This is a genomic window from Methylocystis sp. H4A (genome assembly GCF_015709545.1).
Taxonomy (GTDB): domain Bacteria; phylum Pseudomonadota; class Alphaproteobacteria; order Rhizobiales; family Beijerinckiaceae; genus Methylocystis; species Methylocystis silviterrae.
This window is the reverse complement of record NZ_JADNQY010000020.1, coordinates 1-57671: the sequence shown is the minus strand read 5'-3', so window position 1 is coordinate 57671 and position 57671 is coordinate 1. Positions and strand designations below refer to the sequence as shown.

General features: G+C 61.6%; 48 protein-coding genes, 3 tRNA genes, 2 pseudogenes and 1 riboswitch (1 of these 54 running past the window's edge). Of the genes and pseudogenes, 18 read left to right on the top strand and 35 right to left on the bottom strand.

Going from position 1 to position 57671, the window contains the following annotated elements; genetic code table 11:
• On the top strand, window positions 1–665 hold the 3' portion of the coding sequence (gene metC, locus IYW40_RS06285; protein ID WP_196399862.1) for a cystathionine beta-lyase. The gene continues 520 nt to the left of window position 1, outside the view; only the last 665 of its 1185 coding nucleotides appear in the window; the start codon falls outside the window, past its left edge; its stop codon occupies window positions 663–665.
• Window positions 666–740: 75 nt separating this feature from the next.
• Complete coding sequence (locus IYW40_RS06280) at window positions 741–1094, top strand: hypothetical protein (RefSeq protein ID WP_196399861.1); 354 nt, start codon at window positions 741–743, stop codon at window positions 1092–1094.
• A 152-nt stretch (window positions 1095–1246) separates the two neighbouring features.
• Here the strand turns inward: IYW40_RS06280 and amoB are convergent, their stop codons facing one another.
• From amoB to amoC, 3 genes are all read right to left on the bottom strand, one after another.
• Window positions 1247–2536 (bottom strand): bacterial ammonia monooxygenase, subunit AmoB, encoded by a 1290-nt coding sequence (amoB, locus tag IYW40_RS06275; protein WP_175094612.1) that lies wholly within the window; start codon window positions 2534–2536, stop codon window positions 1247–1249.
• A 71-nt stretch (window positions 2537–2607) separates the two neighbouring features.
• Complete coding sequence (gene amoA, locus IYW40_RS06270) at window positions 2608–3378, bottom strand: bacterial ammonia monooxygenase, subunit AmoA (protein ID WP_196399860.1); 771 nt, start codon at window positions 3376–3378, stop codon at window positions 2608–2610.
• Between the two features lie 230 nt (window positions 3379–3608).
• Window positions 3609–4385, bottom strand: a complete 777-nt coding sequence (gene amoC, locus IYW40_RS06265; protein WP_196399963.1) for a bacterial ammonia monooxygenase, subunit AmoC — start codon at window positions 4383–4385, stop codon at window positions 3609–3611.
• Between the two features lie 907 nt (window positions 4386–5292).
• On the opposite strand from amoC, the gene IYW40_RS06260 reads away from it, so the two are divergent.
• Together IYW40_RS06260 and IYW40_RS06255 are read left to right on the top strand one after the other, a co-directional pair.
• Complete coding sequence (locus IYW40_RS06260; protein WP_196399859.1) at window positions 5293–5739, top strand: transposase; 447 nt, start codon at window positions 5293–5295, stop codon at window positions 5737–5739.
• A gap of 30 nt (window positions 5740–5769) precedes the next feature.
• Window positions 5770–6924: a Mu transposase C-terminal domain-containing protein gene (locus IYW40_RS06255; RefSeq protein ID WP_196399858.1), complete on the top strand. Its 1155-nt coding sequence runs from the start codon at window positions 5770–5772 to the stop codon at window positions 6922–6924.
• 27 nt (window positions 6925–6951) lie between these two features.
• Here the strand turns inward: IYW40_RS06255 and IYW40_RS06250 are convergent, their stop codons facing one another.
• The 10 genes from IYW40_RS06250 to IYW40_RS06205 all read right to left on the bottom strand — a co-directional run bounded on the left by IYW40_RS06250 (window position 6952) and on the right by IYW40_RS06205 (window position 11821).
• A complete protein-coding gene (locus IYW40_RS06250) occupies window positions 6952–7422 on the bottom strand; it encodes an NUDIX hydrolase (protein ID WP_196399857.1) in 471 nt (156 codons plus the stop codon).
• Window positions 7419–8417: an inorganic phosphate transporter gene (locus tag IYW40_RS06245; protein WP_196399856.1), complete on the bottom strand. Its 999-nt coding sequence runs from the start codon at window positions 8415–8417 to the stop codon at window positions 7419–7421. The genes IYW40_RS06250 and IYW40_RS06245 overlap by 4 nt, the downstream gene beginning before the upstream one ends.
• A gap of 9 nt (window positions 8418–8426) precedes the next feature.
• A complete protein-coding gene (locus IYW40_RS06240) occupies window positions 8427–9071 on the bottom strand; it encodes a DUF47 domain-containing protein (protein ID WP_123176054.1) in 645 nt (214 codons plus the stop codon).
• Between the two features lie 106 nt (window positions 9072–9177).
• Window positions 9178–9903, bottom strand: a complete 726-nt coding sequence (locus IYW40_RS06235) for a DUF2865 domain-containing protein (RefSeq protein ID WP_196399855.1) — start codon at window positions 9901–9903, stop codon at window positions 9178–9180.
• Window positions 9904–9931: 28 nt separating this feature from the next.
• Window positions 9932–10008 (bottom strand) — tRNA-Arg (locus tag IYW40_RS06230).
• An 80-nt stretch (window positions 10009–10088) separates the two neighbouring features.
• Window positions 10089–10165 (bottom strand) — tRNA-Arg (locus IYW40_RS06225).
• Between the two features lie 9 nt (window positions 10166–10174).
• A complete protein-coding gene (locus IYW40_RS06220; RefSeq protein WP_196399854.1) occupies window positions 10175–10483 on the bottom strand; it encodes an ETC complex I subunit in 309 nt (102 codons plus the stop codon).
• 64 nt (window positions 10484–10547) lie between these two features.
• Window positions 10548–10624 (bottom strand) — tRNA-Pro (locus IYW40_RS06215).
• A gap of 83 nt (window positions 10625–10707) precedes the next feature.
• Window positions 10708–11169: a DUF192 domain-containing protein gene (locus IYW40_RS06210; RefSeq protein WP_246720681.1), complete on the bottom strand. Its 462-nt coding sequence runs from the start codon at window positions 11167–11169 to the stop codon at window positions 10708–10710.
• A 40-nt stretch (window positions 11170–11209) separates the two neighbouring features.
• Window positions 11210–11821 carry a cold-shock protein gene (locus tag IYW40_RS06205; protein ID WP_246720680.1) on the bottom strand — a complete coding sequence of 204 codons (612 nt, stop codon included), beginning with the start codon at window positions 11819–11821 and terminating at the stop codon, window positions 11210–11212.
• 441 nt (window positions 11822–12262) lie between these two features.
• Here IYW40_RS06205 and IYW40_RS06200 point away from each other — a divergent pair, with 441 nt between their 5' ends.
• On the top strand, window positions 12263–13696 hold the full coding sequence (locus IYW40_RS06200) for an aspartate aminotransferase family protein (protein WP_196399853.1): 1434 nt from the start codon (window positions 12263–12265) through the stop codon (window positions 13694–13696).
• A gap of 49 nt (window positions 13697–13745) precedes the next feature.
• Here the strand turns inward: IYW40_RS06200 and IYW40_RS06195 are convergent, their stop codons facing one another.
• Window positions 13746–14636 carry a branched-chain amino acid aminotransferase gene (locus tag IYW40_RS06195; protein ID WP_196399852.1) on the bottom strand — a complete coding sequence of 297 codons (891 nt, stop codon included), beginning with the start codon at window positions 14634–14636 and terminating at the stop codon, window positions 13746–13748.
• Window positions 14637–14771: 135 nt separating this feature from the next.
• Here IYW40_RS06195 and IYW40_RS06190 point away from each other — a divergent pair, with 135 nt between their 5' ends.
• The 3 genes from IYW40_RS06190 to IYW40_RS06180 are packed head-to-tail and all read left to right on the top strand — an operon-like array spanning window position 14772 to window position 17459.
• A complete protein-coding gene (locus IYW40_RS06190; protein WP_196399851.1) occupies window positions 14772–15335 on the top strand; it encodes a MarR family transcriptional regulator in 564 nt (187 codons plus the stop codon).
• Window positions 15305–16075, top strand: coding sequence for a response regulator transcription factor (locus tag IYW40_RS06185; RefSeq protein ID WP_246720679.1), 771 nt, complete (start codon window positions 15305–15307; stop codon window positions 16073–16075). Before IYW40_RS06190 ends, IYW40_RS06185 begins: the two co-directional genes overlap by 31 nt.
• A 13-nt stretch (window positions 16076–16088) precedes the next feature.
• A complete protein-coding gene (locus IYW40_RS06180) occupies window positions 16089–17459 on the top strand; it encodes an ATP-binding protein (protein ID WP_196399850.1) in 1371 nt (456 codons plus the stop codon).
• Window positions 17460–17555: 96 nt separating this feature from the next.
• Here the strand turns inward: IYW40_RS06180 and IYW40_RS06175 are convergent, their stop codons facing one another.
• The 4 genes from IYW40_RS06175 to IYW40_RS06160 form a co-directional block, all read right to left on the bottom strand.
• Window positions 17556–18233, bottom strand: a complete 678-nt coding sequence (locus IYW40_RS06175) for a TetR family transcriptional regulator (protein ID WP_196399849.1) — start codon at window positions 18231–18233, stop codon at window positions 17556–17558.
• 76 nt (window positions 18234–18309) lie between these two features.
• Window positions 18310–19128, bottom strand: a complete 819-nt coding sequence (gene proC, locus IYW40_RS06170; RefSeq protein WP_196399848.1) for a pyrroline-5-carboxylate reductase — start codon at window positions 19126–19128, stop codon at window positions 18310–18312.
• Window positions 19125–19628, bottom strand: a complete 504-nt coding sequence (locus tag IYW40_RS06165; protein WP_196399847.1) for a YbjN domain-containing protein — start codon at window positions 19626–19628, stop codon at window positions 19125–19127. Before IYW40_RS06165 ends, proC begins: the two co-directional genes overlap by 4 nt.
• Window positions 19629–20006: 378 nt before the next feature.
• Window positions 20007–20501, bottom strand: a complete 495-nt coding sequence (locus tag IYW40_RS06160; protein ID WP_018408235.1) for a L,D-transpeptidase — start codon at window positions 20499–20501, stop codon at window positions 20007–20009.
• A gap of 332 nt (window positions 20502–20833) precedes the next feature.
• On the opposite strand from IYW40_RS06160, the gene IYW40_RS06155 reads away from it, so the two are divergent.
• Window positions 20834–21703 (top strand): methyltransferase domain-containing protein, encoded by an 870-nt coding sequence (locus IYW40_RS06155; protein WP_196399845.1) that lies wholly within the window; start codon window positions 20834–20836, stop codon window positions 21701–21703.
• 112 nt (window positions 21704–21815) lie between these two features.
• Here IYW40_RS06155 and IYW40_RS06150 read toward each other — a convergent pair whose 3' ends face one another.
• The gene (locus IYW40_RS06150; RefSeq protein WP_196399844.1) at window positions 21816–22175 is read right to left on the bottom strand and encodes a protease inhibitor I42 family protein; all 360 of its coding nucleotides are present in this window, start codon (window positions 22173–22175) and stop codon (window positions 21816–21818) included.
• A gap of 70 nt (window positions 22176–22245) precedes the next feature.
• Entirely contained in the window at window positions 22246–22914 is a 669-nt protein-coding gene (locus IYW40_RS06145; protein ID WP_196399843.1) for an isoprenylcysteine carboxylmethyltransferase family protein, read from the bottom strand.
• Window positions 22915–23331: 417 nt separating this feature from the next.
• Between IYW40_RS06145 and IYW40_RS06140 the strand changes: the two genes are divergently transcribed.
• Both IYW40_RS06140 and IYW40_RS06135 read left to right on the top strand, forming a co-directional pair.
• Complete coding sequence (locus tag IYW40_RS06140; RefSeq protein ID WP_196399842.1) at window positions 23332–23589, top strand: type II toxin-antitoxin system prevent-host-death family antitoxin; 258 nt, start codon at window positions 23332–23334, stop codon at window positions 23587–23589.
• Window positions 23586–23969 carry a type II toxin-antitoxin system VapC family toxin gene (locus tag IYW40_RS06135; protein ID WP_196399841.1) on the top strand — a complete coding sequence of 128 codons (384 nt, stop codon included), beginning with the start codon at window positions 23586–23588 and terminating at the stop codon, window positions 23967–23969. Before IYW40_RS06140 ends, IYW40_RS06135 begins: the two co-directional genes overlap by 4 nt.
• Before the next feature lie 551 nt (window positions 23970–24520).
• Here the strand turns inward: IYW40_RS06135 and IYW40_RS06130 are convergent.
• The 3 genes from IYW40_RS06130 to IYW40_RS06120 all read right to left on the bottom strand — a co-directional run bounded on the left by IYW40_RS06130 (window position 24521) and on the right by IYW40_RS06120 (window position 27812).
• Window positions 24521–25051 carry a GNAT family protein gene (locus IYW40_RS06130; RefSeq protein ID WP_196399840.1) on the bottom strand — a complete coding sequence of 177 codons (531 nt, stop codon included), beginning with the start codon at window positions 25049–25051 and terminating at the stop codon, window positions 24521–24523.
• 585 nt (window positions 25052–25636) lie between these two features.
• Window positions 25637–27100 (bottom strand): TolC family outer membrane protein, encoded by a 1464-nt coding sequence (locus IYW40_RS06125; RefSeq protein WP_246720678.1) that lies wholly within the window; start codon window positions 27098–27100, stop codon window positions 25637–25639.
• 118 nt (window positions 27101–27218) lie between these two features.
• Window positions 27219–27812, bottom strand: a complete 594-nt coding sequence (locus tag IYW40_RS06120) for a TetR/AcrR family transcriptional regulator (protein WP_196399839.1) — start codon at window positions 27810–27812, stop codon at window positions 27219–27221.
• Window positions 27813–27896: 84 nt separating this feature from the next.
• Here IYW40_RS06120 and IYW40_RS06115 point away from each other — a divergent pair, with 84 nt between their 5' ends.
• From IYW40_RS06115 to IYW40_RS06095, 5 genes are all read left to right on the top strand, one after another.
• Window positions 27897–29009, top strand: a complete 1113-nt coding sequence (locus tag IYW40_RS06115; RefSeq protein WP_196399838.1) for an efflux RND transporter periplasmic adaptor subunit — start codon at window positions 27897–27899, stop codon at window positions 29007–29009.
• Window positions 29006–32140: an efflux RND transporter permease subunit gene (locus IYW40_RS06110; protein ID WP_196399837.1), complete on the top strand. Its 3135-nt coding sequence runs from the start codon at window positions 29006–29008 to the stop codon at window positions 32138–32140. Before IYW40_RS06115 ends, IYW40_RS06110 begins: the two co-directional genes overlap by 4 nt.
• A 41-nt stretch (window positions 32141–32181) precedes the next feature.
• Window positions 32182–34644, top strand: a complete 2463-nt coding sequence (locus IYW40_RS06105) for a 2Fe-2S iron-sulfur cluster-binding protein (RefSeq protein ID WP_196399836.1) — start codon at window positions 32182–32184, stop codon at window positions 34642–34644.
• Window positions 34645–34653: 9 nt separating this feature from the next.
• Window positions 34654–35634 (top strand): alpha/beta hydrolase, encoded by a 981-nt coding sequence (locus IYW40_RS06100; RefSeq protein ID WP_196399835.1) that lies wholly within the window; start codon window positions 34654–34656, stop codon window positions 35632–35634.
• Between the two features lie 1874 nt (window positions 35635–37508).
• The gene (locus IYW40_RS06095) at window positions 37509–41306 is read left to right on the top strand and encodes an HAD-IC family P-type ATPase (protein WP_210327214.1); all 3798 of its coding nucleotides are present in this window, start codon (window positions 37509–37511) and stop codon (window positions 41304–41306) included.
• A gap of 525 nt (window positions 41307–41831) precedes the next feature.
• Here IYW40_RS06095 and IYW40_RS06090 read toward each other — a convergent pair.
• From IYW40_RS06090 to IYW40_RS06060, 7 genes are all read right to left on the bottom strand, one after another.
• Complete coding sequence (locus tag IYW40_RS06090) at window positions 41832–45029, bottom strand: CusA/CzcA family heavy metal efflux RND transporter (protein ID WP_196399833.1); 3198 nt, start codon at window positions 45027–45029, stop codon at window positions 41832–41834.
• Between the two features lie 40 nt (window positions 45030–45069).
• Window positions 45070–46296 (bottom strand): efflux RND transporter periplasmic adaptor subunit, encoded by a 1227-nt coding sequence (locus IYW40_RS06085; protein ID WP_196399832.1) that lies wholly within the window; start codon window positions 46294–46296, stop codon window positions 45070–45072.
• A gap of 44 nt (window positions 46297–46340) precedes the next feature.
• Window positions 46341–47744 carry a TolC family protein gene (locus IYW40_RS06080; protein ID WP_196399958.1) on the bottom strand — a complete coding sequence of 468 codons (1404 nt, stop codon included), beginning with the start codon at window positions 47742–47744 and terminating at the stop codon, window positions 46341–46343.
• Between the two features lie 413 nt (window positions 47745–48157).
• Window positions 48158–48379 (bottom strand): peptidoglycan-binding domain-containing protein, encoded by a 222-nt coding sequence (locus IYW40_RS06075; protein ID WP_348644245.1) that lies wholly within the window; start codon window positions 48377–48379, stop codon window positions 48158–48160.
• Between the two features lie 43 nt (window positions 48380–48422).
• The gene (locus IYW40_RS22055) at window positions 48423–48884 is read right to left on the bottom strand and encodes a peptidoglycan-binding protein (RefSeq protein WP_196399830.1); all 462 of its coding nucleotides are present in this window, start codon (window positions 48882–48884) and stop codon (window positions 48423–48425) included.
• A gap of 115 nt (window positions 48885–48999) precedes the next feature.
• The gene (locus IYW40_RS06065; protein WP_196399829.1) at window positions 49000–49485 is read right to left on the bottom strand and encodes a peptidoglycan-binding protein; all 486 of its coding nucleotides are present in this window, start codon (window positions 49483–49485) and stop codon (window positions 49000–49002) included.
• 13 nt (window positions 49486–49498) lie between these two features.
• Window positions 49499–49783, bottom strand: coding sequence for a peptidoglycan-binding domain-containing protein (locus IYW40_RS06060; RefSeq protein WP_196399828.1), 285 nt, complete (start codon window positions 49781–49783; stop codon window positions 49499–49501).
• A 381-nt stretch (window positions 49784–50164) separates the two neighbouring features.
• On the opposite strand from IYW40_RS06060, the pseudogene IYW40_RS06055 reads away from it, so the two are divergent.
• A pseudogene (locus IYW40_RS06055) lies at window positions 50165–51033 on the top strand (HAD-IC family P-type ATPase); the annotation flags it as partial.
• On the opposite strand, the gene IYW40_RS06050 reads toward IYW40_RS06055, so the two are convergent.
• The 5 genes and pseudogenes from IYW40_RS06050 to IYW40_RS06030 form a co-directional block, all read right to left on the bottom strand.
• Entirely contained in the window at window positions 50984–51271 is a 288-nt protein-coding gene (locus IYW40_RS06050) for a hypothetical protein (protein ID WP_348644244.1), read from the bottom strand. The pseudogene IYW40_RS06055 and the gene IYW40_RS06050 sit on opposite strands and share 50 nt — an antisense overlap.
• 373 nt (window positions 51272–51644) lie before the next feature.
• Entirely contained in the window at window positions 51645–52520 is an 876-nt protein-coding gene (locus IYW40_RS06045) for a DUF1259 domain-containing protein (RefSeq protein WP_196399827.1), read from the bottom strand.
• 26 nt (window positions 52521–52546) lie between these two features.
• On the bottom strand, window positions 52547–53908 hold the full coding sequence (gene chrA, locus IYW40_RS06040; RefSeq protein WP_196399826.1) for a chromate efflux transporter: 1362 nt from the start codon (window positions 53906–53908) through the stop codon (window positions 52547–52549).
• Window positions 53909–53916: 8 nt separating this feature from the next.
• Window positions 53917–54743: pseudogene (locus IYW40_RS06035) on the bottom strand (sulfurtransferase/chromate resistance protein).
• Window positions 54744–54983: 240 nt separating this feature from the next.
• Entirely contained in the window at window positions 54984–55967 is a 984-nt protein-coding gene (locus IYW40_RS06030) for a YncE family protein (RefSeq protein WP_196399825.1), read from the bottom strand.
• 544 nt (window positions 55968–56511) lie between these two features.
• Window positions 56512–56711: riboswitch (cobalamin riboswitch) on the top strand.
• A 113-nt stretch (window positions 56712–56824) separates the two neighbouring features.
• Here IYW40_RS06030 and IYW40_RS21705 point away from each other — a divergent pair.
• Window positions 56825–57671: TonB-dependent receptor plug domain-containing protein (locus IYW40_RS21705; protein ID WP_246720677.1), on the top strand; the 847-nt coding region annotated here is incomplete at its 3' end.

Below are 57671 nucleotides of genomic sequence, written 5' to 3'. Positions count from 1 at the left end.
CGGCCGCCCACGCCCATGGCGCCTGTGTCATCGCGGACAACACCTGGGCGACCCCTCTTCTCTTCCCGCCGCATGAGCGCGGCTGCGACCTCGTCATCGAAGCCGGCACCAAATATCTCTCGGGCCACGCCGACCTCCTCATGGGGCTTGTTTCGGCCAATTCGGAGTGGGCGAAGCGCCTGCGCGCGACCTTCAACGCCTTCAGCATGGGGTCCAGTCCCGACGACGCCGCGCTCGCCTTGCGCGGGCTGCGCACCATGGCGCTACGGCTGCGCGAGCAGGAGCGCGCCGCGCTCGACATCGCGCGGTGGCTGGAGGACCGGCCGGAGGTTTCGCGCGTGCTGCATCCCGGCCTTGCGACGCATCCCGGCCACGCGCTGTGGAAACGAGACTTTGCCGGCGCCTCTGGCGTTTTTTCCATTATCCTCAAAGCGACTTCAAAAAAGGCGGTCGCCGCTTTTGTCGATGGATTGGAATTGTTCGGTATCGGATTCTCATGGGGCGGCTATGAAAGCCTTGTCCTGCCTTTCGACTGCTCTTCTTTCAGGACGGCGACGCGCTGGACTGCCGAAGGACCGGCGCTGCGCTTCTCGATCGGACTGGAGGATGTCGCTGATCTGAAATCGGATCTCGAGGCGGGACTGGCTCGGCTCCACGGCTTTTGAAGGCGGCGCGCCGCAGCGCATTCCAGGTTTTCGCAGTCCTTATCGTGAAAAGATGTCTTGAAGAGGAGAAGCAATATGGTGGCCGTTTCCAGGGTTGCTGCCTATGTGGCCGTCTGCGGTTTTTTGATTGCGGGCGTCGCGCCGGCGCGAGCGGCCAGTGGTCAGGAGTTTCCGAACTCCACATGCGCCTGCAAGTCATGTGGCCAGAACAAGTCCGACGTCATCGGCAAATGCCCCGACGTCTGCAAGGACAAGACGGTCTACGACAAAGGCGACAAGGATGCTCCCCCGGCAGGAGCCAAGAGCCGCTCGGGCAGAAAAGACAAGACCGCCAAAGTCTCCGAACCTACGGTGTTTTGTAAGGCTGCCCGCATGAAGCTTCCGAAAGGCTGGATGCGCGCCGATCCGCCGCCGGCGAAAACGCGCTAATCCAACGCATCTCCAGGTAGGTCCTCATTGCGGCGCGAGGGTCGCGCCGCCTTGGCGATCGCCTAATCGCCATGCAAAATGCCCGCCCAAGAACTTGGGCGGGCAAGGTTTTGTTGCGCGCTCGCAGCGAGCGCGCAACAACGCTTGGAGGATTAGAGCGTGGCTCCCGCCTGGAACTTCGGAATAACCGGGCCGCCGATTTCAGCTCTCTGACGCTCGCCAGAGGGGCTGAAGAAGAACAGCAGTCCGCCAAACTGGCTATCGGTGTCATAGGCGAGATCGGACAGGCGTTCGATGTCGAAGCGGGCGTCCTGAACGATCACTTCCAGGTCGCGAGTCTCGCCGGGCGCGATCGGGTTGGGATCGCTCACGGAAAGGCCGCGGTCGGCAAGCAGATAGTCAGGGAAATCCGGCCGCGTCGTGAAGACTTCCGGATTGAGGAAGCGCAGACCGGCGGCGGTGAATTCGCCGAGCCGGATCGGCTCCTTGCCATTGTTGGTCACCTTCGCCCTGATCCGCAATTCGCGGCCCGGCACCGTATAGGAGCCGCCCTTGAATTGAACGGCGACGGTCGACCGCGGCTCGTCGATCGGCGAGATGCCGGTCAGCAAGCCCGCCTGCATCGGCAGCGTGCGCGGGAACTCCCGGTTGGCGGCGGCATAGAAGACGAGCACAGCCAAGAGAACCGCGGCAAGGGTGATCGCTCCGATCCGCTTTTCGGATTGACCGATCAGCTCGCGGCCCTTGCCGGCCTTGACCTGCCAATATCGGACGATGATCCCCTTGGTCATGAACCAATAGAGAATCCAGGCGGCGGCGGCAGCCATCCAGAAGAAGTGATAGATATAGGTCCAGGTGATCCCATAGGTTTCGAGATCGATTGTCGAACCTTCGAGCAGCGTCACGGGATTGGTAAAATCCTTCATGTCGCCCTTGATGGTGATCCACTGGCCCGGACCCACGATCGGGCCGCCGTCCTTGACGTTGATCTGGACATGGACGTGATAGCGGCCTTGTCGGCGCGCTTTCAGGACGATCTTGTATTCATAGTCCTTGCCGACATCCATCGAGAAGGTGCGCGGCACCGGCACTTCGCCGACGAAGGCGCTCTTGCGGATGAGCACCGGTCCCGGCTCGCCGACGTTGAGAAATGATTCGCCGGGCCTGGCGACGGCTTGCGGCCAGCCGGAAAACACATGCACCTTTCCGGTGAGCTCCATCTCGTCATTCACATTGAGTTCGGTCTTCGACCATTTGACGTCATACCAGTTGAGCGTGCGCATGCGCAGGAAGGCCTGCTGCGAACGTTCGCCATGCGCGGCGGCGGGAGTCGCCGCCGGCAAGGTCGTTAGCGCGCCTGCAACGGCCAATCCGAGGATCCAAAGGCGGACGACGCGGGCCGTCGCGCATTTGGCCATCGATTGCAAATTCAAGCTTTTCATCTGGAGTTACTCCCTTGCATTTTTTCGCCGCCGGAGCCGTCGCCGGCTCCGGTGAAATTGCGCGTCGCGTCCTAGACCTCTTCGATCTCGATATATTTCGTCGTCGAGAACCATTTGCCCACGTTCCACCACAGGAAGTAGACGAGCATCGAAATGAAGCCGGAGAAGAAGGCGGCGACCGGAACCACGTCCTTGCCGAAGGTGCGCAGCGTGCCGCGCTCGACCATGCGGATGTATTCCGGGGTGCCAGTGCGGACGTAGTTGAAGCCGATGAGGTCGGCGAGCGTGAGCAGCACGCCGTCGATTTCAGTGGCCTGATGATATTGCGCCAACACAGGCCAGTTGATCGGATAGAACAGGAGGCCCCAGCCAAGGCCGCCGAGGAGCGCCGTGACCAGCCAGCTGCCCGAGATCATCAGCACGATGTCGAGCCAGAAGCCCATTGGAATGAGCGCCGACGGAAACACCAGATTGATCGGGAAGAAGGTCCAGCCCCAGAAGTTGTCATAGCGGTTGATCCACTCGCCAATCAGCAGGGCGAGCACGACGGTCGTGGCGCCGATCGGCAGTCGGAACCTCGTCCAGAAGAAGGACTGCGAGGCCGCGGCGAAGCACATGGCGACGATCGGCGTCACCGTCGGCCACATGCGTCGATCTTTGAAGTCGATCCAGAAGTCCCAGTCGCCGGCGAGCAGCATGTAATGGATGTGGAAGGAGCCGAGCAGCACGGCGAACAGGATCACCAGCAGGATCCAATCGGTCAGAATGACGCAGCCGAGAAACTCTTCTTTCGATTTCCAGGTCTTGCCGGCTGGCGAGCCGGTTTCAGTTGATGCCGACATGTTTTCCTCTCTCAGATTGATCTTGCTGAAGGAAAGCGGCGGTCCCGCCCGGCCTTCGCCTTTTGGTCGACGGCCGCTTTCCGTTTCGATGCGTTGACGCGCGAAGGTTGATGCGCGTTAGAGCGCGCTGCGAAAAAGTGGGAACCGTTTTTCGCTTAGAGCGCGCTCTAAACTTTTGGACTCGATCACGTTATTTGCGTTTGGGCGATTCCGCCCAAATGCAGCGTGATCTAAAGCGCGAGAGCGTCCTTCTCGTATTCCTTGCTGAGTTCGATCACGCGATCGAGCACCTGGCGCGCGACGCCGAAAACGGCGAGCGCAAACCAGCCGAAGAACACGAAGCCCCAGTGCAGCGGCGCCGTGAACAGCTCTTCCATGAACCAGAAAGTGTGGCCCCACTCGTTCAGGCCGATGTTCGGGAAAATCATGAACGGCCCGGCGAAGAACATCAGGAAGGCGAGCGAGATTCGCTTGGAGAATTGCGGGATGCGCGTATGCGCATACATGAAGGCGCCCCAGCCGCAGATGATGTAGATCGGATAGCTGAGGTAGAACTCGAGGATGTGGCTTGGCGTGAAATCGGTGTCGCGAATGACCGTCTGGTGCCAGGTGCCATCCTGTTCGGTGAAGTAAGAGGCGCCCCAGTAAACCGAGAAGGCGTAAACCGCGAGCCAGCCGATGAGCGTCAAGATGCGGCGCATCTCCTCGCGCGGCGCGACGGCGTCGATGTTGCGGTCGCGCGTCTTCCAGAGATAGCCGCCGATGGCGCAGAAGGCGACGAACTCGAGCGGCAGCTCGGTCCACATCAAATTCATCCAATAGGTCTGGAATTCCGGCGCGAAAGAGTCGAGGCCGGCCTTCCATCCAAAATATTGCTCGTAGATTCGGATGCCGACATAGAACACCAGCATGACGCCCATCGTGATGTAGGCGGGCTTGAAGTTCACGATCGTATCGACTTCGCCGGCTTGTGCGGCGCTCACGGCTTTATCTGTCGTTTGATTCATCATTGCCTCTCCTCTTTCGGGCTCGAGACGCAATTGCGGTCCCGATTGGCGCTGGGCCTCCCATTGCTGCGATGTGCGCCGCGCAAGGCGCCCGTCTCGCCGCGTGAAGCGGTCAAAAGAGCGCTTGCGCGATGACCGCTCGCGACGTGCGCAAACCCGCGGCGGCTTTCACAGCTGGGGGAACCCTATCACGTCGAACACTGTCAACGTCAAGCAAAGTATAGTATTCAGCATGCGACAATTTGCACCATATGCTGTTTAAAATCTCATTTTATTGCTACAAATATTGAGACTTAAGTTTTGTATATAATTGATACCTGAGTTTGTTGGCGCGGTTAACCAGCTTTTGATGTATTATAATATGAAACAGCGCCATCTTAGAATGATTTAAGACTAGATTATAGTCAAACTTGCGACATGTTGCCGCAAGTTAAACCTATTGTGCGTCGAGTTGAATCGTTGAAAATCGAAACAGCGCTGAGCGACAGCGTCCGCCGCAGTCTATGGAGAGGAAACGGATGAAAACTTTGCACTCGTTTAATGAACTTGGCTGGGTCGCCTTTTGGGTCGCCTTCTGCGTGTTCATCTTCGCAATCTTCATTCCGACCGTGAACCGAGCCCTCAACCTTTAACCGCCCTCCCCGGCGCGAACGATCGTCCCAACTTGATCTCCCTCGAGTTGGGACGATCCCTGTCCGCGCACGGGGCCGCGGAGAGAGCGAAGACGCAGGGGCCGAATTGCATGCGCATCGCCAAAATGTCGCGCCTCACAGGCAAGATATTTCGATACGAACCAATGTCTTCGACCTGAACGATCACGCCGGATAGGAGCCAAGACAAAGCAGGAAGGATCTGATGCAAAGCAAAATTACAAGGTGGCCCGAAGAGTATAAAAAGAGAAAAATAAATGAGCGGAAACTCTGAAGAAGACCATCAGCTGAATTATCGCAAGCGACGGGAAGATTCTCTGCGTGAGCTACTGAGCGGCATCGTGGACAAGCCCTCAAAGGAGATCGTCGAGGAGCTCAAAAAGGATTTGGGCGTCAGCCGCGCGACCGCCTATCGCATGATGAAAACATTTCGCACCTGCGGGGCCATCACGGCGCCGTGGACGCGTCCGGTAGGCCGCCCGAAAGGCGCGCGCTGTCTCGATCCGCGCCGCGAGCAGCTCATCCAGGACGCGATCAAAGCCCATTATTCGCACGCGCTTCGGCCGAGATTCAGAGCGCTGGTGCAGGACATTCACCAGCGCTGCAGCGAAGAACTGCTGGCGCCGCCGAATTGGCGCACCATTCGCAAGCGTCTGCGCGACTTCGAGGGTCGCGGTCGCGGCGCGTCCGGCGTCGGGAACTGATTGGCGCATGGCTCACGGGACTTGGCTCAAATGCGGTTGAGCGACATTCCGGAACGGCCGCTGCAGATCGTTTTCTTCGATCACGTAAAGATCGAAGATTATGTCGTCGACGAGCGGACGGGCGAAACAGGCTATCCGTGGCTGACTTTGGCGATCGACGCCAATACGCGCATGATTGCCGGCTTTCACCTTTCGCTGGCCCCGCCGTCGCGCGTCTCGCTCAGCCTGTGTCTGCTGCACGCCGTTTGCGACAAGGCGCGCTGGATGAAGCAGCACGGGCTCACTGGCGATTGGCCCGCCGCCGGGCTCCCCGAAACCATCGCCGTCGACCCGCAAAGCATTTTCGGTTTTCGCCAATTGGCGCGCGCCTGGCGCGATCAGGGAATCGCGACGGCGTCCGAATCGATCAGTTCAAGCGTTTTTGGCGTGCGCGCCACGCATATGTTCGGCGGCCGGTTCGGCAAAGTCGCCGTCGCCAAGGCCAATGGAGTCAGCTGGACGCCGAGAGCGCCGCGTCATCTGCGACGCGCGCTGGCGCGCGACATTCGCGAGGTGGAATTCGCCGTCGGCGACGGCCTCGTCAATGATTATCATCATCGTGCGCACAAGGACACGGGACGCACGCCGCTCGACGGCTGGCGGGAGGCCGAAGCGGCGGCGCCGCTGCGCGCGCCGCATGATTGCATGCGCTTTCGACTGTCCCTTCTGCCTGACGCTTTCTGCGACCTCAGTTCAAGCGGCGTCAGCGTGCTTGGAGAAACATTCTGGTCGCCGGGGCTCGCTCGGCTGCATCGAGAAGGACGCGAACGCGTGGCGGTCAAATTCGATCCGCGGGATCTTTCGCGGATTTTCGTTCAGGAGACCGGCAAGGGGTCCATGGAAGCGACAAATGTCGCGGCGACGGATGGCGGCGCCTCGGACGAAGCCTGCCGTAGGAATTGCAAGCTGCTCGTCCCTTCGCTCAGGATTCGTGACGCCGATTGCAGAGGCGCCGAAAGCGCCGCCGAAGCTGGATGCGGCGGCGCCTGCCCGGAGCGGTTCGGCCGGCCACTGGCGAGACACGCCGCACGGATCGGCGACGATGAGGGATTTCCGGAGATCGATCGGACGAAACGTCTTCAATACGCCTGCATGCCTCTGACGTCGGCCGGAGCGTTACATCCGACCGGCGACGCCGATTCGTGACGCCCTCGAACGACTCGGACCTTCGCTTTATGATTTTTGCTGCGACAGCGCTCTGCAAAAGCCCAGCATCAGGTCGCGCAGTTCTGGCTCCTCGACGAGTCCGGCGGCGACGACGCACTCGAACCATCGGGTGGCGCGCTGCTTCTTCTCGCGCCATTTCTTGCGTTGCCTTTGTACGCGCAGAGAAAACACTTCGACGCAGCAGTCGACGGTCGCGCCGCTGTCGAGGCGTTTTTCATAGCGGAAATCGCCGAGCTTCGCTTTGTCCATCTTGCCGATGAGGCCGGCCTCCTGCACCGCTTCGATCGCCGCGACGATATGCGGTTTGCGGCCTTTCATCGGCCAGCCCTTCGGTATCACCCAGCGCTTCGTGTCGCGGGAGGTGACCAGCATGACCTCCAGGCGCCCACTATTGAGTCGCCAAGGTAAAGCCGCGTATTGCGTGCGAACGATGGAACCCGCGCCGACGCGCTTCTTCTTCGCTTTGGCCGGCTTCATGCCGCGAACCTCGCAAGCGCGTAGAAGGTCGCGGCGAAAAAGGCGGCCATCGGCATGGTGATGACCCAGGCGACAACGATGTCCTTCGCGACATTCCAGCGGACCGCCGCCACGCGCCGCGACGCGCCCACGCCAATGATCGCGCCGGTGATCGTATGCGTCGTCGACACTGGAACGCCCAGCGCCGTCGCGAGAAACAGAGTGATAGCGCCCCCCGTCTCGGCGCAGAACCCTTGCACCGGCGTCAAGCGGGTGATCCTGGATCCCATTGTGCGCACGATCCGCCATCCGCCAAACAAGGTTCCAAGGCCCATGGCCGCCTGACAGGCGATGACAACCCAAAAGGGCACGTGGAACTCGCCGCCGAGCGCCCCGTGCGAATAGAGGAGCACCGCGATCACCCCCATGGTTTTCTGCGCGTCATTGCCGCCATGGCCCAGCGAATAAAGGGAAGCTGAGGCGAATTGCAGGATGCGAAACAGCGCATCGACGCCGCCCGGCGTCCGCCGCACGAAGATCCAGGACACGAGCAGGATCAGCGCGAGCGCCAGGACGAATCCGAGCGCCGGCGACAATACGATCGCGACGCTGGTCTTGAGCAGCCCGTTCCAGACGATCGCGGACGCGCCGACCTTGGCCACGCCGGCGCCCACGAGGCCGCCGACGAGGGCGTGCGAACTCGAGGATGGGATGCCCAATCCCCATGTGATCAGATTCCAGACGATCGCCCCCATCAGCGCGCCGAACACCACGAAATCATCCACGATATCGGGCGAGACGATGCCAGCGCCCACAGTTTGCGCCACGTGAAGCCCAAAAAACAGGAAGGCGATGAAGTTGAAGAAGGCGGCCCAGGCCACTGCGAATTGCGGACGTAGAACGCGGGTTGAGACGATCGTCGCGATGGAATTGGCGGCGTCGTGCAGACCGTTCAGGAAATCGAAGATCAGAGCGACCGCGATAAGCCCAATCAGATACGATGAAAAGTTCTGCAAGCGTCGTCCCTAGGTATGCTCGATGACGATGCCGGCGACGCGGTCGGCGACGTCCTCGAAGCCGTCGACGACTCTTTCGAGATGGCCGTAGATTTCCGCGCCGACGATGAACGCCATCGGGTCTTTGTGGCGGTGCGCCAGAAACAGCTCCTTCAAGCCCTGATCGTGAATGGCGTCGGCCTCGTCCTCAATGCGGGTGATCTCCTCGCTGAATGCGTTGAGCCTGCCGGCATTCTGGCGCATCAAGCGCAACAAGGGTATGGCGCTGCGCGTGAGCTCCGCCGACTGGACGATAATATCGCCCATGCGACGCATGGCGGGCTCGAAATCTCGCGTCTCGTAGAGCAGCGTCGCCTTCGCCGTTTGATGCATTTGGTCGATCGCGTCGTCCATCGCGGTGACCAGGTCACGGATGTCGCTGCGATCGAACGGCGTGATGAACGTGCGGCGAACCGCCAGATGGGCCTCGCGGACGATGGCGTCGGCCTCATGCTCCTGGCGACGGATTTCTTGGCTGCAGACGAGCACGCGGTCGCCCCCGTTCAGCAACTCGCGCAAGGCGTGGGATCCGGCGACGAGCGTCTCCGCATGCCGCTCGAAAAGATCGAAGAAGCGCTCCTCTCTCGGCATGAGCGCCTGAAACCAAGACAGCATGGCGCTCTCGCCTCCGGGAACACGTCACAAAACCGTCATAAACGAGCTCGCGGCACATAGCCGGCGCGGCTTCGAGTGTAAAGCGCCGGAGACGCCGCCGCCGCGACTATTTTGGCGGTCGCTGCGTTTTGTTCAACGCGACGGCGCCTTGGTGGGAGGCGCTGTTGCGCGACAACACACCTCGTAGCCGCGCCCTGATCTGACGCGAGGCATGATTGACGCTCACAAGGCTTGAGCCGCTGTAAATGAAAGCGCCCTTCTCGCCGACGACGATATCGCCGGTTTGCAATGTCGGATCCCGGCGGGACAGCGCAAGGTAATAGTCGTGAGATGCGGCCGGATCGTTGCACGCGCATCTTGCCGTCAGCTTGTCGCGAAAGCTGAACGCCGCCGGAAGCGCTGAATAGAGCTGCCCTTTGGCGTTGCGCGCCTGCTCGATGCTTGCGCCCTGATAGAGCTGCACGCGCGCTGACGGACACGCGAATTCGCAGGATTGCTGGCCGGAAATTCGCGATAATTTGACGAGGGGAAAATAATAGCCGTCGCAGGCGCGCACGCAGTAGCCGCCGCCGGACATCGAGTCCGTGTCGGAAGCGCCTACGGGTTCGGGGTTGGCGTAATGAATTGAAGTCTTTGGCGCGCGCTTCGGTTGTCGCGGGCGCGCACGCATCACCCGCCAGGAGCGGTGGGACGAGAACGCCGGCGGTTGATCGGGCCCGAAGAGGAAATCGAAAAAATCGCCTTGAGCCAAAGTGTCGATGGGTGAGATGAACGCCAAGGCGAAAGCCAGAGCGCCGGCGATCCCTGTCGCACCCTGGCGGTTGAGCCGCATGCGCCGTCCCCGTCTACTAAACTTCGACTGGCGACCCCGGCAGGATTCGAACCTGCGACCTACTGCTTCGAAGGCAGTTGCTCTATCCAGCTGAGCTACGGAGCCGTCGACGGCGCAGCTTTCGCCGCGGACCGTATCAGTTCGGCCAACGCGGCGCCAGCAACGCCCGACAGGGTAGTCATATATGGCGACCCCGGCAGGATTCGAACCTGCGACCTACTGCTTAGAAGGCAGTTGCTCTATCCGGCTGAGCTACGGGGCCGAAACAGCCTCAATGCGTCCAGAGACCGATGCGGCTGGTTTTGAAATTATCTGAATAGGATGCGCCGCGCCGCGCCGCCAGATTAGGCTTGGGCTCCTCGAGGCGATAGGGGAGCCCATTGCGTTCGGCGTAGGCGATCGCTTCCTCTTTGGTGGGAAAATTGAGCCTGACCTGCTGACGCATGTCAGCCGAGCTCGTCCAGCCCATGAGCGGCTCGATGCTACGCGGCAGCTCCGGCTCGAAGTCAAGCCGCCACATGTCCGACCCCGGACCGGATTGAGTGGCGCTCGGCGCCGGAAGATAAATGCGTGCGGTCATATGGCCTCGTCGTTGGCTGCGCTCGTAGACGCGTCATGAGAACGGCGCGCGGCGGTCTTCGCGCTGGTCGGGGCAGCAGGATTCGAACCTGCGACCTGAAGTACCCAAAACTTCCGCGCTACCAGGCTGCGCTATACCCCGCCGGACCAAGCCGCGCCTATGGCGGCCCTGCCCTCGCTCGAAATTCGCTACCACGCACGGCCGCCCCTCACAAGGGAATGCGACTATCGCTTGAACATGCGGTGCCGCACCTGGTCTCCGGGCGCGAGCGACATTTTCCGCGCGGCGCCGGCGTTCAGCTCCAGCACCGCATAAGCTGGCTGAGGCGAAGTTATGATTCGTTCCGACATCGGCTCCGTGTCGGCGGCTACGCCCACCACCCGCCCGTCGCGCCCGATGAAAACCATGTCGAGCGGAATGTAAGTATTCCTCATCCACATCGAAACAGGCCCCTCGGCCTTGAATTCGAATAGCATGCCGTGATCGGCGGACATCGACTTGCGGAACATGAGGCCGCGGGCGCGCGCCTTGGGCGTGTCCACAACTTCGACTTTGAAGTCATGCTCCCCCGTCGCCGTCACGATGCGCATGATTTCGACCGCGGGCTCGGCCCGCGCGACTGTCGACGCGACCAGCGCCAGCAAGAGCGACATGATCATTGTGCGGAGGATTTGCGCCGCTCTCATTCGGATGGGCTCCAAAGAGCCTTGCGCAGCATCGATGTCTTCAGTGCGACGGAACGCTTTTGGCGTCGAGCGGCCGCACTTCGGCCGCCATCAGGCCCTTGGGACCGCCGCCGTAACGCACGAGGACGCTATCGCCGGGCTTAAGTTCGGTCATGCCGTAACGGCGCACCGTCTCCATGTGCAGAAAAATGTCTTCGGTGCCTTCGCCGCGCGTCAGGAAGCCGAATCCCTTCATGCGGTTGAACCATTTGACGATGGCGATCTCATAGCCGCTTGTCGGGACAATTTGGACGTGGGTGCGCCCGGCGCATGATTGTGACGGATGCACCGCGGTGGTTTCGTCCATCGCAATGACGCGAAAGACCTGCATGCCCTTGACCCGCTTCTGCGCCTCGCAGACGACGCGCGCGCCTTCAAAGGCCGTTTGCATACCGCTGCGGCGGAGAATGGTGACATGCAGGAGAATATCGTCGGCGCCGTCGTCGGGCACCACGAAACCGTAGCCCTTGGCGACATCGAACCATTTAATCCGTCCCGCGACTTCGACCAATTCGAGACCGGTCTCATCGGATTCTGTCGCGCTCGCCGTCAAATCATCCTGAAAAGTCAATTTAGCGCTCACCGACCAACTCCCCGTGCTGATCCAGAGCATTCGACTGGCGCGCGCTGGCGATTATCCTGAAGCGCGAATCACTCCGCGTCGCTCATGAATCACTTTTAACAAGATAACACCCGCGGCGCGCCATCCAACCGGCAATTTATGTACACTAGCGAATGTCTGTGGATACGCGCTCCGTCGCCGCGCGAATTGGCGAAGCCTTTGTCGCTGAAACTGAAAACTGCGTGCGTGCGCGACGACGCGCGCAGCGATATTGCGCAATAAACGCGGATTCTGTCGCGGATAAAATCGGCGGAGACGCCCAAAATCTTTAAACCTGTGGCCCCTGCGCCACATCGACGGGGATTTGACAAACGCGCCCCGGGCGCGCAATCGGAACCCGGCGAGCGTCGCGCGCCCTGTCGCCCGCCCGCCTTTTCCTCGGTTGGAGCGCCGCCAATGACCCATTCGTCGACCGCGCCAGCGAGCGCGCCCATGAGTGTTCACGCTACTCACAGCGATTCTGCGCGAATTGATCCTCGCTATGACCTCGCCGCGCTTGTGGCGGCCCGCGAGAGCGATCGCTTTTCGCTGCATACAAAACACCTCAATGAAATGTGGGTGCGCGTTCTCAAGACGATCGGCTATGACGTTGGCTTCACCCGGGGTCTTGGACCGTATTTGTGGGACCGCAAGGGCGACCGCTATCTCGATCTCCTCAGCGGCTGGGGAGTCTTCGCGCTCGGACGCAACCATCCGGCGGTGCGCGACGCGCTCGTGAGCGTACTCGACGGCGAACTCGCCAATCTCGTGCAACTTGACGTTTCAGTTCTGGCCGGCGTTCTCGCGGAAAAGTTGCTCGGCTATGCGCCTTGGCTGGAAAAGGTCTTTTTCGCCAATTCGGGCGCCGAGGCGGTTGAAGCGGCGATCAAGTTCGCGCGCGCCGCGACGGGTCGCGCCGGGATCCTGCACTGCGCGCATTCCTTTCACGGCCTGACCTATGGTTCGCTGTCGATGAACGGCGACGAAATTTTCAAGAAGGGCTTCGGACCGCTGCTGCCGGACGCGCGCGAGGTGCCGTTCGATGATCTCGACGCGCTCGAACGCGCTCTGGCGGGGCGCGACGTCGCCGCCTTCTTCGTCGAGCCGATCCAGGGCAAGGGCGTCAACATTCCGCAAGAGGGCTATCTTCTCGGCGCGCAGGCGCTCTGCCGCAAATACGGAACGCTGTTCGTCGCCGACGAAATTCAGACGGGAGTGGGCCGGACGGGCCGGTTCTTCGCGATTGATCACTTCCCGGGCGTCGAACCCGATATGATCGTTGTCGCAAAGGCGCTTTCCGGCGGCCATGTGCCGGTCGGCGCGGTGCTCACGCGCAAATGGATTTTCGATAAGGTCTTCGACCGCATGGATCGCGCCGTCGTGCATGGCTCGACCTTCAGCAAGAACGATCTCGCAATGGCGGCCGGCATCGCGACGCTGGACGTGCTGAAGAACGAGCGGGTCATCGAGAATGCGGCCAAGACGGGCGATCGTCTGCTCGCATCGTTCCAGCGGATGGCCGGCGGCTACGAACTTGTCGCCGACGTGCGCGGCAAGGGCCTCATGATCGGAATCGAATTCGGACCGCCGAAGTCGTTCAAACTGAAGGCCGCTTGGAATCTGCTGGAGACGGTGAATTCAGGCCTGTTCTGCCAGCTCATCTCCATCCCGCTGTTTCGCGATCATAAAGTGCTGACGCAAGTGGCCGGACACGGCAATCACACGATCAAGCTGCTGCCGCCGCTCACGATTTCCGATGAAGATTGCGATTGGATCGAGCAGTCCTTCGACGCCGTCATTGCAGACGCGCATAAGGCGCCTTCCGCCGTCTGGTCGCTCGGCAAGACTCTGGCGGAACACGCGATCAAAGCGCGAATGAGCAGCTGACCGCTTTTGAATCGCCCTCGCGCGCGGGAGGCTCGCGCAGAGGTCGCGCTCAAGCCGCCGGCGAAGGCTGCTTCTCCACCTCGCGCGAATAGTCTTCGATCAGCGCGCGCGAAAGCTCGCCTGGCGTGAAGCGATAGACGCCGACCTCGGAAACGGGCGTCACTTCTGCGCCGGTGCCGCAGATGAAGCACTCCGAAAACGACGCCAGTTCCTCAGGCATGATCCGGCGCTCGACGACGTCAACGCCGCGTCTTTTCGCGAGGTCGATCACCGTGCGCCGGGTGATGCCGTCAAGGAAACAATCGGCGATCGGCGTATGCAGCGCGCCGTCCCGAACAAAAAAGACGTTGGCGCCAGTGCATTCGGCGACTCGGCCGAGCCAATCGTACATCAGCGCGTCGGCGAACCCGCGCCGCTCCGCGCGGTGCTTCGAAATGGTGCAAATCATATAAAGACCTGCGGCCTTCGCCATCGAGGGCGCCGTCAGCGGATCGGGCCGCCGATATTCGGCGATGTCGAGCTTGATGCCCTTCATCTTGGTCTCGACGTCAAACATGCTCGGCCAATCCCAAACGGCGATTGCGACGTTGATCGTCGAATTCTGCGCCGCGACCGCCATCATTTCGCTGCCGCGCCAAGCAACCGGACGCACATAGCAGTTCGAGAGGCCGTTGGCCTTTACGGTCTCATGCTTTGCGGCGTCGATCTCTTCGACGCTGTAAGGAATCTCGAAATCGAGGATCCGCGCGGACGCATGAAACCGCTCGGAATGTTCGCGCGATTTGAAGATCGTTCCGCCGTAGGCGCGCTCGCCTTCGAAGACGCAAGACGCGTAATGCAGCCCATGCGAGAGAACGTGAAGCTTCGCTTCGCGCCACGGAACGAGCGCACCATTGTACCAAATGAATCCGTCGCGCTGATCGAAGGGCGGAAGCGACATGGCGAACTCCGGGAAGACGCGATCGAGAGGCCAAACAAGGCGCTGCGACGCTTGGTCAGCACTAGCTATCGGTCAGATTTATGTCAATATAGTTGACGTAAATAGCGCGCGCCAAAACGTCAGGCAATAAATAGCGTGGATGAACTCGTAGCGAGAAAAATCTCCGAGCCGCCCGGCGTCGCCGCTTGGCGGACTACGGCCGCAGAAGCGGCGGCCGCCACGGGCGACGGCGACGCTCTCGAGCTCGTGGAATTATTTTTTTTCGCCTATCGTGATTTCGTGGGAGACGCCGACCGGCTGCTCGAGAACTATGGGTTCGGACGGGCGCATCACCGCGTGCTCCATTTCGTCAACCGTCGCCCCGGCCTCACCATCGCAGCGCTGCTGGATATATTGAGAATCACCAAGCAGAGCCTCAACCGCGTGCTGAAACAACTTCTTGAGGCGGGCTTCGTCGAGGCGCGCGCCGGCGTCGTAGACCGCCGCCAGCGCCTTCTCTATCCGACCCCCGAGGGTGCGACGCTCGCGCGCGATCTGGCGGCGCTGCAATCAGCGCGTTTCCGGAAAGTCATGGACGAGCTCCCGCCTGCGGCGCGCGGCGCCGCCTCAAAATTCCTGTTCGCGATGATCGACGCCGGCGAGCGTGAACGCGTTCGAGCGCATCTCGCATGCGCGAGGGCAGCCGGCGCCGCGACATGACGGTCTTTCCGCAACGCGCCGCGCCGAACGCGAAAGCGGCGCATATCCTCGTCGTTGACGACGATCAGCGCATTCGCACCTTGCTGTCGCGCTATCTGATGAACGAAGGCTATTTCGTCAGCGCTGCAGCCGACACGAGGGAGGCGAGCGTCAGAATGCGCGACATCGCCTTCGATCTTATCGTTCTGGATGTCATGATGCCTGGCGAAAGCGGCACGGCCTTCGCGACGCGGCTGCGCAAGAGCGCGGAGCCGCTGCGCTCCGCGCCCATCCTGATGCTGACGGCGCTGACCGAGACGGCGGACCGCGTCGAAGGGCTTGAAGCCGGCGTGGACGACTATCTCGCCAAGCCTTTCGATCCGCGGGAACTGTCGCTGCGCATCGCGAGCATATTGCGCCGCACGCGTCCCACAGAACCAGCGGGACCAAAGCGCTTTGGCGATTTCGTCTTCGATCCGTCGCGCGGCGAATTGCTGCACGACGGCGCGCCGGTCCGACTCACGACGCGCGAGCGCGATCTGTTGCGGGCGCTGGCCGAAAGCGGCGGCGCCATTGTCTCGCGCCAATCTTTGGCGCACCGTGACCCCGCACGAAGCGCAAGCGAGCGCAGCGTCGATGTCGAGATCGCCCGATTGCGGCGCAAGATCGAGACCGACCCGAATGCCCCGCGCTATCTTCAGACGGTGCGCGGCCATGGCTACCGTCTGCTCGTCGACCCGCTGCGCCAACCGCTGAAATGATAGAGTCGTCACGATGACCGCCGTCTTACCGGAAGTTCTCGCCGCGCCCCGCAATCTGTGGCGGCGCTTCGCCAACTGGCTGCATGACCGCATGCCGAAAGGGCTTTACGCCCGCGCGCTGCTGATCGTGATCCTGCCGGTCGTGCTCCTCCAGTCCGCCGTGGCCTATGTCTTCATGGAGCGGCATTGGGAGGTCGTGACCTACCGTCTTTCCGCCGGGATGGCCCGGCAAGTGGCTGCGCTCGTCGATGTTTATCAGACGTTCCCGGACGACCCGGATCACGCGCAACTGCGCCGCATCGCCGCCTTCGATCTCAATATGGAGGTTGCGGTTCTCCCCAAGCAGGACTTGCCTGGGCCGGCGCCAAAGTCGTCCTTGTTCTCGCTGCTCGACAAGGCGCTCACGAAGGAGCTCTCGCGCCGACTTAAGGAGCCCTTCTGGATCAACACCGCGCTTCCGGGCAGCCTGATCGAAATCCGCGTCGCCCTCAACGACGCGACGTTGAGAATGCTCGCCACGCGCGCGCACGCATACGCCTCCAACTCCTATATTTTCTTCATGTGGATGGCGATCGCCTCAGTCATCATCCTCGCCATCGCCACTTCGTTCCTGCGCAATCAGATCAGGCCGATCCTGCGGCTGGCCCGCGCCGCCGAGGAGTTCGGCAAAGGCCGCGATGTCGCATTCAGTCCGCGCGGCGCGCGCGAGGTGCGTCAGGCAGGCGCCGCCTTTCTCGACATGAAAACCCGTTTCGAAAGGGCGATCGAGCAGCGCACGACGATGCTCAATGGCGTTTCGCACGATCTGCGAACCATCATCACGCGTTTCAAGCTTTCGCTCGCGCTGATGCGCGACTCGCATGAAGCCGCCGAAATGCGCAAGGATGTGGACGAGATGGAGCGCATGGTCGAGGCGTATCTCGCCTTTGCCCGCGGCGACGGCGACGAAACGTCCTCGCCCACCGATATCGCGGCCATCCTCGACGAACTGAAGGCGGACACCGAGAAGCGCGGTCTCGCGGCGTCCGTGAAGATTGAGGGCGATCCGACAATCGTCGCGCGGCCGGCGGCGATCAAGCGGCTGCTCGCCAACCTCGTCGGCAATGCGCAGCGTTACGGCGCCCGGATCGAACTCTCAGTGATCAACGACGGCGCGATGATGACCGTGCATATCGACGACGACGGGCCCGGCATCCCCCTGGAGCGTCGCGAGGACGCTTTCCGGCCGTTCTACCGGCTCGACGAATCCCGCAGCCAGAACGACGGAAACTCGGGTCTGGGCCTCGCCATCGCACGCGACATCGCACGCGGCCATGGCGGGGACATTACGCTCGACCGCAGCCCGCTCGGCGGCCTGCGCGCGACGGCCAGTCTCCCGCTTTAGAGCAAGGAATCGCTCGAAACCAAAACGGTGGAGCAGGTTCTCATCGAAAAAGTCTGTCGACTTTTTCGGAACCTGCTCTCTAGGGGCGGCCGCCGATCACGCGCGCGCGTGGGGATAGCCGCTGTCGTCGTCGTGGTAATCGCGCCCACCACGTCGCGTCCGCCAGCCGAACAGGCTTTGCGCGAAGGAATAGAAGGGCCGCGTCAGTCTTGCGAGATCCTCCGCCCGATCGACGTAGCGCTCGCCGCGCGTGAGTTCGCGATCGAGCGTCGACAGGGCGTCATGAATATCGCCCGCGAACCAATCCTCGAGCACGCGGCTCCAGGCCAACGCCAACCCCTGCAGTTTGAGCGAGCCGACCGGGCCCTCGCTGTCGATGTCCGCCGCCTCCAGCATGAAGCGCATCGAGTTCACGGTCTCGCGGTTGAGCGCCGCGGCGGTGAGCGGATCGCGCGCCGCCCAGCGGCCGACGCTCGCCAGCGCCTCACGATGCGGTTCGAGCGAGTCGAGCCTGCGGCGCAAAACATCGTAGAGCCGCTCGCGCGCGGGTTCGTGCGAGGCTTCCTTGGGCGCCGCGTCGAGAACCTCCCGGTCGATGCGCCGAGAGAACGCCCCCATGATCGCGCCCTTCGATGGGAAAAGTTCGCGCAGATCGGCAAGCGAGATGCCGGCCTCATGGGCGATATCGGTGAGCGTCACGTCGCTGAACTCTCGCCGCGTGGCGAGCCGAAGCGTCGCATCGATCACTCGGTCGCGGGAGCCGCCGCTAGTCATGTCTGTCTCCAGGTCCGAAGGAATTTTCTAGTAGTATTCTATTGTCGCCGGCCGGCGGGACAAGGCGCGCGCCGTCTCAACCGGAAAGTTCCCCTGCCCGGCGCTTCGCCGCAGCTACGGCGCGGCGCATCAGCGCGGCAAGACCGTCCGGCGCCTCAAGAACCTCAAGCGCCGCCGCCGTCGTGCCGCCTGGCGACGTCACCCGCCGGCGCAATTCGTCGGGGCCTGTCTCGGGTTGTCGGCGCATCAGTTCGCCGGCGCCTTCGACCGTCGCGCGGGCGAGCCGCGCCGCCAGGGCGGCCGGCAAACCGGCTTCGGCGCCGGCGGCGGCAAGACATTCGGCGAAATAGAAGACATAAGCGGGACCCGATCCGGAAACCGCCGTCACCACGTCGATGAGCGCCTCGTCATCGACCCATTCGACGCCGCCGACGGCGCTCAGCAATGCGTCGGAAAACGCGCGCTGAGGCGCGCTCGTCGCCGCGCTGGCGAAGGCGCCGGTGACGCCGCGCCCGATCGCCGCCGGCGTATTGGGCATTGCGCGCACCACGGCTTGCGTCGGCAGGCGCGCGGCGACTTCCGCGGTGCGCTTGCCGGCAAGGATCGACACGACAACGGTGTCGCGCGCTACGAAAGGGGCCGCCGCCGCAGCGCCCGCCTCGAGCGCCTGCGGCTTAACGGCGAGAACCACGGCGTCGCATGGAGCCGCCGCGCCGTTCAGCGCGTAGCCCTGCGCGGCGCACAAATCCTGCAGCCGCTGGGAGGGCTGCGGCTCGACGATTGACACTGCGCCCAGCAGATCCTGCGCGGCCCAGCCTTCGAGCAACGCCAGCCCCATGTTTCCGGCGCCGATCAGAGCGACCGACTTTCCGCGCAGCCCGCCCGCGTCGGTCACGCCTCGCCTTTCGTCTCGAAATTGGCGGTGGCGAGCGCATCCCTAGCGTTCTTTCCGGCCCAGAGCACAAATTGAAAAGCTTGATAATGCCGCTCACACGCCTGAAGCGCGTTGTCGAGCAAAGCGGCGCATTGCGTCGCCGAGGGCTGCGCCCCTCCAGTCAGGATGAGGCCATGACGGTGCATCGCCACGCCCTCCTTTGGCCAGAAGTCGAAATGCCCGATCCACATCTGCTCGTTGATCGCATTGACGAGCGACATCAGTTCACCGCGCCTGCGCTCGGGCGCCTTGAGATCGAAGGCGCAACTGACGTGCAGCGTTTCAAGCTGCGGAAGCCAAGTAAAAGCGACGTGATATTCCGTCCAAGCTCCGGCGACGGAAATCGAAATCTCGTCTTCGTCGTCTCGATCGAAGGACCAGTCATTGGTGGACGCCAGTTGCTCCACAACATCCACCGGATGTTCAGCGCGTTCCGTTTCTTTTTCCGTTGCGATCAGCATGTGCCAACCTTTTTTTCAATGTCAGCATAACGCGGCGACTAAAAGACAGGCGACGATGCGTCGTGGAGCTTTGCGTGAGGGCGCCTCCTTTTCAAGCGATTGATTCAAAGTCGAATCATCTCTTGCAATCACTATACTCCACACAAGAACTAGGACGCCAAAAAAGCGATCGTCAGACCCTGTTGGGGGCGGAGACTGCGGGATTCGCATGCCTGCGTCCATGGCGCAGCTGCCCTCTTCCACAGCCACGCGCGCCGAAAAAAAGCTCTGGATAAAGGACGAAATCGCGCGGTGGACACGAGCCCCCCTGCGGAGAGCAAAAAAGCCTCGTCCGCACGTTCGCGGGCGAGGCTGGCGTTTTTTGATGGATCGCCTGGGCTAGCGCGTCATCATAACCGGCGATCCGACGTCGACGCGATCGTAGAGGTCGGAAACGTCTTCGTTCAACATTCGGATGCAGCCGTAGGAGGCGGCCGTGCCGATTGACGCGCGCATCCTCTGGGTCGTGCCGTGAATCGCCACTTCGCCGCTGCTGAGCGTCAAAGCGCGCACGCCCATTGGATTGCGCGGCGAGCCGCCACGAATAAAATTCGGGAGTTCCGGATGGTCGGCCTTCACCACCGCTGGCGGAACCCAGTCGGGATTGACATATTTACCCTCGATGGACGTCGCGCCCGACCATTCCTTGCCGCGCTTGGGAACGGCCACGGGGTAGCTGATGGCGACTCCGGTGTCGACGACGTAGAAAAGCCTCCGCTGGCTGGCGCTGATGACGACGGTGCCGGGAGCGACGTGGGGAGAGAAAGAGACGATGTTGCGCGCGTTCGCGTCCTGCGGAAGCGCGGCGACGCCAAGGCCGACGACTGTCGCCATCAAAACTGCCTGAAGCGTTCCAGCTGACGTTCCAGCTGACTTGGCGGTGTGGGATCGACGCAAAAAAGCAAACAGTTTACGCATGACGCTACACCCTACGTGTTGAAGCCTCGACAGCGACTTCTCGAATGGCGGCAGTCTAACTTTCGCCACGATCATGTCGAAACGTTTCGCGTTTTCAGGTTATGGCTTAACGTTAAGATAATTTGGGATGTTCTATCGTCGCGACCGCTTCGCTTCAGATCATCGCTTCAAGATTGCGCCATCCTTTCGTCGAAATTCGTGCGCACTGCGCACTTGCAGGGTAACTGGCGCGGGCGCGGTAATAAGGCATGAGCGAGACAGCCGGACCGCCGAAGATTTTTGATCGCGCGCTGCTGCGCCGGCGCTTGCGCCGCGCCATGTCAAAAGGCGCGCCGGATTTCCTGATGACGCGCGCCGCCGACGATCTGCTCGATCGCCTGCTGACGGTGAAGCGCGAATTTCCGCGCACGCTCGATCTCGGTTCGCCGAGCGAACATTTCGCGCAAGCCGTCGTGGCGAGCGGCCGTGCGCGGCCTTTGCGCGCGAGCGGCCATGCCGGCGACGTCATCATTGACGAAGAAGCTCCGCCCTTCGCGCCGGGCTCATTCGATCTGATCGTCTCCGGCATGTCGCTGCAGTGGGTCAACGATCTGCCGGGCGCGCTGGCGCAAGCGCGACGCATGCTTGCGCCGGACGGACTCTTCCTCGCCTGCCTCGCCGGCGGCGCCAGTCTTGTCGAGCTTCGCGCTGCGCTCGCGCAGGCCGAAGAGGAAATCACCGGCGGCGCGAGTCCTCGCGTGTCGCCTTTCGTCGATGTGCGCGACATGGGCGGGCTGCTGCAGCGCGCCGGCTTCGCTCTCCCCGTCGCCGACGTCGACAACTTCACGCTGCGCTATGAGTCAGTCTTTGGGCTGATGAAGGATCTGCGCGCAATGGGCGCCGCCAACGTCCTTGTCAAACGGGCTCGGCGACCCTTGCGGCGCGACGTCGTCGCGCGCGCCGCGCAGATCTACGCCGAGCGCTTCTGCGACGCCGACGGACGCGTGCGCGCGAGCTTCGAGATCGTCTGGGCGTCGGGCTGGGCGCCGCATGAGAGTCAACAAAGGCCGGCGAAGCCCGGCTCGGCGATGATGAGTCTCGAAGACGCGATGAAATCGGCCCGCGAGAGCGACGCCTGAACAAGCGCTTCCCGATCACATGGAATCATGTGATCGATAAGGAATCGCTCAAATTCAAAACGTTAGAGCAGGTTCTCATCGAAAAAGTCTGTAAACTTTTTCGGAACCTGCTCTAAGGCGCGACCTCCACCTCGACGCTGCGGGTTCGAACCGGCGCGGGCTCCCAGGGGCGCTGATAGGCGAAGACGATTTCGGCGCGTCCGGGTTTGAGCGCGCGGATTTTCCAATGGCGCATGCTGGGGCTGCCGACCATGCGCCGCCGACCGCCGCCGCGGCCGCCATCCGATATCGACAGGATGTCGAGCTCACGGCTCGCGGCCTGATCGATGCGCCAAGAATAGCCCGTCGTGACATTCTCCTGCAGAGAAAAAATCGCGCTGCCGCCGGGCGCAAGCTTTATGACGTCGCCGGCTTGCGCCGGCAGCGCGACGAAAAGGCTGAATACCAGCAGGCGCGACAGCTGACGCTTCATGAGTTTCCTTTTGCCGCGCTGGCGATCCGTAGCGACGCGACGGGCGCCGTCCGCTTCCAAGTCTCGCAAGCTAATATACGCCCGGAATGAGCCGCGCGGTGTGCGCGCGATAGGCCTCATAGGCCGCGCCGAACTCCGAGCTCAACAAGCGTTCCTCGGCGTTCATCCGCGCGACAAGCGGCGGAATATTCGCCAACGCCATAAGGACGCCCAACGCCGTGTTAAAGCCCAGTCCCCAGCCGAGCGCCGAGATCAAGAAGCCAAGATAGCTCGGATGTCTGATGTGGCCGTAAACTCCCGTGGTGACGAGTTCGTGGCCCGGCTGAATGGCGACGAGGCCGCTGAAGCGGCGCCCGAGCACGGCGACCGGCCACAGCCGCAACGCCCCGCCCGCCGCGAGCAGAGCGACGCCGAGCCAGCGCACGGCGTCGCCGTCCAATCTCCACAGTCCCTGCCGATCGGCCCAGGCGGGCAAATAGGCGCCGAGAAGTCCGATGACGAAAAAAGCCGGGATGACCCATCGATTGCCGCGGTCCTCGCGCAGGCCTGAGCTGAGATTGCCGCCGACAAAGAGCGACGCGACGCCGAGCGCGATTGTGACGACGACGAGCGCCGTCCGTGCCGGATTGGCGAAGTAGGCGTCAACCCCGCCGGCGCCGAGGATCGCCAGCGCCAGATAAAGGCCGATGGACAGCGCCACGGCCAGGGCGCGGATCAGCAGCGGATGCATGGAAATCATGGGTCCAACGTGTTGGTCGATCCCCGAGCGACGCACGGGACCAGCGAAAGGATGCAACTTACTTGCGGTGCTTCGAAGCCTGGCTGCGCGTGGCGAACCAGACTGACTTTACCTGGCCAGGGCATTTTCCGCATGTCACGCGACCTTTCGGGCTGACGTAAGCGCAGAGCCCGCGCGCGAGGCACTCGTCCGTCGTGACAGGGCGTGCGCTCGCCGCGGACGTGATAATGCCGCCGCCAATGCATGCGGCGATCGCGAGGATTAGGAGATTTCGCATAATAAACTCCCTTAAATATAGAGGATCAACAGTCAGGCTATTTAGCGCGTTCCGCAATCTGTGGAAGCGCGACATTGACCCCGAGCGACAGTTGGTCTAATTGTCGAAACGGACCATTTAGTAGTCCATATGAGACGCTGATGAAGATTTCCGTGACCGAAGCCAAGGGGCAGCTTACCGAGCTTGTCCGGCGCGCCGAAGCCGGAGAGGAAATTATCCTCACCCGGCATGGCCAGCCGGCGGCGCGGCTGGCGCCCGCCAAAAGCGCTTTAGACCGCAAAGCGCGCCGCAAGCTTCTGGAAGCCGTTCGCGCCTCCGGCGCTTCGAAAGCGGCCGCAGGCCCAGTCTCCGCTCGCAGCCACGACTTCCTTTATGACGCGGACGGTCTGCCGAAATGATCGCTGTGGACACATCTGCGTTGATGGCGATCATCCTCGATGAAGCCGAAGCCGAAAGATGCAGCAAAGTCCTGGAAGCCGAAAAGTCTGTGCTGATCTCGGCAGTAACTGTGGCTGAAGCCCTCATCGTCGCGCAGCGGCGCAACGTCGGGGAAGAAATGTCGCGCCTGATCGATGGGCTCGGATTCGACGTTTTGAACGTCACGCCTGCGTCCGCGCGCCGCGTCGCCGAGACCTATGCGAGATGGGGTAAGGGCGCGCATCCGGCGGGACTGAATTTTGGGGATTGCTTCGCCTATGAAGCCGCAAAGGAACATTCCTGTCCCTTGCTCTATGTCGGCGACGATTTTTCGCGGACGGACGTGGCTGCCGCGCAATAGGCCTTAGTTAGCGTGTCGAAAAACCAAGTGTTCGTCGCATTGCCGTTTAGTGGAGAAGAGCTAAAGGATGCGCTTGGTGGCGCTTCCTTGCGCGCCTCGATGGCCTTACCCAGGACCAAGCCTGCGCGCCGCTCGAATGGCGATTATCATTTATCAATCGCGCACCGGCGCGCCGAGCGCGCTGCAAAGTGCTGAACTGGAATTGTCGACGCGACATTGTGGCTCACGGCAAGCGGCCGCGCGCGAACGGGAACGCCTTTCTTGCAAAGTCATTCCGCTGGCTCGGCGCTTGATCGGACGCCATTGTTCAATGCGCACATCGACGAGAGCTTGGGAGGGCCATTTGCAGCCTCAGGTTTTGCGGACAATTACCGGCATGAGCCCCGTCCAGCCACCCGAGACATTCAGAAACTATCACCCACAATTCCTTCCGTGGGGCTGGCCCTTTTGCATCCTGGGCTATCCCTGCGTACCCCACACTCCCTGGTCACTCCCACTCGATCGTACCCGGCGGCTCGTGATGTCGTAGGTCACGCGGTTGATGCCGAGCATCACGTCGCCCACTCTTTTCGCAGAATGGCGTACTGCATCGTGTTCTCGAATATCGGGACGCCTTCGTCATCCGTCACGAAGGATACGAACTCTCTGAACAGTCCCTCCCGCCTCATCGCCAATTTCTCACACAAGCGCTGCGAGGCGATGTTGTCTTCCTCGACATAAGCGTAGAGGCGCCGGGCTCGCTTCACCGAGAAGAGATGTTCGAAGAGAGCCCGTGCGGCCTCGGAAGCGAACCCGGCGCCGCCAAACTCCGCGTTGAAATTCCACCCGACCGAATATGTGTCGGGGGGCTCATGTACGCAGAAAAGGTCACCGATCAGCCTGCCGGAGCTTCGCAAACACACGGCAATATGCGCGTCGTCGCTGCTGCGCTTTGCCACTTCCGCTTCCGCAGCACTGAGATCTTCCAGTTTGAGAGACAAGAAACAACTCGACCTGGGTTGGTGCAGATACGCAAACAGATCGGCCGCATCACCCTGCCTGAAATTTCTCAAGATCAGTCGATCGGTTTCGACAACGTCCATTCGAATTCCCTGTCGGGCCTCATATGTCGATGTGGCGTTTCACTCCCACTCGATTATTAACGTCGCATGTAAGTAATTGATATAGCGGGTACATTTCTGCCGGATGCGCCATAAATACCGGCGGGCATGCCGTCAAAAAGAAATGCTATTGATTTCAAAGGGAAAACCGGACGAAAAATTTTTCTTAGGTTTCAGCATCTATCGGCGTCTTCCGGACGAATTTCGCACTTCAGCTCACTGTCGACCATTCAGACTCGGTAGCTGAAATATACCGTCAGCAAGATGTAAACGTGGCTCGCTACGCCGCTGTGGGCCGCACGCTGCACTGAGATACCGATAGGTCATGCGTCCTCCGCTGATCGAAGCGCCAACTTACAACGGCCCCGAGTTCGATCTGGAATGTTGCGGCGGTTGCCGACCTCCGGGGGACTGACTTCAGAAAGCCGCGGCTTGACGTCCGAACCGGTCCGGTTGAAGCGGACGCGCCAGCGAGTGCTCACGCCGCTGTTGCTCTTGTATCTGGGAACCCGCTATGGCGCCACGATACCGGCCAACACCATGCCGCAGGCTTCACGGGCAGGCACGCTACCGCCCGTCAGGCGTATCGACGCCGAACCACTTCGTTTTTACCTGCTCGAAATGGATGCCGGGATCATGGAGGGCAACGTCGAGTTGCAATTCCTGCGCTGAGAGGCGGCCAATCGAGCCGAGCGCCGCATAGGAAGCGACGACGCGGTCTCGTTGCGACGTCACCAAACTCACGCGCGCATTGAGCAGCGCCTGCTGCGCATTGAGCACGTCGAGCGTCGTGCGCTGACCGACCTTCGCTTCTTCACGCACGCCGGTGAGCGCGGTTTCCGCCGCTTTCACCGCCGCCCGGCTGGAGATGATCGAGGCTCGGGCGGTTTCGAGCAGTCCATAGCTCGACACCACGCTCGCGCGCACGCTGTCGCGCTGCAAATCAGCGTTGAGCCGCGCTTGGCTCAATTGCTCTTTTGCCTGGCGGATTGAGGCATATTCCGAGCCGCCCTGATATAGCGGCACATTGAGCTGAGCGAAGGCGGCGGCGGAGAATTGGCGCGATCCCGGAACGCCCAGGAAGGAATCCCATTGCTGGGAAACCTGGGCGTTCACTGACAGAGTGGGCGCCAGCGCGCTCTCGGCGACCTTCACAGCGGATTCGACTGAATCCGCCTGATGCAGCGCCGCGATGACGCCCGGATGTTCCACGAGCGCAATCTCGATCGCTTGTTGAAGTGAGCGCGGGAGCAAAAGTTCGAGCGAGCGACCCGGCTCCAAATGCGTGGGCTCGACGCCGATAATCTGACGGTATGTGGCGACGCTGTTTTTCAGCTGCGCCTGCGCGGCGTAGAGCTCCGATCGCGCCTGAGCGACGGAGGCCTCCGCCTGCGCTACGTCGGTGCGCGTCACCTCGCCGACCTGAAAACGGTCCCGAGTCTGCTTGAGCTGCTGCTCCAGGACGGCGATGTTGTTCTTGCGCAGATTCACGACCGCCGTATCGCGCAGCACGTTCATATAGGCGGTGGCGCCATTTTGCAGGGTCGCCTGCTCGGTGAGGCGCATAGTCGCGCGCGCTGCGAAGACGCTCGACTCGGCCTGTCTCACCGAATTGGTCGTGCGGCCCGCGTCGAAAATGCTTTGCGACACGTTGAGCGCAGCGCCGCGCGGATAGCCCGTATATTCCTCCCGCAAGACCTGACGCTGGCCGGTCATTACGTTTCGCCCGAATGGCAAGCGCAAATTGCCATAAAGGGGACCGGCGGAAGCCTGGATATTGACTCTGGGCCGCTTCCCGGCGAGCGCCTTGGGCATGTCCTCGTCCCGGACGCGGACGGCGGCGCGACTCTGGTTGAGGTCGGGATTGCCGGCATAGGCCCGCGCGAGCGCGGAGAGAAGCGTTTCGGCCGAAAGAGGCTCCGTCATCCCAAGCGACATACCGCCGAGCGCCATCACGAAGAAGCACATCCGCTCGCGTTGGACCAGACGGGAAATAGACCCTGCGGTCGCTGCCCCGGTCTTCTTGAACATATCTTTCCCTAAAAGTTTCGCTTGAGCGGCGGGCTGACTCCAAAGGCGGAAGTCGTTGGCAATTTCGTCGGAGCGAGCTCAGAACGCGCGGAACGGGGCGGTCACGACGCCCCTGTGATCAGCGCTCGCGTTCAGGCGAAGCGACGACTTCGCGAATCTGTTTGGCTGCCGCGTCCAGAAAGGCCTGTGCGAGATCGGGGTCGTTGACGGCGCGCGAAAGCGTCACCGCGCCAACCATCAGCGCGAGGACAGCCAAGGCCTTGCCCTTGGCCTCCGAATCCTTGGTTTCGGCAATCAAGCGGCCAAGGACTTCGAGATGCGCCTTGATGCCGGCTTCGAATGACGCCTTCACTTCGCTGCCCTGTCTGGCGGCATCCGCGCCGAGCGCCACAATCGGGCAGCCGTCCATTTTTTTTTCGCGATGGCCCATACTGAGGTAGAACGCCATCACCGCGCCAAGCGGATCCTCAGGTTTGGCCGCGATCGCGGCCGACCATCGGGTGAAGGCGCTCTCCAAGGCTCGCCTGGACGCCTGTGCGGCCAAGTCCTCCTTTGACGCGAACTGCTTGTAAAAGGCGCCTTGGGTCAGCCCGGCGCCCTTCATCAGATCCTTTAGGCCGATGCCGTCAAAGCCGCGCTCCCGAAAAAGGCGACTTGCCACATTGATTACAGTCTCGCGGTTTTCCGCTGCCTGAGTGCGACTCACGCGCATCCCGACCTCCATTTTTAGATTGCGTTCGAAATCTATCTGAGATAGAGTTTGAACGCAATCTAATTTTTGTTTGAGGCGACAGGCATGAAAAAGAGACGCGTTATCGTGCTGGGGAGCATCCTGATCGCGGCGTCAGGGGCGGCCGCGCTCGCCACAGTTTCCATGCGCGCGCAGGTAGCCTCCGCCATGAGCGACCCAAGGCAGGAAGCTCCGATCGTCAGGCTGACGAGGGCGACAGGGGTGACCGGATCCGAACGCGGCTTCACGGGCGTCATAGGGGCGAGAGTGCAGAGCAATCTCGGCTTTCGCGTCGCGGGTAAGATCGTGGAACGGCTTGTGAATGCCGGGCAGCAGGTCAAAGCCGGCCAGCCGCTGATGCGGATCGACGAAACCGACCTTCGCCATGCGCTTACCGCGAAGCGCAACGCCGTTGCAGCGGCGCGCGCCTCCGCCGTTCAGTTGGTCCCCGATGAGCGGCGATACGCCAAATTGCTAAGCGAAGGATGGACTACCCGACAGCGCTACGAGCAGGCTAAAGCCGCGTCAGATTCAGCTAAGGCGCAACTCGCCGCCGCCGAAGCCGAGGCGCGAGTCTCCGAGAACGAGGCGGCCTATTCCGTCCTGGTGGCGGACGCCGATGGAACGGTGATGGAAACGCTTGGCGAACCGGGACAGGTCGTCTCGGCCGGCCAGACCGTCGTTCGACTTGCCCAAGCCGGCCCCCGCGAAGCGGTGGTCGCCCTTCCCGAAACGATCCGACCGGCGATCGGCTCGGCGGCCGAGGCCAGCGTGTATGGGGGCGACGGGCGCCGCTATCCGGCGCATCTTCGGCAGCTGTCGGATTCCGCCGATGGTCAGACCCGCACTTACGAGGCGCGCTACGTCCTCGACGGCGCCGCTTCGGCGGCGCCCCTCGGCGCGACGGTGACCATTCGATTGGCAAGCAAGGCCAGTCGGCAGGAAGTCCAAGTGCCGCTGGGAGCCGTGCTCGATGACGGCCGGAAGACCGGCGTTTGGGTCTTCGACAGCGCCACATCGACCGTACGCTTTCGACCGGTCAAGCTTGTGCGTGTGGCGAGCGAAACCGCCGAGATTTCCGGTCTGAACTCTGGCGACCCGGTTGTTTCGCTCGGCGCGCATCTTCTGCAAGACGGCGCTCGCGTCAGAACTGCGTCTGAAAGCAGGGGCGCCCAATGAACCTCAATCTTTCTGCGATCGCCGTTCGCGAACGGGCCGTCACACTCTTCTTCATCCTCCTGTTGGCGGCCGCAGGCGCCTACGCCTTTTTCATGCTCGGGCGGGCGGAGGACCCCTCCTTCACCATCAAGACCCTGACGGTCACGACGGTATGGCCGGGCGCGACGGCGCGCGAGATGCAGGACCTCGTCGCCGAACCATTGGAGAAGCGGCTTCAGGAGCTGACCTGGTACGACCGCGTGGAGACGACCACACGGCCAGGTTATGCCTATATGACGGTCACGCTGAAGGACAGCACGCCGCCATCTGTCGTGCAGGAGGAGTTCTACCAGGCCCGTAAAAAGCTCGGGGATGAAGCCCGCAAGCTGCCGTCCAGCGTGCTCGGCCCCTTCGTCAATGACGAATATTCGGACGTGAGCTTCGGCCTTTACGCTCTCAAGGCGAAGGGCATGCCGATGCGGGAGCTCGCGAGGCAAGCCGAGACCATTCGCCAGGATCTCCTGCACGTGCCCGGCGTCAAGAAGATCAATATCCTTGGCGAACGTCCCGAGCAGATATTCGTTGAGTTTTCCTACGCCAAACTGGCGACTCTCGGCGTGTCGGCGCAGGATATTGTCGCCGCCTTGCAGAGGCAAAACACTGTCACGCCAGCGGGCTCGATCGACACAAAGGGGCCGCAGGTCTTCATCCGGATCGACGGAGCCTATGACAGCGTCCAGGCGATCGCCGACACGCCGATCGTGGCAGCGGGGCGGACTCTGAAGCTCTCCGACGTCGCCGAGGTCCGCCGCGGCTACGAGGATCCCCCCACCTACCTCATCCGACACCAGGGCGAGCCCACCATCATGCTCGCGGCGGTTATGCAGGAGGGCTGGGATGGTCTCGCGCTCGGCAAGGCGCTGGAGGAGAGGTCCGCAGCCATCGCACAGACCCTGCCGCTCGGGATGACCTTAGCCAAGGTCAGCGACCAGGCTGTCAACATCACCTCGGCTGTCGACGAATTCATGATGAAGTTCGCGATGGCGCTCGGCGTGGTGCTGCTGGTGAGCCTCCTCAGCCTCGGCTGGCGCGTCGGCATCGTTGTGGCGGCCGCCGTGCCTCTGACGCTTGCCGTCGTGTTCCTCATCATGCTGGAGACCGGCCGCTTCTTCGACCGCATTACGCTCGGCGCGCTCATCCTGGCGCTCGGCCTTCTCGTCGACGACGCTATCATCGCCATCGAAGTTATGGTGGTGAAAATGGAAGAGGGCATGGACCGCATCAAGGCGGCGGCCTATGCGTGGAGCCACACTGCGGCGCCGATGCTGTCCGGCACGCTCGTGACGATCGCCGGCTTCCTGCCGGTGGGCTTCGCGCTCTCGTCGGCCGGCGAATACGCCGGCAACATCTTCTGGGTCGTGGGGTTCGCCCTCATCGTCTCCTGGATCGTCGCGGTGGTCTTCACGCCCTATCTCGGCGTCAAGATGCTGCCAGCGTTCGAACCAATCGAAGGCGGCAGCCACGCGATCTACGACACGCCGAACTACCAGCGTCTGCGACGGCTCATCTCATTCGCGGTCCGCCACAAGTTCGTAACCTGCGGCGTCGTCGGCATCGCCTTCGCGCTTTCCGCCGTCGGCATGGGCGCCCTCAAACAGCAGTTCTTCCCGACATCCGATCGCCCCGAAGTGCTGGTAGAGGTTCGCCTGCCGGACGGCGCCAGCATTGAGACGACGACCGCCACGGTCGAGAAGCTCGAACACTGGCTGAACAGCCAGCCCGAGGCGAAGATCGTCACGAGCTATGTCGGTCAGGGCGCTCCCCGCTTCTTCTTCGCGATGTCGCCGGAACTGCCGGATCCTGCCTTCGCCAAGATCGTCGTGCTTACGCCGGATGCAGAGGCGCGCGAGGCGTTAAAGCGCCGGCTCCGAGAGGCGGTGTCACAGGGGCTGACGCCTGAGGCCTATGTGCGCGTCACGCAGCTCGTGTTCGGACCCTACACGCCCTTCCCGGTCGAGTTTCGGATCATGGGGCGTGATCCCGCGCAATTGTACGATATCTCCGAAAAAGCCCTCGATGTCATGCGCAGCGTGCCCGACGTGCGGCAAGCAAATCGCGATTGGGGCAATCGCACGCCCGTGCTTCGCTTCATCCCGGATCAGGACCGATTGAACCTCATCGGTCTCTCGCCAACGGAGGTGGGCCAACAGCTCCAGTTTCTCCTCACCGGCGTCGCCGTCACACAGGTCCGCGAGGACATCCGTAATGTCCCCATCGTGGCGCGCAGCGCCGGCGGGGAGCGGTTGGACCCGACGCGTCTGGCGGATTTCTCTCTGATGAGCCGTGACGGCCGCCAGATTCCGCTCGACCAGATCGGTCACTCGGAAATCCGTCTGGAAGAGCCGATCCTGAAGCGCCGCGATCGCAAACCCGCTATCACGATCCGCTCTGACGTCAATGAGGCAACCCAGCCTCCAGAGGTTTCCAAAGAGATCATGACGGCCCTGCAGCCGCTGATCGCGTCCCTTCCGTCCGGCTACCGCATCGATACGGGCGGTTCAATCGAGGAGGCGACCAAGGCCAACGTCGCGCTGGGTAAGATCTTCCCGGCCATGATCGCCGCCATGCTGATCGTCATCATGCTGCAGGTGCGATCCTTCTCGACAATGGGCATGGTCACGCTGACGGCGCCGCTCGGCCTCGTCGGCGTCGTGCCTATGTTGCTCGCCTTCAACCAGCCCTTCGGATTCAACGCCATCCTCGGCCTGATCGGACTGGCGGGCATCCTGATGCGCAACACGCTGATCCTGACCGAGCAAATCAAGGAGAACCGTGCCGCCGGCCTCGACGACTATCACGCCGTCATCGAAGCCACGGTGCAACGCACGAGGCCCGTGATCCTGACCGCGCTTGCCGCCGTGCTCGCCTTCATCCCGCTCACGCACTCCGTCTTCTGGGGATCGATGGCTTATACGCTCATCGGCGGCACGGCGGTCGGCACGGTGCTGATCCTGATGTTTCTTCCTGCGCTCTACGCCGCATGGTTCCGGATCAAACCAACAGCAGAAGACGTCCATGCGCACGCCTCTTCGGACGAGCGAATGGACCTGCAAATGGCGGACGCAGAGCCCGCATTCGATGGTCGCTCGTAGCGACCAGGTGATGCCGACCGCAATTTCGCGAGGGTAAAGCCATGAACATCGAGGACCATCCGACCGTCAAGCGTATGCGCGCCATTGCCGACGCTCAGGTCGAGAACGAAAAGGGCGGGATCGACGCCGATTGGCTCCGCCAACTGGCCCGCGACTGCGGCGCCGATGACGCCGGTTTGGTGGAGCTCAGTCGGCCCGCGCTCGACTCCCAGAGGGACGGGCTTCTGCATCACTATCCTTGGACCAAGACGCTGCTGGGCTTCGTCGTCCGCATGAACCGGGAGCCGATCCGCAGCCCGGCACGCTCTGTCGCCAACATCGAGTTTCACCATTCGGGACTCGATGTTGACGAAGTCGGTCGTCGGGTGGTGCAGCGGCTCGAGGCGAAAGGAATTCGCGCCGTCAGCCCGGCGATGGGCTTTCCGATGGAGATGTATCAATTCCCCAGCGCCATATGGATCGTATCGCACAAGACCGTCGCCATCGCCGCCGGGCTCGGCCACATGGGCGTCCATCGCAATTTAATACACCCGAAATTCGGGAACTTCGTCCTGATCGGAACCGTGCTGATCGGCGCGGAGGCCACGGAATATGATGCGCCGATTGATTACAACCCTTGTCTGGAGTGCCGGCTGTGCGTGACGGCCTGTCCCGTCGGGGCCATCGCCCCCGACGGAGGGTTCAATTTCTCGGCCTGCTTCACCCACAACTATCGCGAATTCATGGGCGGCTTCGCCGATTGGGTCGAGCAGGTCGCAGACAGCAAGAGCGCGCTCGACTATCGCAGCCGCATGAGCGAGCCCGAAACCGCCTCGATGTGGCAGAGCCTCTCCCATGGAGCAAACTACAAGGCGGCCTATTGCATGGCGGTGTGTCCCGCCGGCGAAGACGTCATCGGGACATATCTGGCCGATCGCGCGCGCCACATTCAGGAAATCGTCAAGCCGCTGCAACAAAAAGAAGAGCCGGTTTATGTCGTGAAAGGCTCGGACGCCGAGGCGTACGCCAAGAAAAGATGGAAGAACAAGACCGTCAAGACCGTCGGCAACGCATTACGGCCGCGGAGCATCGACGCGATGCTGCAACTCTTGCCTTTCGCGTTTCAGCCCAACCAGGCGCGCGACCTGTGCGCAACTTATCATTTCGAGTTCACCGGCGACGAGCAGCGCAAGGCCACGATCGTTATTCACGATGGCGTCATCCGCGTCCAGGAGGGCTACATCGGCTCAGCCGACCTTCGGGTCACCGCGGACAGCCGGACTTGGCTCGGCTTTCTGGCGAGGGAGCACAGCCTGGTTTGGGCGCTGCTGCGGAGAAAAATCCGTGTCGGGGGCTCGCCCAAACTGCTTCTCGCCTTCGGTAGATGCTTCCCGAGCCCCGGCGTTCGCCACGATCCGACGCCCCTGCGCCCGGTTCCATCAATGCTGCATCCAAACCCCGTCCCCTACCGCCAGAACGACGCGGCGACGGGAAAGATTAAATGGTCGGGGGAGCTGCGATTGGCTGAGATCATCGAGGTCGCGGACAACGTCAAAACCTTCCGTCTCGTCGAGCGGGAGGGAGGAAAGATTCCTTTCGAATTCCTGCCAGGGCAGTTCCTGACGTTCTCAATCGAGCCTTTCGGCATTCCAACCAAACGCTCCTACACAATCGCCTCCTCGCCCACGCGGCGAGACTCAATCGAGATCACGGTGAAACGGGAAACGGATGGCCTCGTTTCACGGTGGCTCCATGATGCGGCTGCGCCAGGCGATCTTCTCGAAGTCGTGGCTCCGAACGGGACCTTCACTTTCACCGGCGAGGAGGAACGAAGCATCGTCCTGATCGGCGGCGGCGTCGGCTTGACGCCGCTGATGAGCGTGACGCGCTATCTCACCGACACAAATTGGCCGGGCGACATCCATCTGCTCTTGAGCTTCCGCAGCCCGCGCGAATATCCGTTCCAAAAGGAGATCGCGGCGCTGCAAACGCGCAACAGCCACCTGCGGGTCGCAGCCACGATGAGCGATCCCAACGTCGAAGGGTGGCCCGGGGCTCGGGGCCGCATCGACAAGGCGTTCCTCGCCTCGGCCGTTCCGAATATCGCGGCGCAGCGTGTTCATCTCTGCGGCCCCCTCGCGATGATGAGCGCAGTGACGGCAGCATTGCTCGATCTTGGCGTGCCTGCCGAACGGATCAAGAAGGAAGCGTTCGGAACCGAGACGCGCGATCCGACCCGCAAGGCGGCGTCGGCCGGCAGGATCGTCGGACGCGTCACCTTTCAGATGTCGCAGGTCTCGGCCCCGATCGCCGAGAATGACACCATTCTCGATGTCGCCGATAAGGCGCATGTTTTTATCGACAACGCCTGTCGATCGGGGACATGCGGCGCCTGCCGCGTCAAGCTGCTCTCAGGCAAGGTGCGGATGCCGGTCGAAGACTCCCTGACGCAGGGAGAGAAGGCCCGCGGATACACTCTCGCTTGCCAAGCTCTCGCCGAGGGCGACGTCGTCGTCGAGTCATAGGAGGACGCCATGTCGGATGTTGTGATCTTCGCCCTCATCGGTTTCGTCGCCATGGCGGCGGCGATCGTGCTTCTTTCATTCCTCGTCGAGGCGATGCGGCCTATCCCGCCAACTCCGGAGCGCCTCTCCTGGGCGCCGGACATCCCGATCCGATATGTCAGCATCAACGGTGTCCGCCTTCGCTACATCAAGACGGGCAAAGGCCCTGTCCTGGTTCTTCTGCACACGCTGAGGACGCAACTCGACCTCTTCGAGAAGGTTGTCCCCGAGCTCACGAAGAGTTTCACCGTCTATGCGGTCGATTATCCCGGTCACGGCTATTCCGACATACCGGCGGCGAAATACGACGCGGACTATTTCGTCGGGACGATCGAGGGCTTTCTCGACGCTTTGGATCTACATGATCTGACGCTCGCGGGCGTTTCGATCGGTGCCTCGATCGCGCTCATTCTCGCGGCGCGCAACAATCCACGGGTTTCGCGCGTCGTGGCGATCAATCCTTATGATTACGCCAAGGGACGCGGAATGGGGCGCAGCTCCTCTCTCGCGCGTCTCTTCGTCGCCTTGGCGGATCTGCCGATCCTCGGCGACACAGTGATGCGCCTGCGCCAATTCGTCATCATGAAATCGGTGCTCGACGGCGGCGTATTCGACCCGCGACATATTTCGCCGGAGCTGCTGAAGGAAATGTATCTCGTCGGCAACCGACGCGGTCATTATCGCGCCTTCCTCAATCTGCTCCGCAACGCCGAAACCTGGGAGACGGCGACGAAGGCTTATTCGAACATCAAGATTCCCGTGCTGCTGCTTTGGGGCGCCCGCGATTGGTCGCGGCCAGATGAACGCGAACATGATCGTCAGATCGTGCCCGGCGCAAAAATGGCGACCGTCGAAAACGGGGGGCACTTCCTGCCGCTCGACAGGCCGGACGCGGTCATCGAGAATTTGCTCGCCTTTCAGGCGCCGCTCGTTGGAAAAGCTTCGTCATGAAGAGGCTTGTCTTTCGGCGTCGCCTTCGTGTGGACTCACCTCCCCGAGAGGCCCCGTGAGATTTAGGAATGTGCACAAATCAAGCGACCGACTTTCTCTGCTTCCCGCTCATGCGCGGAAAGGACGATGATGAGGTTTCCAGCGTTGGCGTAATGTGGTGATGACGCTATGTCGTCGGCGACCGGTAATCCAAGATCGAGAATGGCGAGTGACGGTGCCCGCACCTCCGCGTGCCGCATCGCCTCGGCGCCCGTTGCCGCCTGTTCGACGGGGCCCAGGTCAGTTTCTAATCGAAGTTGCAAAATGACCGCTTTGGGTCAATTTTTGCCGTCGGCCATGTCTCTGATGCGCGTGAAGCAACACTTCAATCACGTCGGCAGCTAACATTGGGCGGAGCGAATCATTCATGCGTATCAACCGGCATCGATCGAATGCGCCCAGTTCTTGAGCCGCAATCTCGATCATTCCGTTTCCCTGTCTTTACACGCCAGCGCCCTACGCTCCTGCCAGGCTTGGTGCATCCGGTCGGCATCGGCCTTTCTTAATCGACCCCGGATTCGAAACGCCAGCGCGCGATTCGACGAGCACCGGGGACAGAATCGCCGAGCCTGAGGCCGCAACCGCAGTGATGACCGCATGTTTCTACGTCGGTTACGTTCGTCGTTGCCGTTGACGGCTCTAACGACTAGCGACGCGTAAAAGCGCGACGGGTGGCGCGCTCGATGCGCTATGCCGCTGCGATCTTCTCAATCAAGCTCGCTTCATCATCGCAGATCTCGAATTTATTCACGCGCGGCGAGACAACCCATTCCGAGCGCATTCTCGCCACCCACCATCTGCGCCCTTCAAATTAGCCCCGAGCGCCATAGTTCTCCATCAGAAAGAATAGGGAGGACGCTATGCGCAAAAGTTTCAAGCTTGGCGCAGTTCTAGCTGCAGCAACGTTGTGGGCGTCATTGGCGCAAGCCGGAACATTCCACCACGACCGGTATGTGCCAGACTATGGAGGGCACGGCCGCCATCAGCACAGGGATTGGAGCGGCGATCGCTATGGTTACGGTGGAGGCGGACACGTTCGCGGTCCTTGTTGGGTGTGGGATCAAGGCCATTGGGTATGGGCTTGCCGGTGACGTCCAGCCGCTCGCACGAAGAGACGCCCGCCAGATCGGCGGGCGTTGGCATCCGGGTCGCCCGTTAAATTTGCGGGACGGTGATTATTGCGCGAGACGCTCTCCGCGTCAGCGACAGACCCACACCCATTTTCCGTGATGAAGGTGCCAGCAAACGTTATGTCTGTGCTGGCCAGGAGTGCTCCAATCACGATGCATGTGCCTGCCGTGCCCGCCAGGGACCATTCCATGAGTTTGCGGATCGTGTGCCATCGCGGGGGCCGAAAGGAAGAGAGTAGACCCGACTAAAATCACCAACAGCTTGCGCATTTTTTTCTCCAATTCAAGCCGACAATATAAATCGGCAAGGCGTTTCGGTAAACTGCTTAGGCGATGCCCTTGGAGGTTTGGCGCTGCGCCGCATAGTCGGCCAGTCTGGCATTAGATGAACGTCGCGCGAGCCGCACGCCGAACAGACGAAGCGGCGGGGACCTCGCCAAGCGGATAAAAGGAAGCTCTGCGGCGTTCCGCAGCGCATCGAACGGACAACGCCGCGATGCTGGCAAACTCGATTCAGGCAAAACGCCCTCGCGGCTTGAGCGTCGCGCGTGGCGGCTGGGGCACGCCCCGATGGCGGGGCGCGCCCGCCTTGGCTTTGCAGATCGGCGATGGTGGGTGCCGCAAATGAGGCGGCCTTAGAGCCGCCTTGCGCACCTCATGAACAAACGCCCCAGAAGGCGCGAGGCAAATACCGGGCAGCGTGAGATGGAATCGGTTGACAAGCCCTGGCATTGCTTGACCGGCGATGAAGCGCTGCAGCGCCTCGGCGCGCCCGCGAACGGCCTGAGCTCAGCGGAGGCGAAGAACAGGCGCGCCGTAATCGGGCCGAATGCGATCGCGGAGACAAAGCCGGTTAGCCCCTGGGCGATCTTTTTCGCCCAGTTCAAGAGCATTCTCATCTGGCTCTTGATCGGCGCCAGCGTCGTCTCTGGCGCGCTCGGCGAGGCGACAGATTCGTTTGTCATTCTCGCGATCGTGTTCCTGAACGCAGTTGTGGGCTTTTATCAGGAATACAGGGCAGAAAAATCGATTGCGGCCTTGAGGCAAATGACCGCGCCGCGGGCGAAGGTCTGGCGTGACGGCGCGGTGATAACCAGTGCCTCCGCCGACGTGGTTCCCGGCGACCTGCTGGAACTCGAGTCCGGCGATCTCGTCGCGGCCGATGCGCGCTTGCTGTCCGCGGCGTCGCTCACTTGCGTCGAGGCCGCCCTGACGGGCGAGTCCGAGCCCGTCGGGAAGGGCATCGAGGCCATGGACAACCCGGAGTTCGCCATCGGCGACCGGACCAACATGGTGTTCATGGGAACGAACGTCGCGACTGGCTCCGGCCGCGCCGTCGTCGTCGCCACCGGGATGCGATCCGAAATGGGCCACATCGCTTCGCTGATTAGCGAGGCGGGCGCTGAAGCGGAGACGCCCCTTCAGCAGAAACTCGAGCGGTTCGGCCACGTGCTCCTATGGGCCACGCTTGGAACCGTGACATTACTCTTCGGCCTCGGCTTCTTGCGCAAAGAGCCGATCCTCGACCTGTTCATGACGTCGGTCAGCCTCGCCGTCGCGGCGATACCCGAAGGCCTGCCGGCCGTGGCGACGGCGGCTCTGTCGCTCGGCGTGCTGCGCATGTCGCGACGCCGCGCCCTCGTGCGCCGGCTAGCGTCCGTAGAGACGCTGGGCTCGACCAATGTCATCTGCACCGACAAGACCGGAACTTTGACCGTTGGTCAGATGACCGTCCGCGCCATGGTCGTCGCCGACCGGACCTACGAGGTCTCCGGCGAGGGCTACAGTCCCGAAGGCGATGTGCGATTGAGCGGCGCGGCCGTCGACCCCAGTCGCGACAGCGCGCTGCGCCAAATGGCGCAAATCCTTGTCGGTTGCAACAACGCTCAATTCGAGCGATCGAAAGACAATGCGTGGAGCGTTATTGGCGACCCGACCGAAGGCGCGCTGCTCTCCGCGGGTCAAAAAGCAGGCGCCGACCGGAGCGCGTTGGACCGGGACGATCCGAGGGTTCACGAAATCCCCTTTGATTCCGACCGCAAGCTGCATTCGATCGTTCGGCGCTTGCCCGATGGGCGTCTGCGCGTTCTCACAAACGGCGCCCCAGAGATGCTGCTGGCCAAATGCTCACACATTTGGCGCGAGGACGGCGTTCATGCGCTGACCGACACGGATCGCGAAGGACTCGCCCGGCAAAACGCCAATCTGGCCGGCAAGGCGCTGCGCGTGCTCGGCGCGGCTTATCGCGATTTCGATGGATTGTCGCTCGATCAACTTACCCCGGAAACCGTCGAGCGTGATCTGGTTTTCGTGGGACTCGCCGGCTTATACGACCCCCCGAGGGCCGAGGCGAAAGAGGCCGTCGCAAAATGCCAAGCCGCCGGCATCCGGGTTGTGATGATAACCGGCGATCATCCGCGCACCGCCATCGCCATTGGCAGGGAGTTGGGGCTCGCTGAAGAAGGTCAGGTAGCGACGGGCGTCGAACTCGACCGGCTGACCGATGACGCTCTGCAGCAACGCGTCCCCAGAATCGCCGTCTATGCGCGCGTCAGCGCCGCGCACAAATTGCGCATCGTCAGGGCCTGGCAGGCGAACGGCGCCGTCGTCGCCATGACCGGCGATGGCGTGAATGACGCGCCGGCAATCAAGGGTGCCGATATCGGGGTAGCGATGGGCCGAATCGGCACGGAAGTGACGAAGCAGGCGTCCGACATGATCGTCACCGACGACAATTTCGCGACCATCGTCGACGCGGTGGAGGAAGGCCGCGGCATCTACGAGAACATTCGCAAGACCCTGCTATACCTTCTCGGCTGCAACGCCAGCGAACTGCTGCTCATCACGATTTGCATCGTCAGCGGTCTCCCGACGCCCCTCCTGCCCATTCATCTGCTCTGGATCAATCTCGTCACCGACGGGCCGCCGGCGCTATGTCTCGCGGCGGACCGCGTCGATCCAGGACTAATGAGCCAGCGTCCGCGCGCGCGGGGAGAGCAGCTCGCGGATGCACGATTTTTCTGGGCGATGTTGTTGACCGGATCGCTCATCGCTGGCGTAACTTTCCTCGCCTTTTTATGGGGATTGCAATCCGGGGGCCTCGAGGTCGCGCGCACTTACGCCTTCTGCGGGATGGTCTTCGCGCAACTGCTGATTTCGCTGGGCGCGCGCAGCCAGACGACGCCGATCTGGCGCCTGGACCTTATGTCGAACCTCAATTTGCTCCTCGTCGTGAGCGTGTCCATCACGATCCAGATGTGGACTCACATCAACGCCACGCTCTCGCGTTTCTTGTCGACGTCACAACTTCCTTACCAGGATGGCTTCGTCTTGCTGGCCGCCGGCGCCGTGCCATTGCTGGCGCTCGAACTCGTCAAGCTCGCGCCTGCCGCAGCAAAAGAAGAGCGTGGGGCGATCCCCTCGACAGGATGGATTGGGTCGATAACGGCGGTCGTCATTGTGGCGACCTTCGCTGCAAGTTGGCTCTATTGGCCGCAGCCGCGGGAAACGGCGGCGCGATTTACGACCCGCCCACTCGAACGAGGCTCCGTGGTCCGCGCCGTCACGGCGACCGGCGTCGTTCGTCCGCGACTGACGGTCGAAGTGTTCGCGCCTTTGACGGGCGCCGTCCAGTTTCGCGATTGCCAGGTCGGCGCGAAAGTTACGAAAGGCCAGCTTTGCGGGACGATCGATCAGCGGCGCTACCGCCTTGCCGTCGAACGTCGGCGAGACGAACTCTCGGCCGCCCAATTGCAACTCGACAAGGATAAAGTGGAACTCGCGCGCGCGAAATCGACGTTGGATCGGGCTCGCGCGACGGCGCAACGGAGCAGGATCGATAGGGCGACGCGCGCCCACGAGCGAACGTTAGCAAAAACGAGGTGGAGCGAAGAACTGACCACACAACGCAACGCGGCGCTGCACGCGGCCGAAAATGATCTGAAGCGCACGGAAGTTCGCGCGCCAATGGATGGGACCGTGATTTCACGACGCGCCGGGACGGGCCAGCCAGTCAAAGCAGGAAAGTCAGAACTCTTCGTCGTCGTGAATCACGCTGTCGCGCAAATCGAGGTCGCGCCCGCCCCGGGCGATATTGACAAAATTGAAATCGGCGATCGGGCTTCGATCAATGTGGACGCGGTGCCGGTCCGCTCGTTTGACGGACAGGCAACGGAGGTTCGCAGGGCGCAAGATATGGTCGTCCTTTCCGCGCCAGACGCCAAGGGCGTGCTCGAACCAGGAATGACAGCGACCGCGCGGATCGTAATTGATGAGCGTGTCGATGTGCTGCGCGCGCCGAACGAGGCGCTGCGCTATTCACGGAGCCGCAATGTCGCGCAAGTCAGCGGCGACAAGTCCGACGTCATCTCGATTTGGGCGCTACGCAAGGGGAAGCCGATGCCGGTTCCAGCGCGAACCGGCCTGGATGGCGGCGGGTATACGGAAATCGTCGAAGGCGGCTTCGAACTTGGTGATGAGTTGATTGTCGGCGAGAGGGATTGACTGCAGCGAGGAATTGGACCGCGCCCGGGGACAACGGTCACCCTACCTCTTCCGCTCTTTATAGAGATAAAGATGGCTCCCCGGATGCTGAAACTCCGGCAAATCGAGAAAAGCGCGAATGACATTTACGTGCAGCAACGACTCATGATCGTTGCCCGCGTTGCAAAGCGCCTCCGGTTGATGCAGATGGTATCGCATCGACGTCACGGCCGCTTAGATGTGCTCATGGCCGCGAACGCCTTTGGAAATGGAACTCGGCTTGCTTTGCGGTTCGAGACGCAGAGCGGCCCAGTCATTCTTCGTCTTTTCGATTTCCGACTTACAGTCTGCATGAGCGGTCCCGATACCCGCCGCGACCATGCCTGCAAGAAGGCCGAAAATCCTCATCTCTCCTCATCCCCTCTCGGCAAATGCGCTAAGACCAATCCTAGCTAGAGCCCAACACAGTAGACTTGGCCAACAAGCCTGTTTACTGGGCAGACGCCGCGCGCTGCCGCTCCCCTGAGGTCGCCGGGACGCCGACCGTCAAGGGGACTCAGAAGGTCTGCCGCTTGAATCCGAAACCAATTTCTGCTGCCCTGAGGCATCGAGACGCCGCACCTCGCTCCACTCCTTCCAGAGGAAATAGATGGCCGGATAGATCAGCAGCTCCACGAGGAAACTGAAGACGATCCCGCCGGCCATCGGAGCGGCGATCCGCTTCATCAGGTCGGCGCCGGCTCCAGTGGCCAACATGATGGGCGAAAGGCTCAGCAGCACTGACCAGAATGTCATCATCTTGGGCCGCACGCGTTGGACGGTGGCTTCCGTAACCGCGCCTTCGAGGTCCGAAAGACTCGTCATCCGTCCTTCTCGCTTCCAGCGGTCATAGGCGACGTCCAAATAGAGAAGCGTCACCATCCCGGTCTCTGCGTCGACGCCTGCGAGCCCGAGAATTCCGACCCACACCGCAACGCTGAGATTGTAACCCATCAGCAACAGCGCCACGAACGCGCCAGCCACGGCGACCGGTACCGCCAGCACCACCATCAACACTCTGACGAGCGACGGGTTGTTGAGATAAAGCAGCAGGAAGATGGCCGCGAGCGTCATCGGAATGAAGTAGACGAGCAAGCCGCGCGTCCGCTCCATTCCTTCGTAGGCTCCGCTCCATTCAAGTCTGTAGCCCGCAGGGAGCTTCACCATCTCGCCGACGATCCTGCGAGCGTCGTCCATATAGCTCCCGGTGTCGCGGCCGGCGATGTCGACATAAGCGTAGCCCACAAGCTGCGCCGCTTCGCTCTTAATGAGCCCAGGACCATCGACGAAGCGAAGCTCGCCCAATTCCTCCAAAGGGACCTGAGCCCCCGTCGGCGTCGCGATCAACACGCGCTTGAGCTTCGCTAGATCGTCCCGCAGTTCACGCCCGTAGCGGACGTTCACGGGAAAGCGCTGGCGGCCCTCGATCGTTTGCGTGAGATTGGCGCCGCCCACCGCCGCCTGGATCACTTCCTGCACGTCCATCACCGACAGACCGTAGCGGGCGATAGCGTCGCGGTTGATGTCGATGTCGAGATAGCGACCTTCCGCCACGCGTTCGGCGAAAACGTTTCTTGTTCCCGGGACCATGGCGACGGCGGTTTCGACCTGCGAAAGGATGCTTTCGATTTGCGCAAGGTCCGGCCCAAAAATCTTCACGCCGATCGGCGTCCTGACGCCGGTCGAAAGCATATCGATCCTGGCCTTGATGGGCATGGTCCAACTGTTCACGAACCCCGGCATTTTCGCCTTCAGCGCCTGGTTCATTTCTCCGATCAGCTTCTCGGGGGTCAGCCCCGCGCGCCACTCATCCTCGGGCTTGAGGTTGATGATGGTTTCGACCATCTCAAGCGGCGCCGGGTCTGTGGCGGTGTCGGCCCGTCCGGCTTTGGCGAAAACGCTCGTCACTTCCGGAAACGTCATCAAGATTTCGTCTTGCTCTCGGATGGCCCGCTGCATCGTCTGGATCGACGCCGCCGGCAGGGTCACGGGCATGAAGAGCGCCGTTTCTTCCCATAGAGGCGGCATGAACTCGCGGCCCAAGCTCATGTAAAGCGGGACAACCGAAGCGATGGCGAGGAAGCCGAGGGCGACCATCGCGTAACGAAATTTCAGCGACAGCCTGATAATGGGCCGATGGATCCAGATAAAGAATCGATTGATCGGGTTCGCCTCTTCGGCCGGAATTTTGCCCCGGATAAGGACTCTCAAGAGGAAAGGTGTGACGGCGATGGACAAGATCGCCGCAGAGAACATGCTGAACACATTGGTATAGGCGAGCGGCTTGAACAACCGGCCCTCCTGCTCCTGAAGCGCGAATATCGGCAACAGGCTCAAAGTCATGATCAGGAGCGAGAAGAACAGCGACGGACCCACCTCCTTGCTGGCTTCGATCAGGACCTCGAGGCGCGGACGGCGCTCTTCGACGGGTTTTCTCTCCTCATATTCGATGTGCTTGTGGGCGTTCTCGACCATCACGGTGGCGGCGTCCTCCATTGAGCCGATCGCGATGGCGATGCCGCCGAGGCTCATGATGTTGCTGGTGAGCCCGAACCATCGCATCGCCAGCAGCGCCATCAGGATCGCCAAGGGGAAGGTCAGGATCACAACGAGCCCGCTGCGGACGTGGAACAGAAAGACCATGCACACGAGGCCGACGAGGACGCTTTCTTCAACGAGCGCCTCCCTCAACGTCGCCACCGAATGGTCGATGAGCGTCGATCGGTCATAGGTGACGACGAGTTCGACGCCTTCCGGCAAGGCGGGCGCGACCTTCTCGGCGATCGTCTTCTTGACGCGCGCCAACACGTCATAAACGCTCTCGCCGAATCGGACGACGACGATGCCGGCGGCGGCGTCGCCCATGCCGTTGTAGTCCACGGTTCCGCGGCGAATGTCGGGGCCGATCTGCACGAAACCGACATCCCGCACAAGAATCGGCGTGCCGTCGGGCCGCGCTCCGACCGCGACCTTCTCGATGTCGGTAGGGCTTTGAATGTAGCCCTTCCCGCGCACCATGTATTCCGCGCCGGAGAACTCCAGCACGCGGCCGCCGACTTCCTGATTGGAGCGGCGGACCTGGTCGACTACTTTGTTGATCGGGATTTGGTAGGCGAGCAGCTTATCGGGGTCGAGCGTGACTTGATATTGCTTTACGAAGCCGCCGACGCTTGCTACTTCCGCAACACCGGGCACCGCGCGAAGCTGATATTTGACCTGCCAATCCTGCAAGCTGCGAAGCTCGGAGAGCGAGTGTTTCCCCGTCTTGTCGATCAGGACGTATTCAAGTCCCCAACCGACGCCGGTGGCGTCTGGCCCGAGTTGCGGAGACACGCCCTGCGGCAGCTTCCCGGCCATGCCGCTGAGATACTCCAGCACCCGGCTTCGCGCCCAATAGAGGTCCGTGCCGTCTTCAAAGATGACGTAAACGAGAGACTGGCCATAGAAGCTGCTCGCCCGTACCGCCTTGACCTTGGAAGTCGAGAGCAACTGCGTGACAATTGGGTAAGTGATCTGGTCTTCGATAATGTTGGGGCTGCGATCCTCCCAGTCCGTGGCGACGATCACCTGCGTGTCGGAAAGGTCGGGGAGCGCATCAAGGGGCGTGTTGTATGCGGCCCAAAGGCCCGCGCCGACGATGACAACGATCAGCGATATAACGGGAAACGCGTTGCGGGCGCTGAATTCGATGATGCGGCCAATCATGGGCTACCCTCGATCGAGAGGCGGAGAACGCGGAGGCGACCTAGTGCGTCGTCTTCGGATGAGCGGCGTCCTTCTTTTCTTTTTGCTCGACGCCCATCCCGGGCATGCCCGTCATGTCGCCGCCGCCAGCGCGCAGCCGGCTTTCTGAGTCGATGAGGAAGTTGGCGGAGGTCACAACCTCGTCGCCGGCCTTAAGCCCCTCGAGAATCTGGAAGCGGTCATCGAACCGCAAGGGACTGATTGTTACCTCGACCGGCGCGAATCGGTCGGGGGCGACCGCACGAAAGGCGATGTCACGCTCGCCGGTGCGCAGGACGGCGGATGTCGGAACGGTCAAGCCGCTTCCCATTGCATGAGCGATCAAAACATTAGCGAACATGCCGGGCTTAATTAGGCCGTCAGGATTGGGCAGCTCGACGCGAACCTGCACCGTCCTGCTCGGCTCGTCGATCACCGGATCGATGAAGACAATTCTGCCGACGAAGGATCGCGCCGCCAGTGATGGAAACGTCACCGTCGCTGGCATTCCGAGAGCAACATGCGGCAATTCATACGCGAAAACCCTCCCCTGCACCCATACCGTCGAGAGGTCGGCGACCGTATACAATTCGGCCTGCGGCATCACATATTGGCCTTCGAACGTCTTCTTTTCCAGGATGACCCCCGAAATGGGGCTCCGCAAAATAAGCGATTTGCTCGGCTTGCCTGTCTTTTCCAACGCGTCGATCGTGCTCTTTGGCACATCCCATAGCGCGAGTCGTTGCCGAGTCGTGTCGACCACGTTTTGCTGACCTGGGGAGGGCGCTGACCTCGAATACTGTAAAGCAATCAGGAACTCCCGCTGCGCCGCGAAAAAAGCGGGGCTATAAATTGAGAGCATCGGGTCGCCGGCTTTCACTTTTTGGCCGGTGAAGGAGATAAACAGTTTTTCGACCCAGCCTTCCGTTTTGAGGTGAATATGGCGGACCTTAGTCTCGTCGGGGCGCACGATGCCGACCGTGCGTATCGTCATAATGAGCGGCGTCCGCCGCACGGTCCCCAGGGTCACGCCGATCCGTTGTTGCACTTCTGGCGCAATGCGGACCTCGGCGAATCCTGACGGCGGCGCGGCGCGTGTCTTAGAGGCGCTCGATCCCCGCATTTCCTTGCCGGACATGGTCTTGTCTGGAGTTGATTTTCGCTCATCGCCAACACTGGGAGAGACGGTTAAAATCAGCAGCGCCGTTAGCGCCAGTCTGCCGAGATATCCGCGCCGCTTCATCGACATGCCATTCTCCGCTATAGCCGTGTCGCCGCTCCGGCCTGTCCAGGCTATTGCAGAGTGGCTTGTTCCGGCGGCTCCGGCGGAGCCATCTCTGGCCGACCAAGCGTTTCTATGTCCACGCCCGCCAGAGCTTCGAGTTCCGCTAGCCGCTTTTCTCGCTCGATCCTGGCTTCGGCGACCAAGACTCGGACTGAAATATAAGTCCGCTGGCTGTCGATGAGATCCGCGAACTGCACGCTTCCCGCTGCGTAGGCTTCCCGCGAACTGTTGATCAGTTGCTCGACAACAGGGACCACCCGCCGCCGGTAAAAACTCGTTTGTCGCTCTGCGTTGCGCATGAAGTAAAGGTTGGCGACGAAGCTCGCAGCGCGGTCCTTCTCGGTTTGCCTCAGCACTGCTTCGGTCGAGCGCGCCATTGCCTCCGTGTCCCGGATCATCGCGAGAATCGCCGGGATCCTCGTCGGCACCATCACAAACATTTCGGCCGTTCTTTCAATATTGCCGGTAATGCTCCCGGAGGGCACGAAATCCGGCAGAAATTCCAGCCAGGCGAGTTCTATGGCATCCTTGCGTCCGGCCACTTGGCGCGCGAGAGCAGCCAATTCCGGGTTTTGATCGACGGCGACCTCGATGATGCGAGCATCCTTACCGATCACGGGACGCGCGGCGGGCAAAGTCGGGGGAAGGTCCAGCGGCGCCTCGGCGTCGCGAGCAAGAAGACCGTTGAGCTTGCTGCGCGCCGAGCGGACCTCGGCTTCCAGGTTCAGCAGGTTGTTCTTCGCCAGCTCCCAGTTGGTCTGGGCCTTCAACATGTCTTGCAGGGGAGCCCCAGCCTGGCTCCGAGCGGCGGCCGAGCTCGTCAAGAGCTTGAGAAGGTTTACGTTGTCGCGCTCGATGCGGACTTTTTCCCTGGCCAGCGCCAAATCCAAATAAGCGATGAGAACCTTACGCTGAAGCTCGAACTTGACAGTGCGAAATCTCTCGCTTGCCGCTCTGGCCGCCTCCAGCGCTACTTTTCCAGCGGTCCACGTTTTGATCGGCAACTGCAGAGTCGTCGACGGCATGAAGGTGCCGCTGAGCGTCATGCGGTCCCATGTCTTCATCTGATCACGCGAAAACATGTAGCGGTAACCGAACATCAAATTGGTGTTGGGCCAGGTCGCATCCCGGTCGACCCGGGCCAAAGCCGCCTTCCACTCGAAATAGGCCGATTCTAATTCCCCATTCGCTAGGAACGCTCTGTGCAGCACGTCGCGCCAGCTGGCAACCGCGGGCAGAGCCGGCAACTCCCGAGCCTCAATCGGCGGCTCGAAGTGCTCGGAAACTTCGCTCAGCTTGGCTTGCTCCTCCGTCGTGCCAGGTGGCGTGAGAGCACAGCCGCTAAGCCCCAAGGCTGTCGCCATGCTCAACCATGCCCTCAGGATGAGGTCGCGCGGTCGTTTGCTGAGCATCAAACATTCAGTCCTGGGAGAGGGCTGTAAAAGCCTAGCGAAGACAACACAATAAGCGCCGGAGTTATCAAATCAACCTGTTCCCAGACAGTGCTTCGCCTCGGAGCGCCTGCGCATACGGAAAGCTCGATAAAGCCGCGGTGGGAGCAATCACCCCATTGTCTTCATCGGGCGCATGCCGTTTACACCATCGCATCCCGACGGGCCTGGTACCACAGACGCGTGCGCAAATGTCTTCACCCGGCGCATGCGCGTAATAACCTCCGGGATCATGATCATGACTAGGGCGTGTGGACGAATTCGTGATTGAAGACGGAATGGGGATTCCCGGCTGCCCTGGTTGGCGGCGCGTCTCGCCCCGGGTAGATAGTGAGGGTTGGAGGACGCGAAATGGCTGCCAAATCGTGATCAGATCAGCTTGCGCCACCCTCATTCTCTAGGGCGTCGACGACTTGCCAAGTCTGCGGACCAACGATGCCGTCCATGCTTAGGCGATAATCTTGCTGCAACTTCTTGACTGCGGCTTCAGTCTTGGCGCCGAAGCGCCCGTCGACTCCGCCGGTGTTGAAACCGACTGCGCTCATACGGCTCTGCAAACGACGGACAGGTAGGCCAATCGAGCCGACCTTCAGCACCGGATGGCTTTGATCAGCTTCAGCCTCCCACCTGAAGCCGACGCTAAAAGGAAAGCATGCTGCTCACGAGAGCCTGCCAAGTGACCGGACCGACGATTCCGTCCACTTTCACGGCGGGGATGTCGAGCGAAAGCGCGTGCTGAAACCCACGCACCGCCGCATCTGTCACTGGTCCGAAGATTCCATCGACTTGCGGTCCCTTGCTGGGATCGCCAGACAGGTTGCGGAACTGAAATTCCTCCTGCACCCCCCTAACCGCGTCGCCTTGGCTTCCTTTTTTGACCTGCACAACAAGAGCCGTCCAAGTCAAAGGCCCGACAATCCCATCCGCCGTTAACCCCTGGCTTGCTTGAAAAGCTTTCACCGCGGCTTCGGTCTTCGGACCGAACATACCGTCGACGACAGCGCTATGTCCGCGCGCCCGCAGCAGATATTGCAGCGTTTTGATGGGATGTTCGCTGGAGCCGGCTTTGACCACTGGCCAAGGGCTGATGCTGCCAGACATTACGATGCCTCCCCCGCAATACTAATGGGAATAAAAAATCTATGAGCCTCGGCTGAAAGATGACGACGGCGGTCAATACGGGCCGCGCCACCAGTTCGGCAGGCATGAGCCACGATTAAAGGATAAGACCAGAGAGGCTCTCGAGCGTTGCTCCGGCGGCGCCCGCGGGAGCCATCCATGTCCGCTCGTCCATGACGCCCGTGACGGGGAGCCCGGAGTTAGTCTGGTATTGCCGGACGACGTTCTCGGTCGTGGGGCCGAAAATGCCGTCGATCGCGCCAAGGTAACCAAAGCCCATCTTGAGCACGCCCTGCAGCATGGCCACCATCGGCCCTAGGGACCCGGGCTGAAGCGTCGGTGACGCCTCGCGGTACGGGCGCACGTGGCTCCATGTGATCGGCCCGACGACGCCGTCCGCCGCCAACCCGTTCGCTTGCTGGAAGTCCTTCACGGCCTGTTCCGTGCGGGGTCCGAAGACTCCGTCGACGTCATCTGGTCCCAAGACCTTGTTGCGCGCGAAGACTCGTTGAAGTCGCTTCACGTCATCTCCGGTATCGCCTAACTTGATCGTCGCCGGCATGTCGAGTTTCCCCTCGTTCATCGGTCGCTCACGTTTAGAAGTCCTGCTCGATGAGCTTCCTCCAAGTCAGCTGGCCCACGATGGCGTCCGTGACGAGATGGGCCGCCGTTTGGAAGGCGAGCAGCGCCTGCTTGGTATTCGCGCCGGCTGTCCCGTCCAGAATCAGGCGCGGAATTGGACTGCCATCCTCGCCGACATCGCCAGCGGTGAGGAAGAGATTAAGTAACGCCTGCAGCGTCTTGATGTCGTCGCCCGCGACTGGCCGCAGTTCGGCCTTCCGGAGGTCGATCGTTTTCATACTTACTGCGACCTGCGTCACGATCCCTCGTCCTCTCATTTGCACGCCGCTCGTGAGCCGCTCACACATCATAGTTCGCTCAGCGCGGTTGTGCTCATGCAAATTGGTGAGGATGCACGGAAATCGGCTGACACTGCTTCAGTTGCGACACGAACATTTCCGCCGCGCTCGCGGATCTAAATCTCTAGGCAACGCTTTAGAGTGCGCAGCTCAACGCGGTTTGGCCGCTTCCTCATTGCTTGCGCCATCGGGGCGCCGATGACTGAGTGTTTGATCGAAGCCTAAACAGGTTTGGTGTTTGAGAGTCAGCATAGCGCCATTTGCAGACCATTGGCCACGCGCGCCTGGTTTGCCATTAGCCTTCTGCTTAGGTCGAGAACGGCGGCATCTCAATTTTGGCCACGATTTTGGGTAGGACTAGCCTTGACGGTGCCCGTGTTCGCGTTGGAGATGGGTGGTCATTTTTTAAATCTTCATCACTTGCTCCCGCCGCAAGCGTCGAACTGGCTTCAGTTCATTTTGGTGACCCCGGTCGTGATTTGGGCCGGCTGGCCGTTTTTCGTTCAAGGCGCGCAGTCGCTCGTGACACGTAATCTGATTATGTTCACGTCATCGCCATGGGAACGGGCATCGCCTGGATTTACAGCGTCGTCGCAACATTGGCACCGTCGCTCTTCCCGCCGGCATTCCGCAACCTCCACGGCTCTGTCCCGATCTATTTCGAGGCGGCGGCGGTGATCACGGTCCTTGTTCTGCTTGGACAAGTTCTCGAACTGCGCGCCAGAGAGCAGACCGACGGCGCCACTCGCGCGCTGCTCTATCTTGCGCCTGTGAGGGCGAAGCGCGTCAAGGAATATGGCTCGGACGAGGAGGTCTCCTTAGCCCAGGTTCGTGTCGGCGACCGCCTGCGCGTGCGTCCAGGCGAAAAGGTCCCAGTCGACGGCGTGCTTCTCGAAGGGCGCAGTTCTGTCGACGAGTCCTTGGTGACCGGGGAGTCCATGCCGGCGACCAAAAACGCCGGCGACAAGGTCATCGGCGGCACGCTTAATCAAACTGGTAGCTTCGTGATGCGCGCAGGCAAGGTTGGCGGCGACACGCTGCTTTCTCGCATTGTAGATATGGTCGTTTCCGCGCAACGAAGCCGCGCTCCGATTCAGCGTCTTGCCGATCAAGTCTCAGGCTGATCCGTCCCGCTTGTGATCCTTAATGCGCTGCTGCCCTTCACCGCCTGGGCAATGTGGGGACCGCAGGCGCGCATGAGCCATGGCCTCCAAGGGCATCCGGCGCAATGTGCTGCAGATCGTCTTCTCCTCGCGAGACAAACGTTGCGACTTCACCCTCCGCTTTGGCGGTTCCGCAAGTTTCCGCGCGGCGTTTCGTCCGGCGATCATTGTCAGCGGCTATGGCCAGCCCTCGCAACCCGGCCGGGGTTTTCCACGCCCCGAGACGCATCACCGAGAGCGCTGCGACCATCGGCAGATGCGGCGTGACGCTTTTGAGCGACAGCACGGTTTCGATCCCTTCGCCGACGATTGCGAAATCGTTGCTAACGCCGAAACGCGCGCGCCATTTCCGAGAATGGCGCGCGGTGCTGTGACGCTGGAACGTCGAGGATGGGGCTAGTGTGGCGGCTCTCGATCCGCTCGGCGAGCTTCCTGCGGATCAATCGTCAAAGGAAAGACGATCGAGATTTCTCCAACTCAAAAAATCGCGGCGCGCTTGAGATCTTTTGCCATCCGATTGAAAAAGGACAGTGGGATCAGGGGTTCTCCATTGCGCCACAAGCGAACCTTAATCGGCCTTATGCGACCGACCGGTGCAGCGCGTTCTGGCCATTCCGGTTCATTGAGCGCGACGGAGATAGGCTGTCAGCTCCTGGACGCTAATGGACGATATCTAGTCCCGCGCGCAATCCACGCGCCAATTTCACGGCGTCGGCATTCGCCCAGAAATGAACGAAGAACAGCCGAGGTTCGTCGTCGAGCATATGGCTGTGTAGTGCTGTGACCTCGATCCCGTTGGACTGAAGCGCTCTCAACAGCGGCTCGACCTCCTTGGCCGTAGCGACGATATCCCCCGTAATTGCCGCCTTGCCCGCCCCCGTGGGTTGGAAGTTGACGGCGTGCGCGACGCCCATGGCGGGGGCGACTGTCGCGCCTCCAGCCTGGATGGCCTTGGCTTTCGGAATGCTGAATTGGTAGACGCCGCCGTTGTTTTTCCCATGGGCGCCGATGGCTTCTTCGACCTGTGCCGTGTCGAAGTCGATCTTCGGAGGTTCACCAACCGGAACGGCAGAAGGCTCAAACGGCGTCTTTGTTTCGGCGAGCGCCTCCCGAACGACCGTGACAAGTTTCGCGGGATCGCCGTGCGCGCCGACGTGCATATAGAAAGGCGCGGGGCTGGCACGCAGGAGGTGGTTATGGACGGCCGTCACCTGGACGCCGTTGGCGAGTAGAGACCGCATCACGGGATTCACCTCGGCTTCTGTCAGGACCAGGTCGCCCATCATCATGGCCCCATCTCCTGATGGCTCGAAAGCAATCCAGCCGCCGAGGGCGAGACCGGGCTTGATGGTGACGCCATCGAGGGTAACGTGAAGATCGCTGCGCGGGAGACCGTATTTATGCACGCTTCCAGCGACGGCGGCCTTCTTGCCGATGGCGGCATCAACCTGCGACCAGTCGGTTTCAGCTAAAGCAACGGACGCGGGCAATAGCAGACAGATTGTGCAGAGAGTGGCTAGGGGTCTTTTTTTCATGGCTTTCTCCCTTTCCGTCGAAATGTCTAAATCGCCCCTACGAGAAACAGCCCTATTCCAGCCAGGCAGGAGCCTGCCAAGGTGTGGAGCACGCCGACACGAAGCCGGAAGATCGCAATCGCCGCAGCGATCGAGAGGGCGAAACTCCAGAAATCCATGCTTGCGAGCACGGGCGCATCGAATGACAGCCCATAGTCATCCACCGCGACCGTCCTGCGAAAGATGGTGTGGATCCCAAACCAGATAGCGAGGTTCAGGATGACGCCGACGACGGCGGCGGTGATCGCCGCCATTGCGCCGGAGAGCGCCTTGTTGGCGCGGATTTTTTCGATGTATGGCGCGCCGAGAAATATCCAAAGAAAGCAGGGCGCGAAGGTGACCCATGTCGCAAGAATCCCGCCGAGCACGCCGGCAAGAAACGGCGGCAATTCACCTGGCGACCGGAACGCTGCCAGGAAGCCCACGAACTGCAAGACCATGATGAGAGGCCCTGGCGTGGTTTCCGCCATGCCAAGTCCATTGAGCATCTCCGCAGGCGTCAGCCAGTGATAGGTATCGACCGCCCGTTGTGCGACATAGGCGAGAACCGCGTAGGCTCCGCCGAAGGTCACGACAGCCATTTTGCTGAAGAAAACCGCAATCTGGGAGAAGACGTTGTCGGGACCGGCGACAAACAGGATCGCGGCGACGGGGATTAGCCAGGCCGCCAACCAGATCATGCCGACATGCAGCGTGTGTCTTAGAGAGGGTAGCGCGTGAGAGGGCGTTTCATTGCCAAGGAGGCTTTCGCCGTCCTCATGCGTTGCCCCGTGTCCGACTGCCGCGAAGGCGGGATTCCCCCGCGTTGCTTCGACATATCCGATCAACGCCGCGGCGAGGATGATGAGCGGGAATGGCGCAGCGAAGAAAAAGATGCCGACGAATGAGGCAGCGGCCAGAAGCCGCATCGCCGAAGATTTGAGCCCGCGCTTGCCGATCCGCACTACAGCTTCGATGACGATGGCGAGAACGGCGGCCTTCAACCCGAAGAACAATCCGCCCACGATCCCGACATTCCCCCAGAGCGCGTAAATGATGCTGAGCGCCATGATCGAGATGACGCCGGGGAGAATGAATAGCCCGCCAGCGACGAGGCCGCCGACGGTGCGATGCATGAGCCAGCCGATATAGGTGGCGAGTTGCTGAGCCTCGGGGCCGGGCAACAGCATGCAGTAGTTAAGGGCATGCAAGAAGCGGCTTTCCGGCACCCATCTCTTTTCATCGACTATGATCCGGTGCATCACCGCAATCTGTCCGGCGGGCCCACCGAAGCTCAGTAGAGCTACTCGCGCCCAGACGCGAAACGCTTCAGCGAGCGATACGCCATGAAGGCGGGTCGTAGTTTGCATGTGAATATTCACGCCGTTTTTCCAGATTTGGTTGCAGGCCAGTTGTGGGGCTCGTCAGTCGCGTCACGACACCAACGATAAAAGGCGTCGTAAAGCTCAATCCCCGCTTCGAGCTGTTCGAGATCATCCGCATACATGCGGGATTGGCCGAGCGACGCCGCGAGCAATCCCGCGGCTTCAGGAGCAAGGTCAAGGCGCGCCGTATCCGCTCCACGAACGATGACGGCAAGCCTTTGCAGAGGCTCTATCGCTAGGCCCCATTCCTCGAGCATCGTATCGAATGTGCAGCGTTCGCCTCTGTGGCTCCAGAACGCGCCCTCTATGTCGAAAGCCGCGCCGCCGAAGCGTTCCGCGACCGCTGACACTTCCGTCGGCGCGACGAACAGGAAAACGGCGCTCGGATCGACAAACCGGCGAATAAGCCATGGACAAGCGATGCGATCGACTTTCGGGCGGGAGCGCGTGACCCAGATTGTTCGTCCGAGTGCATCACGCGGCGGCACTTTCCCCGCGGGGACGACTGGGCCGCCTGCTTTGACCCAAGCCAGGTGTCCGCCCGCTAGAACATCGGCGGATTTCGCCCCTGCGTAGCGCAGCCACGCGGCGACGCCTTCGCTGACCTGCTCGCCACACTGATCGATGACGATGGACGGGCGACCGACGACTCCGAAGCCCAATGCGAAACGGATTCTGCGCGGCGGCGCAACGTGCATGGCAATAAGCGTGGATCGGATTCGTGATTCTCGTCGGTCCGCACGTCAATGAGCGCAGGACAATGCGGGACGCCAATCAGGCGGGCGAGCTTTTCAGGAGAGATCGAGTTGATCGACGACATATTGCGCCCTTGGTGAAAAACCGGACGCGATTCTTGGGCATGTCGCCTCGTGGGGAGATCGCTTCCCCATGCGGCGAGGTTACATCAAACCTACCCACGAGTGTCAATAAGGCCTCGCCCAGAGCGGATTTCGTGGCCGACACCCGCGCGACTGACCCTTTGCGAGACGGCCCATTTTCCGACAGAGTGAACCGCGCCGGGTTTGCGCGGTCGCCTTGAGCAACCCGCCTGAAAGCCAACTCAACGCTTCACGGCGACGCCCTCGGGCGCCTTGGGAACGGTAATTGTCTTGGCCACTTCGTCCGTCGCCGTGTCGATGATCGAAAGCGTATTGGCTCCCGTGTTGGTGATGAGCAGCCAACGCCCTTCCCCGGCGAAACCGACGCCGTGACTGCCGGCATCCGGCGCGATGGAAATCGTCTTGACGATCTGGTTGGTCGCGAGATCGATCTTCTGGACTGTGCCGGCGCCGTCGTTGGCGACATAGGCGAAGGACTGGTTTGGCGTCACCGTCACCTGCACGGGCCCAGCGCCGGTGGGGATGTCGGCGATGCGCTTTAAGGTCTCGCCGTCGACCACGGCGACGTGGTTGGCGGAATGGCACGCGAAATAGATGCGCTTGCCGTCCTTGGTCGCGCCGGCGCCAAGCGGGCCTGCGCCGATAGCGATCCTGGCGATCGTCTTTCGTTTCGATCGCGAGAATACGGTCGCGTCGCCGGAGCCGTAATTCGTAACGAAAACCTTGTCGCCCGAAACAAGGGCGAAATGCGGCATCGAACCGACCTTGACGACGCCACGGGACTCCGCTGTCTCTGCATCGAAAATCTCAACCCGATCATCGAATTCGTTCGTCACAAACGCCTCCTTTCCGTCAGGGCTGAAATAGGTGTGTCGAGGCCCCTTTCCGGTTTGGATAGTCTTGGCGACGCTGTTCGACCCTGAGTCGATGATCGAGATGGTTCCCGCGTTGTTGTTCGTGACCCAGGCCTGCTTTTGGTCGGGCCGCAGCGCCACGTTGTGATTGTGGATTCCGACGGGGATCGTTTTTTCTGTCGAGCTCGAGGCGAGGTCGATTGCAGTGACAACGCCGCCGAACCAGGACGTGATATAGGCGGTCCCCTTCAATACGGCGGGAGCTTGAGCGAGAGTGGGCGAGGCGCCGACGCATAAGGCGAGCAGAAGCCATGTCGATATTGCGCATGTGCGCGAGAGCGCGAGTGTCATTGGCAATCCTCCACGGAAGGCCGCATTAAGCGGATGACTTGGTTTATGGGGCGATGAGGCCGTCTGGCACCGCGCGGGCGAGCACGCGCCAGTCTCCAAGCTCGGACTGGCGCCTGAATGACGAGAATGCGCTTCGTCAAGAAGTGTCGTCGCCATGCCGGCGGGTCAGCGGAGTCTGGGGGCTGACGAGACATGCAGCGTCCTCGGCTCGAAAAGCCTGACGCGATTCTTTGGCATGTCGCCTCGTGGGGAGATCGCTTCCCCATAGGACGACAAATCTGCCGCCCTGGCCTTAGAAGTCAAGGCCGGCTTCGACACTTCGACTTCCGCGCAATGCGGCTATGCGAATAAACAGTGGCTTGCGCCGCTATCTCGGAATCGAAGTCGACGATGCACTTAGCATTTCAGCGCAGCTTGGCTCGCGTCGCCAATAGCCATCATTGAAACCTTAGAACGACCTGTGATGTTTCAGCATCACAGCCGAAAAAATGACGCAGGCGGGACAGCGTTCCATTTAATCGGCTTGACGAAAAAATCGCGTTCGATGCTTACTGTCAGTGACGGTTCCCGCAAGGGATCAATAGGGAATGCGGTGAGCGCATCGTCGCGCAATGCCGCTGCTGCCCCCGCAACTGTGAGCGGCGAGTCAAAGACCGATAAGCCACTGGAGCTAATGTTCCGGGAAGGCGGCCTTTGAGCGAGGACCCGCGAGCCAGGAGACCTGCCGTCATTCGTGGTCACGCGCGATAGCGTCGAGCGGGGTGCATCGATGCGGGTGAAGCCTATGGCGGCGTTTTACGCGGCCTAATAGGCGTGGCCCTTCGCAGTGACGGTCCACGCCTGCTGCGAGCTTTGCAATGCCAATTTATCCAGCCTTGGTCTGCTTTCTGACTGCAGTATTTGCGGCGCTGCCTTCGTTCACCGCTCTGGCGCAAACCGCGCTTCCCACAATCCAAGTCGGCGGGCGTCGGACTTCTCCATCGGTCCATTCTCACGCGGCCCCGCCGGGATCGGCGGCGCGCACCCATTCAGCTCTGCCAGCGCCGCGCGTTTCGCCGGTCGTCGCCGCAGTCAGTCGACCGCCGTCGGCGTCGGGCCCCAAGCCGCCGCCGATCACCGCCTCAAGCGAGAAGTTCTTCACCGGCAAGGAGGTCAACGCGCTTCCCTTCGCGCGTCCCGGCGACGCGCTGGAGATCGTGCCCGGACTCGTCGTCACCCAGCACAGCGGCGAAGGCAAGGCGAACCAGTATTTCCTGCGCGGCTTCAATCTCGACCACGGCACCGATCTGGCGCTCTATCTCGACGGCATGCCGCTCAATATGCGCACCCATGGCCATGCCCAGGGCTACGCCGACAGCAATTTCCTGATCCCCGAACTCCTGTCCTACGTCCTCGCCCGCAAAGGGCCGTATGACGCGCAAGACGGCGACTTCTCGTCGGCGGGTTCGATCTACATGCAATACAAAGACACGATCGACAAAGGCTTCTTCCAGCTCACCGGCGGCAGCTTCGGCTACGCCAGGGCTCTCGCCGCCGCCCCGTACCGAGATTTCGCCGGCGGCTCCGCCTATGGCGCGGTCGAAGCGCAATATTACAACGGACCCTGGGAGCGCGGCGACAATATGCGGCGCCTCAACAGCGTGTTGCGCTGGTCGCGCGGCACGCAGGACGACGGCGCCTCCGTGACCTTCATGGGCTATGCCA

Bases quoted from the DNA above. Each gene is read 5' to 3' on its own strand.
- IYW40_RS06045 (WP_196399827.1), bottom strand. From the start codon at position 52,520: ATGAAAAAAAGACCCCTAGCCACTCTCTGCACAATCTGTCTGCTATTG.
- IYW40_RS06105 (WP_196399836.1), top strand. From the start codon at position 32,182: ATGAACATCGAGGACCATCCGACCGTCAAGCGTATGCGCGCCATTGCC.
- IYW40_RS06095 (WP_210327214.1), top strand. From the start codon at position 37,509: ATGGAATCGGTTGACAAGCCCTGGCATTGCTTGACCGGCGATGAAGCG.
- IYW40_RS06135 (WP_196399841.1), top strand. From the start codon at position 23,586: ATGATCGCTGTGGACACATCTGCGTTGATGGCGATCATCCTCGATGAA.
- amoA (WP_196399860.1), bottom strand. From the start codon at position 3,378: ATGTCGGCATCAACTGAAACCGGCTCGCCAGCCGGCAAGACCTGGAAA.
- IYW40_RS06255 (WP_196399858.1), top strand. From the start codon at position 5,770: ATGCGGTTGAGCGACATTCCGGAACGGCCGCTGCAGATCGTTTTCTTC.
- IYW40_RS06110 (WP_196399837.1), top strand. From the start codon at position 29,006: ATGAACCTCAATCTTTCTGCGATCGCCGTTCGCGAACGGGCCGTCACA.
- IYW40_RS06160 (WP_018408235.1), bottom strand. From the start codon at position 20,501: ATGGCGACAGTCGTCGGCCTTGGCGTCGCCGCGCTTCCGCAGGACGCG.
- IYW40_RS22055 (WP_196399830.1), bottom strand. From the start codon at position 48,884: ATGTCTGGCAGCATCAGCCCTTGGCCAGTGGTCAAAGCCGGCTCCAGC.
- IYW40_RS06125 (WP_246720678.1), bottom strand. From the start codon at position 27,100: ATGTTCAAGAAGACCGGGGCAGCGACCGCAGGGTCTATTTCCCGTCTG.
- IYW40_RS06130 (WP_196399840.1), bottom strand. From the start codon at position 25,051: ATGGACGTTGTCGAAACCGATCGACTGATCTTGAGAAATTTCAGGCAG.
- IYW40_RS06115 (WP_196399838.1), top strand. From the start codon at position 27,897: ATGAAAAAGAGACGCGTTATCGTGCTGGGGAGCATCCTGATCGCGGCG.
- IYW40_RS06260 (WP_196399859.1), top strand. From the start codon at position 5,293: ATGAGCGGAAACTCTGAAGAAGACCATCAGCTGAATTATCGCAAGCGA.
- IYW40_RS06165 (WP_196399847.1), bottom strand. From the start codon at position 19,628: ATGCTGATCGCAACGGAAAAAGAAACGGAACGCGCTGAACATCCGGTG.
- IYW40_RS06200 (WP_196399853.1), top strand. From the start codon at position 12,263: ATGAGTGTTCACGCTACTCACAGCGATTCTGCGCGAATTGATCCTCGC.
- chrA (WP_196399826.1), bottom strand. From the start codon at position 53,908: ATGCAAACTACGACCCGCCTTCATGGCGTATCGCTCGCTGAAGCGTTT.
- IYW40_RS06180 (WP_196399850.1), top strand. From the start codon at position 16,089: ATGACCGCCGTCTTACCGGAAGTTCTCGCCGCGCCCCGCAATCTGTGG.
- IYW40_RS06250 (WP_196399857.1), bottom strand. From the start codon at position 7,422: ATGAAGCCGGCCAAAGCGAAGAAGAAGCGCGTCGGCGCGGGTTCCATC.
- IYW40_RS06145 (WP_196399843.1), bottom strand. From the start codon at position 22,914: ATGATTTCCATGCATCCGCTGCTGATCCGCGCCCTGGCCGTGGCGCTG.
- amoB (WP_175094612.1), bottom strand. From the start codon at position 2,536: ATGAAAAGCTTGAATTTGCAATCGATGGCCAAATGCGCGACGGCCCGC.
- IYW40_RS06240 (WP_123176054.1), bottom strand. From the start codon at position 9,071: ATGCTGTCTTGGTTTCAGGCGCTCATGCCGAGAGAGGAGCGCTTCTTC.
- IYW40_RS06080 (WP_196399958.1), bottom strand. From the start codon at position 47,744: ATGCTCAGCAAACGACCGCGCGACCTCATCCTGAGGGCATGGTTGAGC.
- IYW40_RS06090 (WP_196399833.1), bottom strand. From the start codon at position 45,029: ATGATTGGCCGCATCATCGAATTCAGCGCCCGCAACGCGTTTCCCGTT.
- IYW40_RS06100 (WP_196399835.1), top strand. From the start codon at position 34,654: ATGTCGGATGTTGTGATCTTCGCCCTCATCGGTTTCGTCGCCATGGCG.
- IYW40_RS06220 (WP_196399854.1), bottom strand. From the start codon at position 10,483: ATGACCGCACGCATTTATCTTCCGGCGCCGAGCGCCACTCAATCCGGT.
- IYW40_RS06065 (WP_196399829.1), bottom strand. From the start codon at position 49,485: ATGAACGAGGGGAAACTCGACATGCCGGCGACGATCAAGTTAGGCGAT.
- IYW40_RS06235 (WP_196399855.1), bottom strand. From the start codon at position 9,903: ATGCGGCTCAACCGCCAGGGTGCGACAGGGATCGCCGGCGCTCTGGCT.
- amoC (WP_196399963.1), bottom strand. From the start codon at position 4,385: ATGAATCAAACGACAGATAAAGCCGTGAGCGCCGCACAAGCCGGCGAA.
- IYW40_RS06175 (WP_196399849.1), bottom strand. From the start codon at position 18,233: ATGACTAGCGGCGGCTCCCGCGACCGAGTGATCGATGCGACGCTTCGG.
- IYW40_RS06280 (WP_196399861.1), top strand. From the start codon at position 741: ATGGTGGCCGTTTCCAGGGTTGCTGCCTATGTGGCCGTCTGCGGTTTT.
- IYW40_RS06085 (WP_196399832.1), bottom strand. From the start codon at position 46,296: ATGTCGATGAAGCGGCGCGGATATCTCGGCAGACTGGCGCTAACGGCG.
- IYW40_RS06140 (WP_196399842.1), top strand. From the start codon at position 23,332: ATGAAGATTTCCGTGACCGAAGCCAAGGGGCAGCTTACCGAGCTTGTC.
- IYW40_RS06030 (WP_196399825.1), bottom strand. From the start codon at position 55,967: ATGACACTCGCGCTCTCGCGCACATGCGCAATATCGACATGGCTTCTG.
- IYW40_RS06120 (WP_196399839.1), bottom strand. From the start codon at position 27,812: ATGCGCGTGAGTCGCACTCAGGCAGCGGAAAACCGCGAGACTGTAATC.
- IYW40_RS06205 (WP_246720680.1), bottom strand. From the start codon at position 11,821: ATGCTCTGGATCAGCACGGGGAGTTGGTCGGTGAGCGCTAAATTGACT.
- IYW40_RS06185 (WP_246720679.1), top strand. From the start codon at position 15,305: ATGCGCGAGGGCAGCCGGCGCCGCGACATGACGGTCTTTCCGCAACGC.
- IYW40_RS06210 (WP_246720681.1), bottom strand. From the start codon at position 11,169: ATGAGAGCGGCGCAAATCCTCCGCACAATGATCATGTCGCTCTTGCTG.
- IYW40_RS06150 (WP_196399844.1), bottom strand. From the start codon at position 22,175: ATGAAGCGTCAGCTGTCGCGCCTGCTGGTATTCAGCCTTTTCGTCGCG.
- IYW40_RS06195 (WP_196399852.1), bottom strand. From the start codon at position 14,636: ATGTCGCTTCCGCCCTTCGATCAGCGCGACGGATTCATTTGGTACAAT.
- IYW40_RS06155 (WP_196399845.1), top strand. From the start codon at position 20,834: ATGAGCGAGACAGCCGGACCGCCGAAGATTTTTGATCGCGCGCTGCTG.